The sequence below is a fragment of the Chitinophaga cymbidii genome, assembly GCF_007992715.1.
GTDB lineage: Bacteria > Bacteroidota > Bacteroidia > Chitinophagales > Chitinophagaceae > Chitinophaga > Chitinophaga cymbidii.
The window spans coordinates 287600-345270 of record NZ_BKAU01000002.1 but is presented as its reverse complement, the minus strand read 5'-3'; the positions used below and the strand labels follow the sequence as shown (position 1 = coordinate 345270).

The window sequence follows — 57671 nt, the reverse complement described above, 5'->3', positions numbered from 1 at the left end:
CGGCTCCTCCGTCCGCCTGAACGAGATCGTAGCCGTGGGCTACGGCAACCAGTCCCGCACCACATTAACCTCTTCCATTTCAAAGGTTTCGCAGGACGAATTTAAACACGCACCAGGCTCCAACCCCCTGCTGCAATTACAGGGAAAAGTGCCCGGCCTTACCCTGCAGATCGGTAACGGTATGCCCGGCGCCTCCCCGGAAGTATTCATCCGCGGCGGTACCACCACCTCTCCCAATTCCGATGCGCCGCTGATCATCGTAGACGGTATCATTTCCCAGGGCATGCGCAGCCTGCAGGATATGAACCCTGACGACATCGAGTCCGTACAGGTGCTGAAAGACGCCGCCTCCACCGCCATCTACGGCGCCAGGGCCGCCAACGGCATCATCATGGTAAAAACAAAAACCGGCAGGCTCGGCAAACCCACCGTCAACTTCCGCTACACCGGCGGCATAGAACAGCAAGGTAAAAAACTCGACCTCCTGAACGCAAGGGAATACGTGTACCTCACCCGCCGCAATACCATGCTTTTCAACAAGTCGAATCCTGACTTCTTCCTCACCGGCGGCCGCTACGGCATGTCCACCGGCAATCCCCGCAACTCCAACAACACCCTGGAGTTCCTGGACGTGTACACTCTCGAATACGGGCAGGAGTATGTGGACCATCTGCTGAATAACGAAGGATGGGAAACGATGGCCGATCCCGTAACCGGCAAAGACCTCATCTTCAAGAACACCGACTACCAGGACGTTACTTTCCAGCAGGGCATGAAACAGGAAGTGGACGTGGATATCAGCGGCGGCACAGAAAAGGCTACCTATTACTTTGGCCTCGGCTATCTCGACCAGGACGGTATCGCAAGGGGCACGAACTACAAAAACTACAGCGCCCTGTTCAACGGCACCTTCAAGCTCAGCGACAAGTTCTCCCTGAACAGCAAGGTGGCTTACCAGGTACGCGAATCCAACGCGCCGAATAACTACGAATGGGTGCTGAGCCGCAGCGTGCTCATGCCGCCCACCTACCGGCTCTACTACGAAAATGGATTGCCCGCACCTGGCGAAGGCATCTCCTCTTTCCGGAACCGCCTCCACGAGATCTACTACAAAACGAATTACAACGACGCCAAGGTATACCGCACCACCATGCAGCTCGGCGCTGACTGGGACCTGGCGCCCGGCCTCCGCTTCTCTCCCTCCGTATACTACTTCACCGCGCAGGGCATCGAGAACTATTTCGAGGCGTTCAACGAAACCGTGCTGAACAGGCCGGCTTCCGCAGCGCATAACATGGACCGGCACTTCCAGTTCGACGGGGTGCTCACCTATAACAAACAGATCAACAAACATAATTTCGACGGTGTGCTCGGTACCAGCTATAACTCCGACTACGCCTACCGTCTTTCCGCCAACGGGCGCGAGGCGCTGACAGACCACATCCCTACCCTCAACGCTACCAGCGATCTCACACAACGCGCATCTTCCAGCAAAAGCTATGACGCGCTGCTGAGCTTCTTCGGACGTGTGTCTTACGACTTCGATAAAAAATATATCCTCTCCGCCAGCATTCGTGAAGACGGATCTTCCCGCTTCGCGGACGACCGCAAATGGGGCTTCTTCCCCGGCGTTTCCGCAGGCTGGAACATTCACCGCGAAGATTTCTTCGACGGCCTGAGAGGCGTGATCTCCAACCTGAAGGTCCGCTCCAGCTGGGGTAAGACCGGCAACAACTCCCTCAGCATCTTTGATTCAAGGGGACAATATGAAAGCGGTTACGCCTACATGGGAGAAGTGGGCATCCTGAACACCACGCTGCCGAACAACACCCTGGTATGGGAATCCACCGCCGCTTTCGACGCCGGTATCGACATCGGGTTCCTCGACGGACGGCTCTCCCTGCTGGTGGATTACTACAGCAAGCTGACAGACAACCGCCTGTTCGACAAACCGCTCTGGGCCTCCACCGGCTTCGCCAACGTAAAAAGCAACTACGGCTCCATCCGCAACCGCGGCGTGGAAGTGGAACTGCACGCCGTGCCCGTGAAAACGAAAGATTTCAGCTGGGACCTGGGCATGACCTTCTCCTACAACAAAGGCATCGTAGTAACGCTGCCGGCCAACGGGGAAGACAAGAACAGGATCGGCGGCAACTTCGTGTATGACCCGAATACAAAGACCAACGTGAAAGTAGGCGGTTTTGCCGAAGGAGAAGAATTTGGCGGAAGATGGGCATACCACTACCTCGGCGTGTATCAGACAGACGAAGAAGCAGCCAATGCGCCGCGCGACCTGAATGCGGCCAGCAGAACGAAGATCGCGGGCGATTCCAAATTTGAGGACCGCAATAACGACGGCAAGCTGGACGCGGCGGACATGGTGTACATGGGCTCTATCCGTCCCGATAAAATGGGCGCCATGGTGAACACGCTCAAATACAAGAACCTCTCCATGCGCATTGTGATGGACTGGGCCATCGGCCACGTGATCGACAACGGTCTGAAGAGCAATATCATGGGCAGCTCCCGTAACAACAACAACGCTCTCCGCGACGCGCTGGAAAACAGCTGGATGGAAACCGGCGATGATGCAAAATATCCGCGCTACACCGTACAGAGCGATGTGGACTACAACTACCGCAACAACGGGCGCTGGGACAATGCCATCGGTAACTCTGGCGGCGGCAGCAACAACTCGCTGTACTACAGCAAAGGCGACTTCCTCGCTTTCCGCGAAATATCCCTCAGCTACATGCTGAGAAGCCCGCTGCTGAAAAAAGCATACATCACCGGCGTAGAAATTTTCGGCGGCGTGTATAACCTCGGTTACATCACCGCTTACGACGGCATGATGCCGGAAATATATTCCGGCAGGGACTACGGCGTTTATCCGCGTCCCCGTCAGTTCAACTTCGGCCTGCGCGCCGGTTTCTAAAAAATTCCACCGGAAAAAAATATTATCAGATGAAAAAACACATTCTTAAATATTGCTTTATCGCAACACTGGCCATGGGCACCAGCTGTAACGACATGCTCGATACCGACATCGTTTCAGACATCGTGGGTAAAGACTACTGGAAAACGGAAGGCGACTCACACGCTTACCTGCTCGGCACCTACACGCAGCTCCGCAATGCTGTGAACACCACGTATTACTTTGAAGACCGCAGCGACGTTTTCGTTCCCGGCCTGGAAGGAGGTCCTTCCAACGCCTGGACGCAGAACCTGCACGTAGCCACCGCTCCCAGCTGGCTCAACTTCTATAAAGTGATCAGCCACTGTAACCTGCTGCTGAAACACACGCCCGGCATTCCTTTCTCGGACGAAGCAGACCGGAACAGGATTCTCGCGGAAACCCATTTCATACGCGCGTACATGTACTTCTGGCTGGTCCGCTCCTGGGGCGATGTGCCGCTGGAACTGGAACCAACGGAAGATGCGGACCACCCGCAACTCGCGCGCGCTCCGCAAGCGGATGTAATGGCGCAGATCCTCGCCGACGTGAACAAAGCGATCGAGCTGTTCCCGGAAGACGGCTTCGTTAACAAGAGCCGCGCCTCCAAACCCGCCGCATGGGCGCTGAAAGCAGACGCATTACTGTGGAAACACAAAGTGCTCGGCGGTACAGACGCAGACCTGGAAGACGTGATCACCGCGGCGGACAACGCCAGCGCGGGCCTTAGCCTCGAAGCTACTTACTGGCACATCTACGCGACTGACCGCAAGAACGGCAAGGAGGTGATCTTCTCCATCTACTTCCAGCGCGATGAAAAAGGCGACCAGTACGCCAGCCAGCTGAAGCCCCGCGACATATTCGTACAGGACGCCACCAACAAAGGCAGCATCGCCTTCGCCAAAAGTGGCGCCCGCAGCCAGTATGCGCCCAGCCCGAAACTGGAAAGCATCTACGCCGTGAACAGCGCGGACGTACGCACGAAAGAAGCCATCATCAAAGCGGTGAAAGCAGACGGAACCATCATCGGCGTATTCGACAACAAGATGCGCGGCAGCAACGTATCCGGCAACCGCTATTATGATGCGGACATCATCATCTACCGTCTCTCCGAAATGTTCCTCTTCAAAGCAGAAGCCCTCGCCGCGCTGAACCGCCCCGCAGACGCCATCACCGAACTGAACAGGGTGAGAAACCGCGCAAAGACCGGCAACTACACCGGCGCGGAAGACAAGCTGTCCGTGGAACGCGAAATACTCAATGAACGCTTCCGCGAACTTTACCTGGAACTGAAAAGATGGCCGGACCTCGTGCGTTTCCATTACGCCAACATCATCAACATATATGATGAAGTACCGAACCTGAACGACAAAAGAGATCTTCCGCTTTTCTTCCCCATCTCCAACACGGAAATGGACCGCAATACCAGGCTGGAACAAACGGATGGATACCCTGAATGATATAAAACAAAAAACGAGATACAATGACGAGTTTGAGGAATTTATTGCTGCTGGCATTGCCGCTTGTATGGTTTTCCTGCAAGGGCAGTGACAACGCTCCCGATCCTGATCCCAACCCCGGACCCGGTCCGGGGCCGGGCACAGGTCCCACTACACTTTCTTATATTTATGCAGAAGGAACTTACGGGTACGAAGTATACCGCATACCCGCCATCGTGAGAACGAAAAAAGGTACCCTGCTCGCCTTCGCCGAAGCGCGCAAGAAAAAGAGCAATGGTGATTCCGGTGATATCGATATGGTAGTAAAACGCTCCGAGAACAACGGACAAACGTGGAGCTATATGACCACCATCTGGGATGATGGCACCAATACCTGCGGCAACCCCGTACCCATCGTGGATGAAGAGACCGGCCAGATCCATCTGCTGATGACCTGGAACAACGGCGCGGACACCTGGGGCACGCTCACCGGAGGCACGGGCAAGGATACACGCAGACCATATTACACCTCCTCTTCCGACGACGGTAAAACATGGTCCGCGCCCGTGGAGATCACATCCAGTGTGAAGAAAGCGCATTGGGATTGGTATGCCACCGGCCCCGTGCATGGCATACAGCTGAAGAACGGCGCCAAAAAAGGCCGGCTGATAGCTCCCTGCTATTACACTTACCGCCTGGATGGCGCCCGCAAGGATTATTCGCAGCTTATTTATTCAGACGATCATGGTCAGACATGGATGAAAGGAGATACCACCAGCCTCGGCCAGGTAGGAGAATGCACCGTAGAAGAACTGAAGGATGGCAAGATCATGGTGAACTTCCGCACAGCAGCAGGCTCTGCAAGAAGATATGCCATCAGCAGCGACGGCGGTGAAACACTGGATGCCGTGAAAACAGATTACACGCTCACCGATCCCCAGTGCCAGGGCAGCCTGCTGTCCGTCACGCCCGCCGGCCAGCACATGCTGTTCTTCGCCAACGCCGCCAGCACCGAGCGCGTGAACATGACCGTAAAAATGAGCACGGACGAAGGAAAGAACTGGCTGAAACAATACCGCGCCTGGAGCGGGCCTTCCGCGTATTCAGACATGGCGCAGGTGTCAGATACCTCCATTGCGCTGGTGTTTGAAGGCGGCCAGGGCAGGCCCTATGAAGGCATCGCATTCGAGATCATTCCGTTCAATAAATTCAGGTAATACAGATCATGATTAAAAAGATACTGGTCCCCTTTGCGGGCATGCTTTTGCTGATGGCCGGATGCGCCGGCCCGAAGCACACCGCTTCCACGCCGCCGCTGGAACAGACCGTTCCCGTGTTCGAGCCCATCGCCGGTGAATATCATTCCATGCGCATTCCCGCACTGGTCACCACCCAAAAAGGCACCCTGCTCGCCTTCTGCGAAGGCCGCGTCAAAAACGCCAGCGACTGGGGAGACATCAATCTCCTCACCCGCAGAAGCACCGACGGCGGCCGCACCTGGTCGCCCATCAAAGTATTGTCCACCGTCGGCCTCAACGGCAACCCCACGCCTATCGTGGGCAGCGACGGCACCATACACCTCATCTTCCAGAAAAATTATGCCGAAGGTTTTTACATGCAGTCGAAAGACGATGGACAGACCTGGAGCACACCGGAAAATATCACCGCGGCCTATAACAAATTCAAACCGGAATATCCCTGGCTCGTACTGGCCCCCGGTCCCGGCCACGCCATCCAGCTGAAAAGCGGCCGTTTAGTCGTGCCCGTTTGGCTGGCCGCTTCCGAGAAACCGCGCGCCCACCATCCTTCCGCCATCGCTACCATTTACAGCGATGATAACGGCAAGACCTGGGACCGCGGCGCCATCATCGCCAACAATTCCAGCGAATTCAGGAACCCGAGCGAAACCGTGGCCGCACAGCTCGGCGACGGCCGTGTAATGGTGAACATCCGCCACACCACCCCGGTGAGAAGAAGAGGTATCAGCTTCAGCGAGGACGGCATCTCCAACTGGACGAAGCCCGTATTCGACACCGCCCTGTTCGAGCCCATCTGCATGGCGGGACTGCTGCGTACTTCCGCGCACGGCAAGCCCGTGATGGTGTTCACGAACCCGGACAGCTACCATCTTCCCAAACATCCAAGGAAAAATCTCACCGCAAAATTCAGCTACGACGATGGCCGTACCTGGACGCACAAACAGGTGCTGGACACTTCCGGCACCGCTTACTCCGATCTCGCTCCCGGCCCCGGCAATACCGTGTACTGCCTGTACGAAAGCAATATCATCGGCAAACCCTACCGCATCGTTCTAAAGCAAATCACTGTTCCAAAAAAATAAAAAAAACATCAACACATGATCAGAATAGAAGGCTTGATAGCAGCCATTTTCACACCATTCAACGAAGACGGGTCACTCAATTTGCCCATGATACCGGCTATCGTTGATAAAATGGCCGGCGATGGGATGGCAGGCGTGTTTGTTTGCGGCACTAACGGCGAAGGGCCGAACATGACCGTAGCTGAACGGATGGACCTCTCCAAAGCGGTAGTGCAGGCTGCCAACAAAAGGCTGAAAGTATTTGTGCATGTGGGCCATACCTCTATTGAAGAATCCCGCAAGCTCGCCGCACACGCGGCGCATATCGGCGCGGACGCCATTTCCGCCGTTGCCGCATTCTATTTCAAACCTACCTCCGTACGCAACCTGGTAGAAAGCATCGGCAGCATTGCCGCAGCTGCGCCGGAGTTGCCGTTCTACTATTATCACATCCCGGTGCTGACGGGCGTGGGCATGGACATGGTAGAGTTTCTCCGCCTGAGCCAGGACGCTATTCCCAATCTCGCCGGTATCAAATACACCGCGCCGACCTTGCAGGAATACCAGGCTTGCGTGAATTTCAACAACGGGCAATATGATATTCTTTACGGTACCGATGAAATGCTGCTGCCCGCGCTTTCCGTAGGAGCGAAAGGCGCCATCGGCAGTACCTACTCTTTCGCGGGGCCATTATATTTGCAGATCATGAAATTGTTTAGCAGCGGCAAGCTGGATGCGGCGCAGCAGCTGCAATTGCAATGTGTGGAAATGATCCGCCGCTTCCTGAAATATCCTTCGTTGCCGGCGCAACGGGCCATCATGCAGATCCTCGGCTGGAACATCGGCCCATGCAGGCTTCCGCTGAAACCATTGAACGCAGAAGAGGTCGCGGACCTGAAAGCGTCCCTGGACGATATGGGATTTCTTGACCTGCTTGCTCCTGTAACTGAACAAACAAACCATGCCTGATGAATGTACGTTTCACTTGTTTATTGATATGGACGATGCTTACCAATGCCGCGTTGCCAGGCTTCGCCGGTGAACCGCCGCAGGAATATTTCAACTGGCGGGAACTGCCGGTACTGCCTGCTCCCGGCGGAGTTGGCGGCGCCTTCGCGGGCGTTTCCAACGGTGCGCTGATCGTGGCGGGCGGAACCAGCTTTGCAGCCGGAGAAGCACCATGGACCGGCGCTACAAAGAACTGGTACGATAAAATATATGTGCTCGAACAACCCGGCGGCGCATGGAAAGAAGCAGGCCGGCTGCCGCGCCCGCTGGGCTACGGCGTATCCGCCACCTGGCGCGATGCCGTGGTATGCATCGGCGGCAATGGCCCGTCCGAACACTATGCGGATGCATTCCTTTTACGTTATGTAGATGGAAAGATGCAAACAGAGGCGCTGCCACCGATGCCCGCACCCAACGCCAATGCCGCGGGCGCATTGATCGGTGATGTGATCTACATCGCAGGCGGACAGGAAACGCCTTCCGCCGCTTCCGCCAATGTCTTCTGGTCGCTGGACCTTTCACAGCCTGCTGATAAACGAAGCTGGACGACGCTGCCTTCCTGGCCCGGCCCTCCGCGCACGCAATGCGTGGCCGGCACCATCAACGGCGAATTCTATCTTTTCAGCGGCGCCAACATCAGGTCCACCGGTAAAGACCTTTTAAAAGATGCTTACAAATACACGCCCGGCAGCGGATGGACGAAGCTGAGCGATCTTCCGCAACCCACTATCGCCGCGCCAAGTCCAGCGTTCGCTACGGGGCAGTCGCACCTGCTGGTATTCGGCGGGGATGACGGCACAAACGCCGCGCGGAACAATGAGCTGAAAGATGCGCACCCCGGTTTCTCGCCGCAGATATGGGCATACAACATCATCACCGACACCTGGTCCGTCACCGGTAAATTTCCCGTTACCCGCGCAGGCGATCCCGCCGCCGATCCCGATTCCAGCAGCTGGGCGCCCGTTACCACACCCGCTGTAGTATGGAACGGCAGCCTCGTATTGCCAAGCGGTGAAGCGCGCCCCGCCGTGAGAACGCCGAAAGTCTGGATGGCCACGCCAGACAGGCCCACAGGCGCTTTCAGGCTGATGGACTGGATGGTGGTGGGATTATATTTCCTGCTGGTGATCGGCATCAGCGTATATGTTTCCCGCAAAATGGGCAGCACTACGAACGACTTTTTCCTCGGCGGCGGCAAGATCCCCTGGTGGGCCGCGGGCCTCAGCATCTTCGGCTCCAAGCTCAGCGCGCTGACCTTCATCGCCATACCGGCCAAGGCCTTCGCAACGGACTGGGTGTACCTGCTGAACAACCTGCTCATCGTAGCCGTCGCGCCGATCGTCGTTTATTTTTACCTGCCTTATTTCCGCAAGCTCAAACTGACAAGCGTATACGAATACCTCGAGATACGCTTCTCTCCTGCCGTGAAAATCCTCGGCAGCCTTACGTTCGTGCTGTTCCAGGTAAGCCGCCTCGGTATTGTTATCTATTTACCCGCGCTGGTTTTAAGCGCTGTGACCGGCATTGATATTATCGTCTGCATCGTTGCCACTGCGCTCATCACCACTGCCTACAGTGTTTCCGGCGGTATCGAAGCGGTGATATGGACCGAAGTGATGCAGGTAGCTGTGCTGTTGGGCGGTGCTTTTCTGAGCCTGGTGTTTATTGTGAATTCGCTGGACGGAGGCGTTACGCAGCTGGTGACCGAAGCCACGGAACATGGTAAATTCCGCCTGGCCATTCTGAGTTGGGATGCCGCAGAACCCGTGCTGTGGGTGGTTTTCATAGGAGGATTCCTGACGCAGCTCGTTACCTATTCGAGTGACCAGGTAGTGGTGCAGCGTTATCTCACTACATCCACGGAGAAAGAAGCGCGTCAGTCGATTTACACGAACGCCGTGCTGGTGATACCCGCCTCGCTGATCTTCTTCAGTGTGGGCACCGCCCTGTGGGTGTTCTTCCGCCATCATCCCACCGAACTGAACCCGCATGGCAATACGGACGATGTATTTCCCTGGTTCATTTCGCAGGAACTGCCCGCAGGCTTGTCCGGCCTGGTGATCGCAGGACTGTTCGCCGCCACGATGTCTACCATCAGTTCCAGCATGAACTCCATCGCCACCGTGATCACCACGGACTTCTACCAGAAGTTCATCCCCGCCAGCACCGACCGCCAGCGGTTCGTATTCGCACGCAGGGCCACGCTGGTATTGGGTGTGATAGGTTGCGCGATCGCCATTTATCTCGTTTCACTGCACAACACCTCCATATGGGACCAGTACCTGAAGATCATCGGCCTCTTCGGCGGATGCCTGGCAGGCATGTTCCTGGCGGGTATTTTCTTCCCGAGGATCAACGCCTTCGGCGCGATCACCGGCTTTGTGGTGAGTGCTGTGTGCTTGTATTTCGTGCAATCCGCCACCCGGATCAACTTCTTTTTATATCCAGCCATTGCGGTATTGATCTGCGTGGTAACGGGATACCTCGCAAGCTTCCTGCCCTGGGGGGATAAAGCGAAAACTGTTTAATTTGTTTGCCAGTATGAAAAAGAAAAGCATAGCCCGCGGGCTATGCTTTTTGCATTTATGATCTCGTGAGTAAAGCGATCAATCCTTTATGTTGAGGGAACAATGCGGACAATTCATTCCTGTCCGCCAGCTCAAAATCCGCAAAATCAAATCCCGGCGCCACCGTGCATCCCACCAAAGCAAAACCACCCGTTTCCTCCACACAGGAAGCAAACCAGCTGCCTGCGGGGATCACCAGCTGCAATTGCTCTCCCTGCAGGAGATCGCGGCCCAGCTTGTGTACCTGCAGCGTGCCGTCCGGCCTGATCTCGTAAATATGCAAGGTAGTGCCATCATAAAAATGCCACATCTCATCTGAAGCGATGCGGTGGAAAGCGGAGAAATCACCATCTTCCAGCAAAAAATAAATGCCGGTGGATGCGTTTCGCGGGCCCGGAAAATTGTTGTGCGAGATGGTCAGCGGAGCACGGTACGTTTCACGGAAAGCGCCTCCTTCTACATGTTGCGTGAGTTGCAGCGCCTGCTTCCAGTATGCGGCGGATGTTTGTTTCATGAGTGAAAAATAAGCACAGTTTATCAGATAAGGAACTCCTCAATATTATCAGGGGTGATCGTATGCAATGTGGCATGTGGGTAGTTGGCAGTAAAAGTTTGCGAAAACCGGGCTTTACTGCTACGGCTCCATTTACGCCCAGCACTATCGGGATCTGTTATGTGATCAAATCGCTAAATATTATGATGTTTTTCGATTACAATCACATAATATCATAATTATTTTCGATTTCCTCATCAAAAACACCAAAAAAGCCGCCCATGCGGACGGCTCTTAATTCCAATTATGGTGTATAGCTATTAACCTAATACAGGCTCCGGGCGCACCCTCGCCACAGGAACCACTTTTTTCTGCTTCTTCTTCCGGCCCCACCAGATCGTCACCCCCGTCACCGGGAGGCTCGCGCAGATCAGGCTGGCGCAGAACATCATGATCTTGCCGGCCAGTCCCCATATCGCACCCGTGTGGATGTCGTAATTCATTTTCCGCAGCTTGTCGCCCACACCGGCATCCGCATACTTCCCGCTGTAGGGACCGTTCGATTCCAGCGGCTGCAGCGTATACTGGTCAAAAACATAATTATCTCCCTTATAATAAGTACCGGGGCGCAGGTTGACAAATATGTTCAGCGCCTCCGCCTTTGCCTGCGGCATGGATACGAACATGCCGGCGGTCTTCGGCATCTGTTGCTGGATGCCGTTCCAGGCACGGTCTACCGCGATGGCTTTGGCAGCTTCATGGGTGTAGCCGGTAGTGTCGGAAACGGGGATGGTGACATCCTTCAGGGATTTACCCGTAGTAGCGAAGTAGGCGGCGTTGCTGAACCATTCGAATCCCCAAACCAGTCCCGTTAACGCCAGCACCATCGCGATGATCATCACATAAAAGCCCATCACGTTATGCAGGTCGTAGTTCTTCCGGCGCCACCTGGCGCTCCATTTGATGGAAAACCGCTGTTTGGCGGCACCTTTATTCTTAGGCCACCAGAGGATCAGCCCGGATATCAGCATAATAAGAAAAACAAGCGTGGCGGACGCCACTACGGGCTGGCCGATCGCCGGCGGCAGCCACAGATAGAAGTGGCCGTGGAGGATGAAATGAAAGAAATCCTCCTCCTCGCTCCATACTTTGAGCACTTTGCCGGAATAGGGGTCCATGAAAACCTGGTAGTAATAATCGGGGTCCGCGCCATAGTACATGACAGACACACTCTTGCCCGGCCCGGCGTAGTTCACGCCGTTAGGCTTCTTATCCGTAATATGCCGGTTGGCGATAGCGATCAGCTGCGAAGGCGCGAGCGGCGTTTTGCCTTCCTGCACCTCCGCGTGGAGATACGGAAACAACGCGCTCTTGAACTCCTGCTCAAAAGCCAGGATACATCCGGTAATGCTAATAACGAAAACCACCAGCCCGGAAGTCAATCCGAGCCAGAGGTGTACTTTCCCTACTATTTTTTTCATTTTACCCGATCAGGTGAGTTGCAAAGATGCATCCCGGCCGGAAAATTCCTTGCTCGGATCGGGAAAAAAAGTTGCGGGAAACGTAAAAACAGCCCCGCCACCCTTGTCCGGCTCGTCAATGATGACCCGCATTCGTCAATTTTATTCCATAAAAGAGCGAACGCTCACTTATCTTTGCTCCCGTTATGCGAACAAGGGACGAGAACAAGGTTGACCTGATCTACCAGAAAGCCATTGAAATGATCGTAAAAGAGGGGCTGGACGGATTCGGGGTGAACAAACTGGCCAAAGCCGCCGGCGTTTCTCCCGCCACCATCTACATCTATTATAAAGACCGGGAAGACCTCATCATGCAGGTCACCCTCCGCGCCACCAACCACATGATGGAAGAAAGCATGCGGGACTTTGACCCGGAGATGAGCTTTGAGGAAGGAATGAAGGTGCAGTGGCGGAACCGGGCGAAATATTTCCTGGAATACCCCCTGGAAACAGAGTTCATCGAAAAAATGCGCTATTCCCGGCACTACGACAAAGTGTTCGAACAGCTGCATAAGATCTTCAAGGAAACCATGGGCCGCTTCCACCACAATGCGCTGAACAGGAAAGAGCTGCTCAAACTGCCTTTCGAAGTATTCTGGTCGGTCGCCTTCGCCCCCCTTTACCAGCTGATCAAATTCCACACGCAGGAAGGCAGCTGGGGGCATAAGAAATATACATTCAGCGATGAATCCATGCAACAGACGCTTTCCCTCGTGCTGAAAGCCCTGAAACCTTAAAACCGTTTATCATGAACACTGTATTCACCATTGAACCCGGCGTGGAAGTACTGGTTTTCCGGACCAATATCCGGTTTAAAAAAGACCTCCGCCAGGTAAGCGCCGCGCTGGACAATACGCCCGGCATCCGGCGCTGGAACGTGGACCGCGAGGATACGGACAAAGTGCTCCGCATCGAGTCCACCCGCCTGCAGCCGGCAGACATCATTCAACTCATTACAGCAGCTGGCTTCCACTGCGAAGAACTGCCGGAATAAAACTCAAAACAACGAACGAAACCATGCAACCAACGAAAGAAAGGCTTTTTACCCGGTACCAGGTTTTCATGATCGCCCTTATTGCATTGCTGCAATTCACGGTGATCCTGGATTTCATGGTGCTGAACCCGCTCGGTGAAATACTCCTCTCCAAAATGAACATCAAAACGGAACAATTCGGCCTGGTTGTTTCCGGTTACGCCATCAGCGCCGGTATATCCGGCATTCTCGCGGCAGGCTTTGCGGACAAATTCGACCGTAAAAAGATGCTGATGGTATTTTATACCGGCTTCGTGCTGGGCACTTTCCTTTGCGCCCTCGCACCCAATTACCTGTTCCTCCTCGGCGCGCGCATCATCACCGGGCTTTTCGGCGGCGTGATGGGCGCCATTGGCATGGCGATTATCGCGGACCTGTTCCAGCCGGAAGTAAGGGGCCGCGTAATGGGCTTCGTGCAGATGGCCTTCGGCCTGAGCCAGGTAGTAGGCATCCCCATCGGATGGGAACTCGCCAACCGCCTCTCCTGGCATGCGCCCTTCTGGATGATCGGGATATTCGGCGTGGTGATCGGCATCATTATGATGATCTATGTGAAGCCCATCACCGGCCACCTCACGAAGAAAACGGAAAAGAACGCATTCGCGCATCTGCTGCATACGCTCAGCAACCGCAGCTACTTCCTGGCCTTCGGTACCACCATGATCCTGTCCATCGGCGGTTACATGATGATGCCCTTCGGCAGCACTTTCTCACGGCACAACCTGGGCCTGTCCGAAACAGACGTGACCCTCCTGTTCATCGCCAGCGGAATCATTTCTTTCGCGCTCGGCCCGGTGATCGGGAAGCTGAGCGATAAGTTCGGCAAGGCGAACATGTTCTACATCGCCACTCTGCTCTGCGCCGTGATGGTCTACATCTACACCCACCTCGGCATTACGCCGCTGTACATGGCGATCATCATCAGCGGCCTGATGTTCCTGGGCGTTTTCGGCCGGGTGATCCCCTCCCAGGCGATCATGACCTCCATGCCCTCGCTGCATGACCGCGGCGCGTTCATGAGCATCAACTCGTCCCTCCAGCAGCTGTCCGGCGGCATCGCCGCATTCGTGGCCGGCAAGATCGTTGTGCAGACCACCGGCGGCACGCTGCTGCATTACGACCGGCTGGGATATGTGATGATCATCGCTTTCGCCCTCACCACCGTAATGATGTACCTGCTGAACCGGCAGATACAGGCAAAACAGAAACTGGCGGAACAGCCGCCGGTAATGGCCGCGGCCAGCTGAAGATGATGTAGTTGCAGAACCGGAAAGTTCAAGGCGAAACGGCAACGGCAGGAGCTGCCGTCCATAGCGCTTCTGCCTCCCGAAAAAAATTTTTGCAACAACAAAAAAGGGTGCGTACTTGTCAAGCGCACCCTTTTGCATTTGGCAAATATTTAACAAAACTCTCCCATACAGCTGATGCTGGTAACCGCGCTTGGCGTAAATTTGTAATACCCCCGCTATTCACCATCAAAAAACGGAGCTATTATGGAAAAGCAATCTATCCGCGAAGCATATAAGCGCTACTGGCTCGAAAATGGAAAAAGACCCGTTTCTGTTTTCGCCCTCTGCAAAATACTGGACGCCCCGGAAACCTCCTTTTACGAACACTACAGTTCCATGGAAGGCGTGGAAAACGACATCTGGCTGGACTTCTTCCAGCGTACCACCGATCAGCTGCGCGAAGATGAAACCTATCAGCAATACACCGCGCAGGAAAAGCTGCTGGCGTTTTACTTCCTCTGGGTGCAAAAGCTGAAAGAAGACAGAAGTTACATCCTGCTGCAAAAGGAACGTTTCCATTTCCCCGGCTCGCAGTACCGGCAGCTGTCCACTTTCAAAAAAGCGTTCTACGAATATGCGTCCGGACTGATCAAAGAAGGGTATCTGACCTCCGAGATCAAGGAAAGAAAATATATCTCCGACCAGTATGTGCACGGCTTCTGGATGCAGGCGCTGTTCGTTCTGAAATACTGGATCGATGATACCAGCGTCAATTTTGAGCTGACCGACGCGGCCATCGAGAAAGCCGTGAACCTGAGCTTCCAGCTGATCCATTCCAATACGCTGGACAGCCTGCTGGACTTCGGGAAATTCATTCTCGCAAGGAAATAAGGACCAACAACATGAAGGAACAGACGAATATTGCCACCGGCAAAGTGGAGAGAGCCGGAAGACTGGTTACAACCGGACTGAAAGTAGGCACCAACTATATCAAACATTACACCCGCAAGCTGATGGACCCTTCCATCACCAAAGATGCGCTCCACCAGGAAAATGCGGAAGACATATACGACACGCTCAGCAACCTCAAAGGCAGCGCCCTCAAAGTGGCGCAGATGCTGAGTATGGACAAGGGCATGCTGCCCAAAGCCTATACAGAGCGTTTCGCCATGAGCCAGTACAGCGCGCCGCCGCTTTCGGGGCCGCTGGTGGTGAACACTTTCATCAAAACGCTCGGTAAATCCCCCACCCAGCTATACGATCAGTTCGATATGAAAGCCGCCAACGCCGCGTCTATCGGGCAGGTGCACAAAGCGGTGAAAGACGGGAAGCCGCTGGCCGTAAAGATCCAGTATCCCGGCGTGGCCAACAGTGTGAAGTCGGACCTCCGCCTCGTGAAACCCTTTGCCATCCGTATTGTAGGCATGAATGAGGTGGATATGGACAAATATTTTGACGAGATAGAATCCAAGCTGCTGGAAGAAACGGATTACGCGCTGGAACTCCGCCGCTCACAGGAATTGTCCGCCCAATGCGCGCATATTCCCAACCTCATCTTCCCCGTTTACTATCCCTCTTTGTCATCCGACCGGATCATCACGATGGACTGGCTGGAAGGCAAACACCTGAAAGAATTTCTGCTCACCAATCCTTCACAGGAAATACGCAACAGGATCGGTCAGGCGCTGTGGGACTTTTACCAGTTCCAGGTGCACAAGCTGAAGAAAGTGCATGCGGACCCGCACCCCGGAAATTTCCTGCTGCGCGAAGACGGCACCGTTGGCATTTTCGATTTCGGTTGCGTCAAAGAGATACCGGAAGATTTTTACGTGAACTACTTCCTGCTCACCGATAAAGAAGTATTGAAAGACGAAGCCCGCCGCAAGGAGATCTACACCAACCTCGAAATGATCCATCCAACGGATACGGAAAAGGAGATCGTTTTCTTCTCCGGCCTTTTCCAGGAAATGATCCGCCTGCTGACCCTGCCGTTTACGGTAGAACGTTTTGATTTTGGTAACGAAGATTATTTTAACGAGATCTATGCATATATGGATTACCTGTACAATCTGAAAGAGGTGCGGGAATCAAAAGTAGCGCGCGGCACAAGGCATTCCCTGTACATCAACCGTACTTACTTTGGCCTCTACTCCATGCTCAGCGATCTGAAAGCGAATATCAAAACTGCATTGTAACTGCATTACGACGGCAGCTTCTCTTCCCGTTTCATGCTTTTCATATACCGCATGATGTCATGCAGGTCCGCCTTGCTGATCACGTCCTTTTTGAACGCAGGCATCGCGCCCAATCCATGCCGCACCTGGAAGCGCTTCACAAAACCGGGTGCGGGGCTGTTGTTCAGCGCAGGCCCCAATCCGGACTCACCCATCGGGTGACATTTCTGGCAATACTGCATGTATTTGTCCCGGCCATGCTCGACTTCCGCTGAAGCCTGGGAAGAAGCGGGCATGCGCCGTGCGGTGCAGGCCATCCAGCAACATGAAACAAGTAATATGACAAAGAATATTTTCATCGCGCAACATTTATCGGGTAACAGATACTTTCCAGATCACGCCTGTATTTTCTACCGGCACGGATTTTCCATCTTCCGTCATTTTCAGTATGCCGAAATCAACGATGTAAAGATGATCACCGGAAGGATCGAACTTCACGGATACCGGCCTTTCCAGTCCACCCGTATGTAAACGGCTAGCCGGCCCGCCTTTCTTGCCCCTGTTCACTGCAAAATCCTTCGCTGCCCCGCTTTGCACATCCACATTAACGATCTTGAAACCCACAGGCGACAACACCTTGCCCACATTAGGCGCCATATCCCCGAACTGGGCAATGAACGCATGATTTTCAAATCCAAAATTGCCATTGGAAGAAAAGTCGATCCCGTTGGAAGATGAATGCACGGCCAGTACCGCCACGGGTTTAGGCACTTCGCCTTTTTCTTCCTGCAGCAAGGGCTTCAATGCCGGCCCGCCGGGTGTTTTGAAAAGGCGCACCGGTTTTCCTTCGCTGTAATCCGGCCAGCCGTACCATGCGCCCGGCCTGATCTCCCACAGCACATCTCCCACGCCCCAAAGCGGCCGGCTGCCGCGTACGTCCGCGGCGTTTTCCGTTACATACAGCTTGCCGTCTCCGGAAACTGCCAGGCCATATGGGTTACGCAATCCCCAGGCCACCAGCTCCATCTTACCGCCGGAAACCGGCACGCGCAGCACCGCACCCGAGCACGGCAGCTTTCCCTTGATCACCTGTCCCGCTGTACTCGCCGTACCGAAAGGCAGGTACGCACCTGTTACCGCTTTGTCGCCCTGCGCATCCGTCAGCACCTGTTCCGTTTCAAAGTTTTCGCCTGCCAGCGTAATATCTTCACAGGGAATATCATGCAGTTCCGGATGACGCTTCAGCCAGCCGAACTCCGCATTGTCCGGTCCCACTACGCCGCTGTTGGTCACCGAGCCGGTGGCAAAATAAATATAGCCGTCCCTGATCACGGGACCGTTGGTATGGTGGTCGCCCATCCCGGGCAATCCTTCTACCACCGCGGTGATCTCGCCGCCGGGCGTCACCTTCAATATCTTGCCGCCCTCTTTCTGTCCGCCTTCCGCGATGTAAAAATTGTTTTTATGAAATGCAATGCCCGTCCACGGCCCGTTCTCTTCACCGGTAGCCACCGTTTCCGTTTTTCCGCCCGTGATTTTCAGCAGCCGGGGCTTTCTGAAAACCTCTCCGTAGGAATATCCCGCTTCGATCACATACGGGGTACCTTCTTCATCAAAAGCCATCGCAGTAGGAAAATTCAACCCAGAAGCCACTGCCTCAATGCGGTATCCTTCCGGCAGCACAACATCGGCAGAATTGATCTCACGGGCAGGAGTACCGCTTATTTGTCCCCCTCCCTTCGACTGCCGGGTGCCATAGCAGCTGCATAACAACACCAGCCAGAGTAGCATGATCAGCTTCATAAAAATGTTTATGAATAGCGAACAAACTTTGTTCCGAAGTAACAGCAGCATGATGTTTATAACAAGTATGCACCTTTCGCTACAAATGAGTAAAAGAAGCAACGACATTTCCAGAAGAAGAAAGTAACAACCGGAGGTTCCTGATCATAAAGCGTTTGGTTCCATTCTTGAAGCGCTTATCATAATATCAAATCTCAGGGTATGGAAATCAGGCGGCAAAAGCGATTGAAAATATTTACGTGGCATGTGCATGGCAGTTACCTTTATTACTTATCGCAAGGAAATTACGACATCTGCATCCCTGTCAATGAAGAGCGCAGTGAAGGCTACTATGGCCGGGGGCAGACCTTTCCCTTCGGTGATAACGTCACCGAAATACCCGCCGGATCAGTCAGATATCATCAATTCGATCTCATCCTTTTTCAGTCCGCCCGGAATTACCGGGAAGACCAGTTCAACATTCTCTCACCGGAGCAACGTTCGCTGCCGCGCATTTACCTCGAGCACAACACACCGCATGAACAGGCCACAGACACCCGGCATGTGGTGGATGATCCGGATATTTTGCTGGTGCATGTTACACATTATAACAGGTTGATGTGGGACAATAACCGTACGCCGGTGAAAGTGATAGAACATGGCGTAACGGACCCGCAGGTCTCCTACCGCGGCGATCTTCCGAAAGGGCTTGTGGTGATTAACCACCTCCCGCAAAGAGGCCGCTGCCTGGGCTGGGATATTTTCCGGGACGTAAGGGAGCAGGTGCCGCTTGATCTTGCAGGCATGGGCAACGGCGAGCACGGCATTGGTGAAGTGCTGCATCCGCAGCTGCCTGCATTCCGCAGCCGTTACCGTTTTCTTTTCCACCCGGTACGTCATACCAGCCTCGCCCTCGCCGTATGTGAAGCGATGATGCAGGGTATTCCGGTAGTAGGACTGGCCACCACGGAACTGGTAACGGTGATCCGGGACGGTTATAACGGGTACATACATACGAATATTGATTATCTCGCCGGAAAAATGCAAGCGTTGCTGGATGACGAACAGCTGGCGCACAGGATCGGCGAAGCCGGCAGACATACGGCCAGGGAGCGTTTCTGCATTCACCGGTTTACCAACGAATGGGAACATCTCTTCCAGGCGGTGACCTCCACCCCTGAAACAACCTTGACACAGGAATATTCAACTTTAACAGATCATATATGAAGACGCGGATAGCATTTATCAGTGAGCATGCTTCGCCATTGGCAGCATTGGGCGGCGTGGATGCGGGCGGCCAGAACGTATATGTCGGCGAGCTTGCCCGGCAGATGGCAAAGAAAGGATACCAGGTGGATATCTTCACCCGGCGCGAAAACCCGGCATTGCCCCGTTGCCTGCAATGGAACCAGCACATCAGGATCATTCACGTAGACGCAGGCCCGCCGGAGCCGGTGGAAAAAGAATTGCTGCTGCCCTTCATGGCCGCTTTCAGGGATGATATGCTGGCTTTCATCCGGCAGGAAAACATCCATTATCATCTTGTGCATGCAAACTTTTTTATGTCAGCGCTCGTAGCGATGGAATTGAAATCGATGCTGCACGTCCCGTTTGTGGTCACCTTTCACGCGCTGGGACGTGTGCGCAAGCTGCACCAGGGGGAGCAGGACCGGTTCCCGCCGGAAAGGATCGCGATAGAACAGGAAGTGATCCGGCAGGCGGACCAGATCATTGCGGAATGTCCGCAGGACAAAGAAGACCTCATAAACCTCTACCATGCGCCCGCCGGAAAGATCACCATGATCCCCTGCGGTGTGAATACGGAAGAGATGTACCCGGTAGACCGGCAGCTGGCGCGGATGCGCGTCAGGCTTTCGCAGGATGAATATGTATTGCTCCAGTTGGGGAGGATGGTGCCGCGGAAGGGAGTGGATAATGTGATCAGGGCCATAGCAAAGCTGCCGTACGCGGGAAAAAAAATCCGGCTGATCGTGGTCGGCGGTGAAGCGGAAGAGCCGGGCAAAGGCCCCAATCCCGAGATATGCCGACTGAAGCAGCTGGCAAAAGAACTCGGCATACAGGCTTCGGTCACCTTCGCAGGACGCAAAGGCCGCGATGAGCTGAAATATTACTACGCCGCCGCGGATATTTTTCTCACCACTCCCTGGTACGAGCCCTTCGGCATTACGCCCCTCGAATCCATGGCCTGCGGCACTCCCGTGATCGGTGCGGCCGTTGGCGGCATACAATACAGCGTGCAGGACGGTAAGACCGGCTGCCTGGTGCCGCCGCATGATCCTGAAGCGCTGGCGGAAAAGATATTCACCTTACTGAAAGATCAGCAACAGTTGCAGGAAATGGGAAAACAGGCTATCCGCAGGGTGCAGACGCTGTTTACCTGGCAGCATGTGGCGCATAAAATGTCAACCGTATACGAGCATATCATCACCCGTCACAATGTAGCCGTATCCGCTACGGTGCTGGAAGACCTCTCCGCGATCGACAAGGCGTTCGACAGCCTGATGACCGCGGTGGCGCTCAGCCGCAGGCAATTGCGCATTCCCCTGCGCGATGCGGCGCACCGCATGTGCAGATGCCTGCTGCAGGGAAAAAAGATACTGGTTTGCGGCAACGGCGGCAGCGCGGCGGAAAGCCAGCATTTTGCCGCGGAGCTGATGGGACGGTTTGAGATCCCGGACCGGCCGGGGTTGCCGGTCATCAGCCTGACGGCGGATACGGCCCTGCTCACCGCCTGGTCTAACGACTTCAGCTTCGACGACGTATTTGCACGGCAGGTGCGCGCACTCGGACGAAAGGGCGACATCCTGCTGTGCATCAGCACCAGCGGCAACTCCCCCAACATCCTCCGCGCCATGGAAGCCGCGCGGGAAATGCAGATCACCTGCATCAACCTGCTGGGAAAAGACGGCGGCGACGCGGCCGCTCTCGGAGAGATCAACATCATCGTTCCGTCCGCCAGCACGGTGCGCATCCAGGAAATGCAACTGCATGCGCTGCATACGCTTTGCATGCTGGTGGAACAACGGTTATACACGCCACGGCCGGCAAAGGAAACAACACAACCCGTGGCGGCATCACTGACATTATGAGAAAAGCGGTATTCATAGATAAAGACGGCACACTGGTGCGGAATGTTCCGTACAATTCCGATCCCGCGCTTGTAACGCTGGAACGGGGCGCCATTGAAGGGCTGCAGCTGTTGCATGCGCACGGCTATGCCCTCGTGGTGGCTTCCAACCAGTCCGGCATTGCGCATGGCTATTTCAGCGAAGAAGATTTTTTAGTGATGATGGAAAAGATGCTGGATATGTTACCGGTGGAGCTGGACGGGTATTTTTATTGTCCCCATCATCCCGAAGGCATCGTATCACCCTACGCCGTTACCTGCGGCTGCCGCAAGCCGCAGCCCGGCCTGTTGCTGAAAGCAGCGGGAACCTTGCAGATCGATCTGGATATGTCGTGGATGATCGGTGATATCCTGCACGACGTGGAAGCCGGCAAAAGAGCAGGCTGCAGAACGGTACTGATCGACAATGGCGGGGAAACGGAATGGGACCTCTCCGCCATCCGGCGCCCTGATTTCATAGCGTCCGACCTGCTGGAAGCCGCCACGCTTATCATTGAAAATGAAGATCAAAACTGACATTATGTACCATCAATTCATTACACGGTTCAACATACTCAGCATACTCGTTATCGGCGACCTGATGATCGATCGTTATCTGAAAGGCAGCAGCAGCAGGCTTTCCCCGGAAGGTCCCGTTCCCGTTGTGGATATAACGGACAGCTGCACTTCTCCCGGCGGCGGCGCCAACACGGCCGCCAACCTCTGTTATCTCGGCGCAAAAGTGACCTTTTGCAGCGTAACCGGTGATGATGAAGATGGAAAGATAGCTGCGCAGCTGTTGGAAGACGCCGGTATCCGGACCCGCATCATCCATGACCCGCAAAGGGCTACCATTGTAAAAACACGGGTGACGGCGGGCGGTCAGCTGCTGACGCGCTACGACAGTGGAACGGAAACCCCGCTGAATGCGGACGCGGACGCGGCGTTCATCACTTTGCTCCAACAGGAGTTTCCTCAATACGATGCCCTCGTGATCGCCGACTACAACAAGGGATTGCTGACGCCCGCCGTGATCCGCGCGCTGGAAGAATTGCGGCGGCAACATCCCGTATTCATTGCGGTAGACTCCAAACATGTGGACCGGTTCTGTCATCTGCAACCTTCACTGGTCAAGCCCAATTATACGGAAGCGATGCATTTGCTGCAGATGCGGGAGGATGCAGACAGGGTCGCCCAGGTACGGCAGTGCGGCGAAGCGCTGCACGCGATTACCCGCGCCACTATCACCGCAGTGACGCTGGATGAGGAAGGCGCCGTTATATTCCGCGGCCCTGAACCGGCATACCGCGCACAGGCGCTTCCTGTACAGCATCCCAACGTAGTAGGCGCCGGAGATGTGTACATCAGCGCATTTACACTGGCAAGCCTCTCCGGTGCGGACGTTCCCGCCGCCGCGGAGATCGCCGCTACCGCGGCCGCGGTAGCGGTCAGCAAAGCAAACACTGCATGCTGCACACAATCCGAATTGCAGGCTTACTTCTCCATGCAGCAAAAATGTATCACGGACCCGCAGCAGATCGCCGCCATCAGCAGGATGTACAAAGCGCAGGGGAAAAAGGTGGTGTTCACGAACGGCTGCTTCGACATCCTGCACAGCGGGCACGTGGCTTATCTCAATAATGCCCGGGCACTGGGGCACGTGCTCATCGTGGGCATCAACAATGATGACAGCATCCGGAGAATGAAAGGTCAGCACCGGCCCATCAACCCGCTTTCAGACCGCATGCAGGTGCTCGCGGGGCTGGAAGCGGTGACGCACATCATTCCCTTCGGGAACATGGCGGACGACACGCCCTGTGAACTGATTTCGATGATAGCGCCGGACATATTTGCCAAAGGCGGGGATTACCGGCTGGAAGATCTTCCGGAAGCTCCGCTGGTAAAAGAGCTGGGCGGCAACGTGACCATTCTGCCGCTGGTGCCCGGCCGTTCTACCAGCTCCGTGATCCGCCGCATTCATACCAATCCGCTTCTTAAAACAGTGTGACATGCTTGCATTTGAACGCATCCTGTGCATCCGGCTGGACAATATTGGCGACGTAGTGATGAGCAGTCCCGCTATCCGCGCGCTGAAAGAAACCTTTCAGGCGCATACCACGCTGCTCACTTCTTCCATGGCGGCGCCTGTTGCCGGCAGCATACCTGAAATAGATGAAACGATCATCTTCGACGTGCCATGGGTGCAGCAACCAAACAGCGAACATGATCTTCTGCAAATGGCGGCATTGCTGGAAGAAAAACGGTTTGACCTGGCGGTGATCTTCACCGTGTATAGTCAGAACCCGCTGCCCGCCGCCATGCTGGCCTATCTTGCACACATTCCCATCCGGCTGGCCTACTGCCGCGAGAACCCTTATCAATTGCTGACGCACTGGATTCCCGAACAGGAACCTTACCAGTTCATCCGCCACCAGGTGCGCCGGGACCTTGACCTGGTGGCTAACATCGGCGCGGATACAACGTCGGAAACATTGTCGTTGTCCATAAATGAAGACCGGTGGCAGCACATAAGGGAACTGCTGCTCCATTATGGCGCGGACCCGTTCAAACCCTGGATCATATTACATCCCGGCGTCAGCGATGCAAAGCGGCAGTACCCCCTGGAAGAATGGATCAAAACAGGCCGGTTGCTGAAGGAACAGTTACAGCTGCCGCTGCTGATCACCGGCAACCTGCAGGAAAGAGAACAGGCGCAGGAATTACAGGAAGCTATCGGGGATGGATGTTACAATATAGCCGGGGAGCTGGATATCGAGGATTTTATTGTGCTGCTCCGCCACAGCCGGCTTGTGATCTCCGTGAACACCGGCACCGTACACCTCGCCGCTGCAATGCAAACGCCGGTGATCGTATTGTATGCATTGACCAATCCGCAGCATACGCCATGGAAAGTGCCTTCTTCCGTGTTATACTTTGATGTGCCGGAGGCTTTGCGCAGCAGGAACGAAGTGGTGCGGTATGTGTATGATCTTTGCAAGCAGGAGCAATATCCGCTGGCATCTCCGGAAAACATTCTGCAGCAGGCGAAGGATTTGTCGCAATTCGCGGAAACGCTGTTGAATTAAACGCCTTCCAGCACAGCATTTGCTTCCTGCACCACCGTTTCATAATTCTGTTCCTTCGTCCAGTCCACCATATGATGCAGTCGTTTATCAGACGGCGCCCAGCGCAGCGGCTCACCGTCCATACTAATGATCACGCTCCGCGTTTTTACCGCCGCGGCCAAATGCGATACACCTGTGCAATTGGAAAAGAGCGCCCCCGCCTGCCGGATCAGTACCGCCAGGCCGCCCAGCGATGTTTTACCCGCCAGGTTCACTGCGTTAGCGTGCATCATGGATTGCACCTGCGCTGCCAGTCCCGCTTCGGAAGCCGTTCCGGTGATCACAATGCTCCATCCGCGGCCAGCGAAATGATCCGCCAGCGACGCGAAGTACGCCGGCGGCCATTGCCGCGTTGCACCGCGTGATCCCGGGTGTACACAGATATATTCACCGCTGCCGTAAGGCAAATCCAGTTTACGGAAATCGTCATAATCCTCCTCCGTCAAAGGAAATTCCAGTTCCTCACCTTTCAGCGGTATGTTCAAATGCTCCATCAGGCGAAGATGCCGCTGCACCTCGCTGAGATGATCAGGGTAACGGATGAAAGTACAGGTATCCGGACAATATTTATCCGACTGGCAGAAACCGGCCACAATACCGGCGCCCAGCTTCTCCATCAAAGGATTTACGATATTGCCATTGCCCTGCATCTGCAGCAGCAGGTCGAACCGGTGCGCCTGCATTTGCTGGATAAAGGCCATCACCTTCTCCGGATCTACCGGCTGCTGCTCGGGAAGACCGGGGTAAGCGGGGAAAACGATCAGCTCGTCTATATAAGCAGCAAACCGTTTTACGAACGCTTCCGCCCAGGGCAGCCCGATCAGCGAGATGTGTGCAGCGGGGAACGCGGCGCGCAGGGCACGGAACGCAGGCACCGCACAAAGCATGTCGCCCAGCTGCAATGCCCGGAAAACGGCAATTTTATGGATCAGGTACAACATCTTACCAGAGCAACACCTTATACTTCCAGGAACCGTACCAGTTCCAGTACACGGATAAAAAAGGAATACAGGCGGAGGTGACGATCATTTCCAGCACATGCGGCCAGGCATGCGACGTATAACGAAGGCGCTTCAGTACAAAATGCGTCAGCAGTATGACCCATATGCCTAAAAGCATCAGCGCCGGTATGTAACCGCCCAGCACAAGGGCCACCACCGCACCGGTGATGGAAAAGATCATGGCGTAGTAATTAAACGGCGGCCGTTCATGAATGCGGTGGCGATAAAGCGCGGGATATTTTTTGAACAGCAGGGCGTTGAACATCGCTTTCTTTTGCTCGAACAGGCTCACGCCCCAGCGTGCTTTTCTTACCGGGTGCACCACGATCGCCTCCGGCAGCGGCTGTAAAGGAATATGTTGCTGGCTGATGGAAAATTGCAGATCGCTGTCTTCCCGCCATGCCATTTCAAAACGTTCGTCGAAGCCGCCCGTTTGTTCCAGTATCTTCCGGCTGCAGGCGCAGTTGGCCGTTACAAATTCGGCCTTCTCAAGCTGCGCCGTGTTCCATTCGTAGTCTGTCGGCTGGTCTGCTGACAAGGGTACGATAACGCGGCCGGAGAAAACCGGGGCATCCGGCCACTGGTAGGCTTCCCAGAGGTTTTCCAGCCAGAGGGGGTCCGGCACGCAATCATCATCCGTAAAAGCGATCAGTTCCCCCGACGCCAGCTTCCATCCCCTGTTACGGGCAGCGGCCGGGCCTCTCTTCCTGTCAAGCGGAATGTATTCAATATCCAGCAGACCGGTATGCTTCCAGCTCACCACCACCTCTTTCGTAAGCCGGTCCGGCCCGTCGCTGACAATGATCACTTCAAAGGCATCGCGGCCAATGGTCTGGTGCGCAAGCGCCTTGATGCAGTCCATCAGCAGCAACGGCCTTTTGTAAGTAGGGATCACAACAGATATCCTTGTTTCCATACGCTGCGGTTTTATTTTTCCACGAGATAGCTGCCCATCACCAGCGCATCGAACGGCGACGACCAGAAACATTCCAGTGCGTCACGCGGTGTGCATACGATGGGTTTGCCGAGAGTATTGAACGAAGTATTGATGATAACGGGAACGCCTGTACGTTCTTTGAATGCTTTCAGCAGATCATAGTAGCGCTCGTGCTGCTGGCGATTGACGGTCTGTATACGGGCGGTGCCGTCCACATGGCAAACGGCGGGGATCTTGTCCGCCTTCTCCGGTTTTACTTTAAAAACGAACAGCATAAAAGGCGAATACTCCGCTCTTTCGAACCAGTCGCGGGCATCTTCTTCAAGCACGGCGGGCGCAACAGGCCGGAAATCTTCCCGGTCCTTTACTTCATTCAATTTTGCCTGCATGTCCGCCGAAAGCGGGGAAGCTAGGATGGAGCGGCTGCCCAGCGCTCTGGGGCCGAACTCCATCCTCCCCTGGTACCATCCTATGATCTTGTTCTGCACCAGCAGATCAGCCGTTTCACCCGCCACATCTTCCAAACGCCGGTAGGGCACCTTCGCCCATTTCAGGAAGGTCCTGATCTCTTCGTCCTGGTACTCGGGTCCCCAATATGCGTGATCCATACAAAAGGCCCGTTTTTCCGTTTTGCGCAGCTGCGCGTCCGTCCACAAAGCCGCCCCAAGCGCTGTGCCCGCATCGCCGGACGCAGGCTGCACCCATATCCCGTCAAAAATACCCGCGTCCCTGATCGTAGCATTCAATACGCAGTTCAGCGCCACGCCCCCTGCAAAGCAGAGGTTGGATGCGCCTGTTTCCCGTTGCAGCCAGCGGGACAGCTCCAGCACCGATTCCTGCAGCACCACCTGCAGCGAATGCGCAATATTGAAATGATGCAATGTAAATGGCTCGCCCTTCTTCCGGGGCGGACCAAACTGTTCGGTAAATTGTTCCTCCTCGATCATATAACGGCCATGGTCCATCAAATGCACCATATCCCTGAATTCCTTTACGAACACCGGTTTCCCGTAAGAAGCCAACGCCATCACCCGGTATTCGTCCGAAGAATGCAAAAAGCCGAGATAGCTCGTCACCTGTTCATACAACAATCCAAGCGAGTGCGGCATATCCACCTGCGATATCCGCCGCATGTCATTCCCCTTGCCCATATTGAACGTGGTCGTGGCTTTCTCCCCTCTCCCGTCGATGGTCATCACCGCCGCTTCCTCAAAGGGCGAAGGCAGGAAAGCGCTGGCGGCGTGGCAGGTATGATGCTCCACGAAATGCCACTGCTCCGGCCGCAACGCCGCGCCTTTGAACCGCTGCTGCAGATGATGCGGATAGCCGTCTACCAGCTGCCCCGGCGCATTGATGATCGCCGAAAGGAACAGCGGGTCCCAGGGCGACTTCCATTTTTCCTGTATCAGCTTTTCCGATGGCTTCAACGGAAGGGTCACCCGGCCGGATTGCAATTCGGGCGAGTCCATCAGCAGGTAAGGATCAAAAGAATAGGAAACATGGTCTACTTCCTCCAGGTGAATGCCCGCTGTTTGCAGGCAGTAATCGATCGCATGAAAGGGTAGTTCGTAAGCGGAGAAAGGGATAGGTCTTTTACCATGTTTGATGTGGGTGAATCTTTCGTCTTCCACCGCGGCGATCAGTTGCCCGTCCTTCACCAGGCAGGCCGCGGAATCATGGAAAGCTGCATTAATACCGAGCGTATACATTTGTTCTCTGTTTATACAAAGAGGCGCGCAAAACTGTGCCATGCGGTGTTATGGTTGACAGCTATGGATTTTGGGGTGGATGCGCTACACTGCCGGGTGGATGTTGCGCAGTTGTTCGGGAAACCCGAAGCGGTTGTTCGGAAAGCCCGTGGACGCATTCCCCTGCCTGCCATGATCGTTCATGATGCCAAGGGAAGCTACGAAGCGGAACACGGAAGCGGTTATTTTAAACCCCGGAGCAGTTGTTTCGGAAGTCCCGAAAACGTCGTTTAAAAATAAAAAGCGTCTTTTATACCCTTATTTTGACCAATTATGTATCTTGCCATGAAAGAGCAGATAGTTTGCTTTATCTTTCATTTTCAGTTCCACGATGCTAAATCGATTTAGTAAGAAAGAAAAATTGATCAAAACAAACCGACACGTCACAGCATGAAGCAATTACTACTGATTCCGTTAGGAAGTTTTGTCCTCCACCAGGCACAAGCCCAGTCCCCTATCCGCCAGGTTGACCCGGTAAACTTCTCCCAGGTGCAGATCACCGACTCCTTCTGGAAACCGAAGCTGGAAAAGGTAGCCACGGTGACCATCCCCGTCTGCATCGAGCAGTCGGAAGTAAAAACGCGGCGGATCGACAACTTTGAGCGCGCCGCCCGGAAAAAAGGCGAAAAGCACGAAGGCATGTATTATGACGACTCCGATGTTTACAAAGCGCTGGAAGCCATTGCTTACTCACTGAAAAACCACCCGGACCCGGCCGTTGAGAAGAAAGCGGACGAATGGATCGACAAGATCGCGGCGGCGCAGGAGCCGGACGGGTATCTCAATACTTATTATACACTAACGGGGCTGGATAAACGCTGGACCGATATGGAGAAGCATGAGGACTACTGCGCCGGCCACCTCATTGAAGCCGCCATCGCCTATTATAATACCACCGGCAAAAGAAAGCTGCTGGACGTGGCCATCCGCTTCACCGATCACATCGACCGGCAATTCCGCATTCCCAATAAACCCTGGGTAACCGGCCACCAGGAAATAGAACTGGCGCTCGTAAAGCTCTACCGCACCACCCAGGATAAAAAATATCTGCTGCTGGCGGACTGGCTCCTGCAGCAACGCGGACACGGTCACGGCGTGGGCAAGATCTGGGACGACTGGAAAAGCCCGCAATACTGCCAGGATGACCTGCCGGTTGCCGACCAGCGCGAGATCAAAGGGCACGCCGTGCGCGCCATGTACCTTTACACCGGCATCGCGGACGTGGCAGCTGTGAACAACAACCCCGCCTACCTGCCCGCGATGAAAAGTATCTGGGAAGACGTGGTGTACCGTAATATGTATATCACCGGCGGCATCGGCTCTTCCGCGCACAACGAAGGCTTTACGACGGACTACGACCTGCCGAACGAAACCGCCTATTGCGAAACCTGCGCCTCCGTAGGCATGGTGTTCTGGAACCAGCGGATGAACCTGCTGACCGGCGACGCCAAATATATGGACGTGCTGGAACGCAGCCTTTACAACGGCGCACTGGACGGCCTTTCACTCAGCGGCAACCGCTTCTTTTACGCCAACCCGCTCGCCTCCCACGGCAAATACGGGAGAAGCGAATGGTTCGGCACCGCCTGCTGCCCTTCCAATATTTCCCGGCTGATCGCTTCGCTTGGCGATTACATCTACGCCAAAACAGATGACGCCGTTTGGGTGAACCTGTTCGTAGGCAGCAACACCACCATCCCGCTCAAAAAAGGAACTATTAAAATATCGCAGGAAACAAAATACCCATGGGATGGGAACGTTACCATCCGCGTATCGCCGGACCGGAAAACGAAACACAAGCTGATGGTGCGCATCCCCGGATGGGCGCAGGACGAGCCCGTGCCCGGCGAAACCTATTTCTATCTGCGTTCCGCGAAAACAAATTTTACATTGACCGTCAACGGCCAACCCGCTGATTATACCATGCAGCACGGGTATGCGGCGATAGACCGGGTATGGAAAAAAGGCGATGTGGTGCAGCTTGATCTGCCAATGGAAGTACGGCGCGTAGCGGCCAGCGACAGTGTGAAAGCAGACAAAAACAGGGTGGCCCTGCAACGCGGCCCGCTCGTGTATTGCGTGGAGCATCCGGACAACAACGGCAAAGTGAGCAATATCCTGCTCACGGACGACCTGCAATTCTCTACCAGCTTCGACCCGTCACTGCTGAACGGCGTGGTGAAGGTACAATGCGAAGCTCCCGTAGTGAAAGCCGGCGCGGACGGCATCTCCATACAGACCGTCAAAGAAAAGATCACCGCTATTCCGTACTACGCCTGGGCCAACCGCGGCGAAGGCGAAATGCAGGTATGGATGCTGCGCAAATTATCTAATGTAGTACTACAATAAACCCGTTTACAGTATATCAAAATTTAACTACGCTATGAATTGGCAAAATGTCAGAAAATTATTCGCTTGCCTGCTGCTGTCGCAGCCTGTTTTTGCACAGGTGGAGAAAGTGCCGGCCTACCCCCTGATCACCCACAACCCATACTGGTGCATCTGGTCATTCAGCGATACGCTGAACGCCAGCACCACCAGGCACTGGACGGGTACCAGCCACTCCATGATCGGCATCCTGAAAGTGGACGGCAAGAACTACCGCTTCCTCGGGAAAGACGAAAAACCGTTTAAAACCGTACTGGCCGCATCCGACGAAAAACCTTACGAATTCAGCTACACGGAAACACAACCGGCGGACGGCTGGATGAATGCATCCTTTAATGACAGCCAGTGGAAAAAAGGCGCCGCGCCTTTCGGGGATGATGAACGTACCGCCAAAACACCCTGGAAAAGCCGCAACCTCTGGGCCAGGAGAACATTCACATTGTCCGGTTCCGTTCCCGAAAAGCTGTACCTCAAACTACAGCACGACGATAACGTGAAAGTATATCTGAACGGAGAGCTGGCATACCAGCACACCGGCTGGAACCACCGTTTCGACTACATCCCGGTAGACGACGCCATCAAAAGCAAACTGAAGAAAGGCAAAAACTTGCTGGCCATTCACGTGGAAAACACCGCCGGCGGCCGCCACCTGGACGCGGGACTGAGCACCGAATTCCCCGAAAGCGGACAACCGGTATTGCTCGCGGAACAAAAAAGCGTGAACGTCACCGCCACACAAACACAATATGAATTTACCTGCGGCGGTGTGGACCTGTCCCTCACCTTCACTTCCCCCCTGCTGATCAAGGACCTGGACGTACTGGCAAGGCCGGTATCCTACGTTACTTTTTCCGCGAAATCGACAGACAACAAAGAACATAACGTGCAATTGTATTACGGCGCGTCTACAGACATCGCTGTGAATACTCCTTCCCAGGAAGTAAAAGCCGAAAAATATACCAACGGCAAGCTGACCGTACTGAAAGCCGGTACCGTAGCGCAGCCGGTGTTGCAGAAAAGAGGAGATGACCTGCGCATCGACTGGGGTTACCTGCACATTGCCGCGCCCGCTTCCGCACAGGTAAAGCAAAGCATCGGCAACAGCGCCGCCTCCATCCTGCAATTTACCTCCAACGTAAAAGCAGCGCCGGTAACCACCGGTAAATCCCTCATGCTGAACACCGTGTTCAACCTCGGCAAAGTAGGCAGCACGGCGAAAGAAGAAAAGCTGCTGCTGGGTTACGACGATGTGCTCGGCGTACAGTTCTTCCAGCAGAACCTTAAATCCTGGTGGGCCATGCAGCCCGGCACTACTATCGAAAAAGTGATGGCGCAGGCGTACAATGAATATGAAAAGGTAATGGCGCAATGCGATGCGCAGGATAAAGAAATTTATAACGATGCGGTGGCCGCAGGCGGCGAGAGCTACGCCAAACTTTGCGTGGCGGCATACCGCCAGAGCATTGCGGCGCATGCGCTGCTGAAAAGCCCCCAGGGCGAGATCCTCTTCCTCTCCAAGGAGAACTACAGCAACGGTTCCATCAATACGGTGGACGTTACCTATCCATCCGCACCGCTCTACCTCGCCTACAATCCCGATCTGCTGAAAGGCATGCTCAACGGCATCTTCTATTACAGCGAAAGCGGCAAATGGAAAAAGCCCTTCCCCGCGCACGACCTCGGCACCTACCCGCTCGCTAACGGCCAGACCTATGGGGAAGACATGCCTGTGGAAGAATCCGGCAACCTGCTGATCCTCACCACCGCCATCGCACACGCGGAAGGCAATGCGGAATACGCGCGCAAACACTGGAAGGTGCTCACCACCTGGACGGATTACCTCGCCAAAGAAGGGCTCGATCCCGCCAACCAGCTTTGTACGGACGATTTCGCCGGCCATCTTGCCCGCAACGCCAATCTCTCCGTGAAAGCCATCGTAGGCGTGGGCGGTTACGCGAAAATGGCGGAAATGCTCGGTGAAAAAGCTACGGCGGAGAAATACAAGGCCATCGCGAAAGACATGGCCAACAAATGGCAACAGCTGGCCGACGCAGGCGATCACTACGCCCTCACGTTCGACAACAAAAATACCTGGAGCCAGAAGTACAACCTCGTATGGGACCGGATACTCGGACTGGAGCTGTTCCCCCAATCCGTATACGACAAGGAAATGGCCTACTACCTGAAGAAACAAAATACCTACGGCCTGCCGCTGGACAGCCGGAAAACCTACTCAAAATCCGACTGGATCCTGTGGACGGCTAACCTGACCAACAACCCGGAACATTTCTCCACATTAACGGCGCCCGTGTACAAATACATGATAGAAACCCCGGACCGCGTACCGTTAAGCGACTGGCACGAAACCACCGACGGGAAGAAAGTGGGCTTCCAGGCAAGAAGCGTGGTAGGTGGATATTTCATCAGGGTGATGGATGATAAATGGGCTAAATAAAATTGAACGAATGAAAATGTTCGCCATCCGGGCATTACATTCGGCCCGTAAACAATAAAACTGAACGAATGAAACGATGGATGTTGATCGCGCTCCTGGCATGCAGCATGCCGGGATGGGCACAGGAAAAAAAGACAGCCGGCAACCCGGTTTTCCCCGGTTGGTACGCCGATCCCGAAGGCATTGTTTTCGGTAAGCAATACTGGATATTTCCCACGTATTCCGCGCCGTATGAACAACAGGTGTTCTTCGATGCGTTCTCTTCACCGGACCTGGTGCACTGGACGAAACACCCCCGCATCCTGGATAACCAGCGTGTCAAATGGGCGAACCGCGCGATGTGGGCGCCCGCCGTCATCAAAAAAGGTAAAAAATACTTCCTCTTTTTCGGTGCGAACGACATGCACAAAAAAGGGGAAGGCGGCATCGGCGTAGCCGTAGCGAAAAAACCCGGCGGTCCTTACAAAGACTACCTCGGCAAACCGCTCATCGATGAAGTGATCAACGGCGCACAGCCGATCGACCAGTTCGTGTTCCAGGACAAGGACGGTGAATATTATATCTATTACGGTGGATGGGGCCACTGCAATGTGGGGCATCTGAAGAAAGACTTCACCGGTTTCATTCCTTTTGAAGACGGCAGCATCTTTAAGGAAGTGACGCCCAAAGATTATGTAGAAGGCCCTTTCATGTTCATCCGTAATGGAAAATATTACTTCATGTGGTCGGAAGGCGGATGGGGCGGCCCGAACTACCGCGTGGCCTATGCCATTGCGGATTCCCCGATGGGACCGTTCGAGCGCATCGGCACGATCCTTCAGCAGGACACGGCAATTGCCACCGGCGCGGGCCATCACTCCGTTATCCAGGTGCCCGGCAAAGACGAATGGTATATCGTGTACCACCGCCGCCCGTTGGGTAAAAAAGGCGCCAATGAAAGGGAAACATGTGTGGATGTCATGAAGTTTGACGCAGACGGGAAGATCATTCCCATAAAAATGACTTTTGAAGGCGTAGCGCCACGGCCGCTATAAGCAGCATATACCACGTTTACAGAAAGAAGGCTGTTCCACCGGGAACAGCCTTCGCTTTTCAGGCATGGTATATGTGCAGGTTGTATAGATCAAAACGATCTGCCATGCTCGAAATTATCATTGCTGTTATAGCGATCGTCATATTGCTGGCCGCGTATATCGCTATACAAGGCCTCAAAAAGAAGAAAAAAGGCGATGACAAGCTGATCAACCGCTCCGTTCCACCGCTGGAACCGGACAATAAAAAAGCCGGTGGCGGAACACCGCGGGAAACCTATCCCGGAAGCTGACCGTGCAGCCATCCCTGAAACCTCGAAACAGCCCCTTATCTTCCACCCCAGACAAGAAGGGTAACAAATTCCCCTGCCCGTTGATATATGCCTGATATGCCGCCGATGGTGGTGTTATTCCTGTTTAAAACTAGGCATATGAAAAATCGGTTAACTCTTTTGATGCTCCTGTTTGCACCCGCCGCCTTTGCTCAAGGGCAACCCGGCAGTAAAAAAGCGGAAGGTCCCGTTATCTCGCTCGGCGGAGGCATCGCGCAAACAACATCCACTTATCTCAAAGACAGCGCCTTCTTCGGCAACGGTCCACGGTTGACAGGCAATGTGTTTATCCCTGTTTTCAAACCGGCCCCGGCCCTTTCGCTGGGCCTTGATGTGGCTGGCAGCTATACATGGTTGAAAGCGGACAACAGCCTTTCGTTCGTGCAAAAAAATTACCGGCTGACGGAAGGCGCTATCAGTCCTTCCGCACCGGAGGGTGTGAAGAACAGCCGCGCGTTTTCATTCTCGGCAGGGCCACAGCTGCAATGGAGCGCCGGCCGCTTTTTCATTTCTCCGGGTATCAGGCTCGGCTATACGAATGTGTCGCGCGGAGGATTCAGCATCGGTGATTCCATAACTCCGTCCAGCGCGTTTGACCGTAAACGTTATATTACTTTCTTTTCGGTGGATGAAACGGCGGCGGGCGGCCTCACGGTGGCGCCGCAGCTGAAAGCGGGCCTGCGGATCGGCAGGCATTTGTCGCTGTGGGCCGGCGCAGAATATGTAAGCGGCCCCGCTATCACAACTACCAGCACCTACTGGCAGCCCCTGGGCGAGCCGGTGGATGGCGCCTACAATTATGGGCAGTATGTGGAAGGGAAAGCCATTACCCGCAGCGTTGAATCGAAACTGTCTTCGTTCGGATTGCAGGGCGGGATTGCGTTCCATTTGCCCGGTGGGAAAACGCGGGACGGCGGCGTGGAAAAACCGCTCTTGCAGTCCACGGAGCAACAGCCCGTCCCGTCACAACAAAAAGACCCGCAAAGAAAACAAACCGCCACAGCGCCCGTCATCCTCTCCCCCGACCGGCACATGACCGCCAGTCTGCATAACGGCCACCTGTTCTTCCATTACATTCCTTCCGATTTCCCTCAATCCGGCATGAAGCTGATCATCTGGAAGATACAGGAAGGACGCAGGATAAAGGTGTTGGAAGACACCTGGCTCAACGGATGGAATGGCGCGGTAAAAGGCGAACAGCTGAAAGCAGACAAATCCGGCGTCAGCCGCTATGAAGCGCAGCTGACCGCTTTCTATCACCCGGCGGCCGGAATCAAATCAACCAATAAAAGCATCTTCCTCGCGGCTTCCGTTCCTGTTTATGAGAACAACGGGAACAGTAATATCGCCGCCTTCAATATCCAGAATAATTGTACTGTGGACCATGCTTTTTCGCTGGATAGCACCAAATGCATCGGCGGCGATACCATCCGCGTATACGGGCATGCCAACATCCTGCCGAACAGCGCGGGCGTTACATCCGCCATTATTACCTTTGATCCCGTCTTCCTCGAAACCACGACCAACACACAGGTGACGCCGGTAAACATACAACCCGCCAATCCGTTCACCGTTACAACAAATAGTACTTCTTTCAGCTTCGACGTGGTGGGTGACATGTGCAACAAGCAACTGCGGGTGTTCTACGATTTTTCCTACCAGTGCCCGACCCTGAGCGTGCCGGCGCACATTCCCTGTGCGGATACGATCAGCCTGCCCTGCTGCATCTGTACTTATTGCGATGATCCCGCGAACATGAACATCGTTACCGGGGCGCAGTCGTTTACCCTCGTTAACACCGGTGAAGCAGCCATCAGCCAGCAATTCACCGTTACGCCCAAAAATATCACGAAGGTAACGGCGCAAATCGTTTACATCGGTGAGTCCAATATTGATCCGGCCTGCCGCGACTGCGCAAAAGATGAAAGCGCTGTCTATCATTTTACCGGCAGCAACCAGGCGCAATGGAACGGCGGCGGCCAGATCAACGGCGCTCCGTCACCGGCCAAGATCATTCAATGGGATTGCAACAACCAGGGGGACCTTGCCCTGAACATGCACATCGCGCTCCCGGGGCTGGCGCAGCTGGACTGCTGCCGGCGGGACATCAGGATATGCATCCGCTACACCTTTACGGACAAGGACTGCAAGACCTGTGAGCGGCTGGTATGTTATGAAGGAACACAAATCCCGAAACACTAACGATTAAAACCTGACAGATGAAAAAGTTGATCACGATACTATTGATGCTTTGCGCTTTTACGGCCAGTGCGCAGCAGGTAGGGCTTTCACTGGCGCCGCAGGGCTCGCAGCCTTATACAGCAGGCAACAGCTTCCAGGTGTTTGCAAATTACAATTACAGTAATATCACGGGAAATGTGGAAGTTTCCGTCATTTATAATTCCGCTGTGCTGTCATTTTGCGGAAGCCCGTCTTTCCCCTATTCCCACGTCACTACAACCCTCACGCCCACTACGAAGAAGATCACCTATACGTTTCCCGCTACGGCAGGCAACAACCAGACGGGCGTGATCATGATATGCTTTAACTACATCTGCCCGCAGACCTGCTTCGGGCAGAATATCAGCGCCACGTTCAACGGCACGATCAGCGCACCGGCGCATTCGCTGACCAGCAATGCCGCCGCACAAACGGTGAACGCTGTGGTGAATAACAACTGGACGGGGCAACATACTTTCTACAGCTACAATCAGCTCACCAATGAAGTCACCTTCAAGGTTACGGTGTACGGCAGCTCCTGCTTCAGCACCAACAATCCGTTCTTTGTTGTAAACCCTTCGGCGGGAACACTCGTGAGCGCCACCGACGCCACCGTAAGCGGCAATACCTTTACACCGCTCAATGCGACCACGTTCAGCCCCGGCAGCTCGTACACCTACTATTACACGATCAGGGTGCCCTGCGACGTTGTAAATACCCTGCTTACCAGCAACATTACCCTGAAAGGGGACAACTGCAACAACAGCAATGTGACCATCCGGCAGTATCCTGCCGCTTCCCATCTGTTGCCGGCGCAGACGGGCGCATCGCCCAGCGCAACAATAGCGGTGCAGGCATTTAACGGTTATTTCCGTTTGCGTGTTGCCAACAACGGCAACACACCGCTGAACACTTTGATCAGCAATACGCTTCCGCCCGTCAAAACAAACTTTGTACAATTCAATTCTACCACACAATCCACCGGGCTGAACGTCAACCTGCAATATTTTGACTGCGGAAATATTCCCTCCGCCATTTATCCGCTGACAGCGGGCAACTCCAACAGCACACCGCCGGTATATGCAACAAAAGCAGACATCACGGTCAACAACCTGCAACCGGCGCAGGAAGCGATATTTTTCATCTATTACGATCTGACCAACTCCTGTGCCGGCATGCCTACGCAGTCTTCTTATACCATCAACACAACGCTGACCTATCAATGTACCGCCGAAGGGCTTGCAAATGTTTGCCAGGTCTGCGATCCGGGAACAGAAGACACCTCCGGCTCCGCGACCTACACCCTGAGCCCGAATATTGCCTGCATCCCGCAAAGTTCTCCATCCGGTTGCTTTGAACCGGGAGATACCGTCAACATTTGCCTGAAATTCAGAAACACAGGAACGCTCGGCCTGAATAACGGCGTATTGAATTATACGTTGACCAATGCATTATCTTTTGTTCCGGGGTCGGAAGTCTTCACCGGGTTTTCCTCCAACCCTGTTTATCAGCCCGGCACTTCTGTCAAATGGGACCTCCCGCCGATCCCCACAGGCCAAACGGTCTACGGCGTATGTTTCAAAGCGGTAGTGACGCAAACGGCGCCGTACGGAGGCCAGGTGCTGAACTTTTCAGTTACCGGCACAGGATATAACGGCTCCGGCAGCTGTCCATTTGTAGTGAATATCTGCGCCCTGCCCATGGCGGAAGTGGAAAAGCTGGTAAAAGGCAACCTCGATGCCACATTCAGTACTAACGGGAACGGGCATCCGGGATCTGTGGTCACCTACCAGGTAACGGTAAAAAATACCGGCAATACGCCGATCGACAGCATTGTGCTGATCGACCGGATGCCATTTGTAAATGACCGCACCATCATGGCCTGCGCCCCGCGCAACAGCCAGTTCGCGGTGTTCCCCACCGGTCCCATCACCATTCCCGGTGCAACCGTAACCTATTCCTCCACGCCGAATGTAGCGAGCAACTGGATCACCGCCGCCACGTCCTGCGCGGCTCCCGGAACGTTCAGTCCCACGTTTGCGCCCAATAACCTCAAGATCGAACTGCCGGTGACGATCGCGCCGGGCAATACGGAGGTATTTACTTTCACGGCGCAGGTGCCTGCCAATGCTGCACCGGGACAAATGGCCTGCAACAGCATCGGGATGATCTGCCGGTTCGTTGCCAACAATAATATTGCGTCCGCTTTAAATCCTGTTGAATCCAACGTGGTTTGCCTCACGGTGCAGGAGCGCGTGGAACCGCCGCCGCCCTGCGAGCCCTGCAAGGATCTCGTAACGGCAGCTTCCGGCACGCAGGGGCAGATCAGCAAACAGGACGATCATTACCTTCTCTCCGCCGGCGTGGATTTCAGCATCAGCAAACCGGTGCAGGAAGTGCGGATCAGCCTGGCCAACCTGGATTACTCCTGGGAAAACAAGGGCTGCGCGGACTGCCAGGTGCCCGCCATCGGCCGCGGATGTCTTTTCCCGCAAAGCGCCACGCAAACTATCGGGGGGCTGGTATGGGATAACTACTCGAATGCGCCGTTGCCGCCCAACGCCAACATCGACGAATGTATGGAGGAGCTGATCTGGAAGCTCGGCTCCGCCGCGCCCGCGGGCACTTACAACGTTCCGCTGCAGATCAGCCTGCCCGCGCCTACCGTTCCCGAGTGCTGCGCGTTGCAGATCAAAAGCATCTGTCTCCGCATAACATTTAAAGACAAGGATTGCAATACCTGCGACACCGTGATCTGCATCCGCCCGGCAACGGAACCTGATTGCTGCCGCGGCGGCAGATGGACGGCCAACAGCATCGCATGGGGCCTGGTATCTCACAACCCCGATGTGGCTTTGGCAAAAAAGGAGAAGACAACCATCACCGGTCCCGTTGCGGCAGCCAGCAAGATCAACGCAAAGTGCGATACAACGTACCGGCTTTCCAGCAGCGTGGCGTATTCCTTCTTCGCAAAATATATCTGTGGCGGATCCGCATGTCCGCAGAACATGGAGCTTTCCATTGTTGGCCCCAATACGAACATTACCCAGCAGCTGATCAATACGCCTTATACGCATACGTTCAGCCAGCCGGGTACGTATACCGTCAGCTATACCGCCTACTGCGGTGGAAAAGTCTGTGAAGTATGCCGGTACAAAGTGGTAGTGAAAGGTGGGGTGACCGGAACGCCGTTGCCGGCAGAGAAATAAAGGGATGTTTGATGTAAAAAGGCTGGCAGGTTGCTGTCAGTCTTTTTATGATTCAACTTGGGAACGTTCCCTTATCCAAACATGATGATATATTACCGCGGTCTTTCATCAACTGAACAGAATAGCTATTTTAGTGCGTAGAGAAAAATTCCACGTTCAACTATGCAAAAATATTTCCTTCTTCTGTTCACTGTTCTGCTGTCCGCCACCGCAGCAACAGCGCAAGATCCCTTTCAACCTTACCTCAATGGCGAAGCCCCCAGGATCATAAAAGAGCTGGGCGAAACAACGCAGGGAAACGTAAAGATCAGGGAGCTGGTATTTCACTCGCGTGATGTGCAAACGCCGGAAGGCAGCGTTCCGAATGAAATATTCGCCGCCATTGTGCGGCCCCTGGCGCCGGGGAAATATCCCGGACTGATGGTGTATCATGGCGGGGGAGGGAATGCCGAGATCAACAGGGCCAAACGATGGGCGGCGCAGGGATATATCGTGATGGTGCTGGACGAGCCCGGCGTGGCGAACCCGGAGAAAGTAAGCGAATTCACAACAGGCGCATGGAAAAAATACAAGTATGCCGCCAACCGCTTCCGGGTAACGCCGGACGCTTCTGCCAGCACGATATTCGAAGGTGTGCTGGCCTCGCTGCAGGCTTTATACCTGCTGCGGGCGCAGCCGGATGTTATAAAAGACCGCATCGGCATAACGGGCGTTTCCTGGGGCGGATATATGACCACCATGATCAGCAGCCTCGCCAATAAATACATCCGCGCATCCTTTTCAGTATATGGTTCGGGCTTTTATGATGAAGGTTCCGCTTTTCAAAAAGAGCTGAACGCGATCGCTCCGGCCGACCGGGAAACCTGGCTGAAATACCTCGATGCGGGGCGCAGGGTGCGCAGCATCAGAACACCGTTTTTCCTCGCCGCCGCGGCGAATGATTTTTTCTTTCATCCGCCTGCCGTGATGAAAACCTTGTTATCCATGAAAAACGGACAGGTGAACCATCTTTTCGGACCTAATGCGAGCCACAAGATATTGCTGCTTGGGGGGAACATGAAACCGGATTCCATGCGCCCGGGGTCGGTGGAAATGGAGCTGGCCTGGTTTGATTATTATCTGAAGGATAAAGGCCAGCCGATGCCCGTAGTCACAAAAGCCGAACAGCAATCCGGGGCGTTCCGGTTCCGCGTGAAAAGCCCGCTGCCTGTTACGGACGCCAAAGTGTATTACAGCTTTGCGGATACCACCTGGCCAAAACGTGTATGGGTGCCCATTGCCGCCGCGCCAGTGGGGAACGGATGGTATACCGCGGCCATACCGGCGGAAACGGATGGGAAGGTGTTTGACTGGTATGCCAATGTATCCGATGCGCGGCCGGTGTCCGCTTCCAGCTATATTATGCGGTCGAAACAGGTGAAATAAGGACATCTGTAACCTTTCCCCCTCCCCCTTCGTTTAAAAACCAAACAGATTCACCAATCCCTGTAAAATCGACCAGAATGAAATTGCCTAAAACTCTACTCAGCGCCATCCTGCTGGGCATTGCTGTGCAAACAACCACGTCCTGCGGCAAAGACAAGCTGCCCGATCCCAAGGAAAAGAAAGAAGAGAAAAAGCCGGTGGATAACTGTCCCGCCTGCGGAATGGGTTGATTTCCATGAACGACCGGCTATTTTCCACCGTTGCCTGTAACCTGGACGCGAATATTCTCTCCGCATGCCTCCCATTGATGGAAGCATCGAAGATGGAAGCGATAGAATGGTCTTTTGATGCGCTGTTCAGGGTAAAGGAAGTGCCGTCATGGTTCCTGGAATTGCTGACCCTTTACAGTAACGAAAAAAGGCTGATCGGGCATGGTGTCTTCTTCTCGCTTTTCTCCGCCAAATGGCGGCAGGAGCAGGATGAATGGCTGAAGCAGCTGAAACAGACCTGTTCGGCTTTCCGGTTCGATCACATCACAGAACATTTCGGGTTCATGACCGGCAGGGATTTCCATCACGGCGCTCCGCTGAACATCCCTTACACGCCATCCACGCTCAACATCGGCCGTGACCGGCTGAAGCGGATACAGGATGCCTGCAGATGTCCCGTGGGACTGGAAAACCTGGCCTTCGCCTATTCGCTGGACGAAGTGAAACGGCACGGCGACTTCCTCGAACAGCTGCTGGAACCTGTGAATGGATTCATCATCCTCGACCTCCATAATCTTTACTGCCAGCTTCACAATTTCCGGCTGGAATTTGAAGACATCATCGCGCTGTACCCGCTTGATAAAGTCCGCGAAATGCATATCTCCGGCGGAAGCTGGGATGCGTCGCAGATCGATCCGGACATAACGGTAAGAAGGGATACGCACGACGATGCGGTGCCGGAGGAAGTTTTTCATCTGCTGGACCAGACCATCGGACGGTGCCCCCATCTGAAATACGTGGTGCTGGAACAGCTGGGCACAGGGCTGTCAACGCCCGAAAGCAGGCAATCCTTTTACGATGACTTCCTCAAAATGGACAACATCATCAAAACGAAAAAAACGTCCCGCTCCCACCCATCTTTTCTCCCCTTACAGAACGACCCTCCCGGTGAAGTAGTGGAAGACGAAACGTTATACCGCCAGCAACTCGAACTGTCACACATCCTCGAAACCGCCGGCTCCTGCACGGACGCCATGGAAGCGCTCAGCAGATCGTCGCTCGCGAATTCCGATTGGCAAATAGAAAAATGGGCGCCCTACATGATAGAAACGGCGGTAAAAATCGCGCAGAAGTGGAAGAAATGAGCCGGGATGAGTATCTTAATAGTATGAATCATTTCCTTCTTCTTTTGTCCGTAATGACCGTCACCGCCTGCCAGGGCCAGTCATTCAGAAAACATGTGGCCAGCAGCGTTTTTGTATCGGAAGGCGTTGCTACGGGAGATGTGAATCATGACGGCAAAACCGATATACTGGCGGGTCACTACTGGTACGAAGCACCTTCCTGGAAACGGCATCTGCTGCATGCCGATACGCTGAACCCCGTGAAAGGCTACAGCACCACTTTCCTGAATTTCTGCATGGACGTTAATAATGACGGATGGGCCGACCTGATCCGGTTCGATCAGCCCGGCGGAGAATGTGTTTGGTATGAAAATCCACAGAACGGGAACACCATCTGGAAGCGGCACATGATCCTCGCAACGGCGGGTAATGAAACGCCGGCTTTCGTGGATGTGGACCTCGACGGCAGAAAGGATATCATTTGCAACGACATCATCGCCAGAGAAGTGATCTGGCTGAAATCCCCGGCCGGCAAAGGAGATACGGCCTGGCGCCGCTATCTCATCAGCAGCGACAGCCTGCGGGGCACACACCGGTATACGCATGGCCTTGGCTGGGGAGATATGAATGCGGACGGTAAAAATGACGTGATCATAAAAGACGGCTGGTGGGAATCGCCCGCGGACGTAACACAGCCGGAATGGACATTCCATCCCGCCAATCTCGGCGAAGATTGCGCCAATATGTTTGTTCTGGATGCTGATCTCGATGGCGATGCGGACGTGATCAGCTCTTCCGCCCACAACTACGGCATCTGGTGGTATGAAAGGACCGCCACATCCTGGACCACACACGAGATCAGCAAGCAGTTCTCCCAATCACACGCCATGGTAATGACGGACATCAACGGGGACGGGCACCCCGACCTTGTTACCGGCAAACGTTATTTCGCACATAACGGCAAAGATCCCGGCGCGCACGAACCCGCCGTACTATACTGGTTCGAGTATCACCCCGGTAAAACACCGCGCTGGACGGCACATGAGATCGATAACAACGCCGGCATCGGCAACAGCTTCGTAGTAACGGACATGAACGGGGACGGGCTCCCGGACATCGTCACGGCCAACAAAAAAGGCGTATTTTTCTTCGAGCAGATAAAATAACCCGCAAAAATCATGGTTTTCCAGTATATTTTTTCTTGAAGCAGGCGGGTAATTTTGATGTTTATTCAAAACCCGAATGACATGAAGAAAAAAACCATGCTGTTTTGTTTGTTATGCCTGGGGATCAGCGTTATCTCCTGCAGCAAGAAGGATAAGGACGAAGGTCCGACGGACGAAGAGATCCTGACCAAAAAAATTGAAGACATCATCCCCGGAAAGTATCTCGACTCACTGGAAAAACTCGGACTGGCCATCCACATGGGTACACATCCGCCACAGGTGGAAGGCTCCTACGCCATCAAGCCGCACATCCTGGACACCAGTGACATTGCGGGCGACTACGAAGGTTACCGGTTTTCCGATGCCACCGTTCATTTGTCCAACCAGAGCACCACCGATTTCAGCATCAAGCTGCTGGCGGAAGATTATCTCAAGGATTTCGATTCCAGTCTTGTTACCGCTATCTCCGGTTACGACAACTATTTTACGGTATACGGGAAAGTAAAAGCCACGGCAGCCGGCTCAGGCGCTTACGCCATTGTGGCCATTCTCATCTCCGGTGAGAAAGACGGGGAAAACCTTAAAAATATCCGTACCGGGCTGATCAATATCGATGCCAGCCACGCCGATGCTTCCTTTATTCCTGAAGGAAAAGGCCGGATCGCGTATGATTCCGATTTCATCTCCGAGCGCATCGGTAACGGTCTTGCACCGGGCGAGGGTAATCGTTCCGCTACGCCTTTGCCAACGCTTCTATCGAAATAGGGGCTTACCAGCTATGAGGCGCTTCGATCAATAAAGCTTGCCGCTTTAGCGTATATAGCCCCGGGGCGCTGTGCTCCGGGGCTTTTTCATTCGCGCCAGGTGCGGTTGAGAAAAGCCGGGCTCTACCCCAGCTGCTTCGCCCACGGCCGCTGCAGCTTGCGCCCCAGCAGCTTGTTGGCCTCGCGGTCGTTGGTGAATTCCTCTTTTTCCGGGTTCCATTTCAGCGGGCGGCCCAGTTCGTAGGCAATGTTGCCGATGGTGCAAACGGTGGCTGTACGGTGGCCGGTTTCCACATCACAGATGGGGCGGCTGCGTTTATGGATGGCATCCGTCCAGTCTTTGTAGTGATTATCGCTGAAGTAAACACGTTTATCCTTGTCCGTGAGCTTTTTGTCCTTCAGGGAAGCCGGCGTAGTCACCAGCTTGCCGCGCTGCACGTCGATAGTGCCTTCGGAGCCGATGAACTCCACGTTCTTGCGGTTGATGTCCTGGTGTGTCATGGTAAGGCCGTTGGCATACCGGTAAGTGAGTACAGGAACGTCCTTGCCGTCCGGCGGGACCACTTCAACGGGACCGCTGTTATCCATATCCAGCGCCCATTGCGCGATATCAAACATATGCGCGCCCCAGTCCGTCATGTAACCGCCGCCGAACTCCTTGTAGTCGCGCCATTTGGCCCAGAACGTATCCGTCAGCGAAGGCGTCAGCGCGGAATTGAAATGCCGGAACTCATTTGGTCCGAGCCAGCGCTTCCAGTCAAGCCCTTCGGGAACAGGTTGTTCCGGGAGATCGTAAGGTTTGGGCGGTGGCCCCACGCTTACTTTCACTGTTTGCAATTCTCCGATATACCCGTTGCGCACCAGTTCCACCGCATGCCTGAACTCATGCCAGGAGCGCTGCATGCTGCCCGTCTGAAAAACGCGGTCATACTTCCGGGCGGCGTCCACCATGGCGCGGCCTTCTTTCACGGTCAGCGACAGCGGCTTCTCACAGTAGATGTCTTTCCCCGCTTTGGCCGCCATCACCGCCTGCACCGCATGCCAGTGGTCCGGCGTGGCGATCACCACGGCGTTGATGTCTTTATTGTCGAGCAACGCTTCAAAATCTTCATACACTTCGCAGCGCTGCTGGACAGATTTTTCAGCATAATGCGCATGCGCGCGTTTGGCAAATTCATCCAGCTTTTGCCGGTACACGTCGGATACCGCTATCACGCGGGCATCAGGCAGTTTGAAGAATTGCCGCTGCAAGCCGAGAGCCTGTTTGCCGGCGCCGATAAAACCGATGTTGATACGGTCGCTCGGAGCCGTATAGCCTTTGCCTCCCAGCACGTACCGCGGAAGGATCATGAAAGCCGAGATGGTCGCCGTCTGACGCAGAAAGGCGCGGCGGTCAAGGGTGTTGTTCTTTTTCATAACGGGTAGGGTATATGCAGATAAAAATATAAAATTTAATACGTAAAAAAGTCGCAATTATCCTCGTCGCACAACAATGTCTTGTAAACAGGATGTTGCAATACTTCCGTGTAATCCATCCACCGGCCGTCGACCCTGATCTTGCGGTATATCAGCCGGATGCCGTGGCTGTAATCCACATACCAGTTCACATGCCCGGTATATAAAGGCTGGATAGGCTTTCCGTCCATTTTATGCCAGCCGTAGATGGCTACACGGCTGGGCTTCGGGTCACGGGAGATCTTGCCGGAGATCACCACATCTTTTTTGATCCCGGCGATCAGTCCTTTTCTTCCTTTACGCTGCCCTTCGATGATCAGGTGATGATGCCAGAAGATGATGGCGCTATCGCGATGGGCGTACAAAGGCATCGGCTCCAGCTTTACTTTTGATTGCAGGTAGATATCGTTCACCATTTTGCGCGTAGGCAGGAAGCAATGCAGGCTGTCCGCAATCCTTTGCGCCGTCATGGGCGTAAGGGGTACCCTGGCAAAGTCTTCACCGCTGCCGATGGAAAGATAATCCGGTGCAACGTAGTAGATCGCTGTGATCTTTTTCCCGTCGCTACCGGTGATGGAAGTTTTTACCGGCACGAATTTGTGGAGGAAGGCCGGTATGTTGCCCGAGAGTATTTCATGAAGCGCCAGCGGCTCACGGGTGTTCCATTGCATGCTGTCCACCTGCTTATAAAATGCCGTACCGCCCATAGCGCCGGATGCCCGCGGCGGCAGCGGCAATCTGTAGGCAGTCTGGCAGGACAAAGCCAAAACAGGCAGCCATAGCAGACAGATCTTTTTGCAGCGGTTCAACATGTATCAAATTTAATGTGGTTTCGTAACTTGTACGTATGAAAATAGCCACTTATAACGTCAACGGCGTAAACGGGCGGCTGCCCGTGCTGCTTCGCTGGCTGAATGAAACAGCGCCCGATGTGGTGTGCCTGCAGGAACTGAAAGCCCCGCAAGAGAAATTCCCGGAACAAGCGATACAGGATGCGGGTTATCACGCTATCTGGCACGGACAAAAAAGCTGGAACGGCGTTGCCATCCTGGCGCGTAACGCTCCTCCCGAAGAGGTTTGCCGCGTGCTGCCCGGTGACCCGGAAGATATACATAGCCGTTACATCGAAGCGAATGTGAACGGCATACGGATAGGCTGCCTCTATCTTCCAAACGGCAACCCTGCACCGGGCCCTAAGTTCGATTACAAGCTGGGCTGGTTCAAGCGCCTGCAGACGCATGCAAAAGAACTGCTGGCACAAGATACACCTGTAGTGCTTACGGGGGACTATAACGTGATGCCTACAGAGCAGGATGTATACAAGCCGGAGCGCTGGGTGGACGACGCACTGTTCCGCCCCGAAACACGCGCGGCATTCAAAGACCTCATGGCACAGGGATGGACGGACGCGATACGGAAGCTTTATCCGGATGAAACGATCTACACGTTCTGGGATTACTTCCGCAATGCATATGGGCGGAATGCGGGGTTGCGGATCGATCATTTTTTGTTAAGCCCCAACCTGGAGAAACGCCTGCTGGCCGCGGGGGTTGACCGGCATGTGCGCGGATGGGAGAAGACGAGCGATCATGCGCCGGTGTGGATTGAGTTGATGGAGGGTTGAGGAAATTAAAAAACCCGGAAACATCCGCTTCCGGGTTAAAGCTGTAGGGGCAGGAGTCGAACCTGCACGAGGCAGTTAGCCAAAGCACAAAAAAGTAAATGGTTAGCTCATTATGCCCTGGTTTATCCCGTGATCCTCACCCCCGAGACGAGAGGGCATGTCTGCCAGTTCCATCACCCCACAGTATTTAAAACAGTGATGCAAACCTACAAAGTAAAAATCAATTTTAAAAAATATTCAACGTTTTACAGTAAAACTTAAAAAACGATCAATTAAACAATTAAAAATTAGTCGTTTTAATTACAAATCGATTGAAATTCCGATAAAAATAGAAATCCACTAACCCATAGAGTTAATCGGCAAACAGCACGTCTATCATTAGCACAAGACCATAAAAAAATGCCCGGAGCGCAAAACCCCGGGCATCCCAAAATTTAAAAATCCTTACTGCACCGCCGCCGTACTATCCGTAGGCTCCGGCGCCTTCTCGATCAGCTCCATGAACTGGTCCAGCTTCGGCGTAATGATGATCTGCGTACGCCTGTTCTTTGATTTACCGTCATCCGTAGCATTGGAAGCAACAGGGTTATACTCGCCCCGGCCCCCTGCGGTCAGGCGCTTCGGGTCCACACCATAGTCGTTCTGCAGCGATTGCACCACGGAAGACGCTCTCAGCGCACTCAGGTCCCAGTTGTTCCGGATGTTCTGCTTGGAAATGGGAACATTGTCCGTATTACCCTCGATCAGCACATCATAATCCCTGTAATCCTTAATGATCTTCGCGATCTTGCTGAGCGTTTCACCCGCAGTCGGGGAGATCTCGTAACTACCGGATTTATACAGCATGTTATCCGACAGTGAAATGTACACCACGCCTTTCAGCACCTGCACATCCACATCCCGCATCTCTTCCCTGCTCAAAGAACGGGTAAGATTGTTGGTGAGCACAAGATTGAGCGAATCGCTCTTGTTCTTCGTATTCACCAGGTGCTGAATATACCGGTTAGACGCATTGATCTCGTCCACCAGTTTGGAAATATTCACATTGCCCTGGCTGGTGGAATTAAGACATTTGTCCAGCGCAGCCTGCAAAGCAGCAAGCCCCGTACGCTGGGATGCTATCTGTTCTTCCAGGCTCTGCACCCTCGTGTTGGCTCCGGAAAGCTCACGCTGGGATGTCTGATACTTCCCGTCCAGCACCTTGTACTGGTTCTGAAGGTCAGAATAACCGGACTGCAGCTGCGCAAACTTCTTGTTACTGACGCAACCCGAGCCCAACATAACCAGCGCCAGCGAAGCTGACGACAAAAAAAGCGCTCTCATATCGATATTTTAATATTAACAAAAATCACTCTTCTTTTCATTTCAACAACGGTGATGCAAAGGTTATGCCATCAAAGAACCGTTTGCTTAAATCGCCATCAATAAGCTATTTACATATGGCGAAACAATACATTTACGAACAATCCGTATAATTACGATATATTCGTAAACCAGAACTGTTAATATGAAAAGAATCCTTGTTATCGTTTTCCTGCTTGCCGCCTGTTGCGCACACGCCCAGGAAACCACCATCAAAAAGCCCGCGTACGTCATCATCGTAAATGATTCCATTGTTTCGATGAACGAGGTCAACCAGTACGCCAAAACCGGCTATATCAAAGCCATGGAAAAAGGCGTATCAGAAGAAAAGATGCAGGAATTGAAAGAGAAACTGGGCGATAAGGTGGGAGATGACAGGCGGTTTATTATGTTGATCTCGCTCTTGACGGAAGAAGAAAAGAAAAAGAAAGACAGTCAGTCCGGCAAATGGATAGCCCTGCCGCCGGAGTCCGCCATGAAGAAAAGCGGCGAAGATTACGTTCTCAAAACGAACGACCGGGCAGCCGACTTCACCGTGGAAATGCTGGACGGGAAAAAGGTAAAGCTCTCCGATCTGAAAGGCAAAGTGGTGCTCCTCAACTTCTGGGCTACCTGGTGCGCGCCCTGCATCATGGAATTCCATGAAATCCCCTCCGCCATCCTCGAGCCGTTCAAAGATGAAGCATTTGTTTTTCTTCCCGTTTCCCGCGGCGAAAACAGGGAACTGGTGGCGAAGGCGATGGCTGACCTGAAAAAGAAAGGGATCGATTTTAATGTGGCGCTGGACCCGGATAAAAAAGTATGGAACAAGTATGGCATCTCTGGCATTCCAAAAAACTTCCTGATCGATCAGGAAGGCGTTATCCGGTACGTTTCTACAGGATATGGCGAAAACAGGATAGCGCAGCTGGCGGATGAAATAAAAAAGTTATTGAAAATATAACGAAGATCATGCCTTGAAGGACAGCCCTTCTTCTGATAATGCCGCCCGCAGCTTCGGCAGGGATGCCGGCCCCATTCCGTGTAGTTTCATGATCTCTTTTTCCGAACGTTTGGCGAGTTGCTCCACTGTTGTAATACCCTCATGCTCCAGCGCCCTCCTGGCGGGAGCGGACAAAATGGAAAGAAAACCTTCTCCGGGCTTGCGTTCGTTCTCGCAAACGGGGCAAGTGGGACAATCACTGCTTTTATAATACTGATGCCCGTTTTCACATGTTCGTAAACTTTTTTCTGTTGCTACCATATCGGTTAAAATTACCGATTTTATGGCAATATTCCCCGGGCGATGACGTTAAAAGATCGGAGTCATTTTAAACATTAACGCATGCGCGCATCCCCCCAACTAGTAACCATATCACTGGGCCTGCTGCTCCTGTACTGCAGTTGTTCCCGTAATATCTTCCAGCGGGGAGTATACCAACCGCCCCGGCTGGGCGCCGAGCACCGCTTTGAAGACGGATTGCGGCGGCAAAAGAACCCCCAGCAGCTGTTCAGCAAAAAAGACCGCCGCCATATGGAAAAGATCGGCATGCTGTCCAACTTCGAAGAACGCGCCTCCCCTCCCGTTAAAATCTCCGCCGCGCGGGCAGACAGCATCCTGACCGGGAAAACAGACAGCACAAACATCCAGCGGACAGACAGCGCAAGCACCACACCCGCCGACACCACCCAGAAAAAATAGCCGCACATAAACATAACATGGAAAGATAAAACGCATGGCAAAATACCCGTATATTGCCCACTGATCACTGTGAGCAAATTCAAAACATGCCGAGATCTATTCTATTTATTCTATTGCTATTGCTATCCCTTTCATTCCGTTCATACGGACAGCATGCAACAACAACCCTCGGGCCGCTTCTTAAAGAGATATATGCAAAAGCCCGGCAGTATTCTCTTTACACAAGCAAAGCGGACTGGAACACGCTGGAAGCAAACACGGACTCCATCCGGTCAACAGACGACTTCCTGCAGCGCGTCCGGCAGCTATTCAAAACCCTTGGCGACCATCACGGCGCGCTTTATTTCGGAGGAAAAAGAATCGGCATGCAGGACACCGTTGCGTTTACCGTGCGGCCGGCTTTGAAAGACGCCTTCCGGCATGGACCCGTGGAAGTAAAAGCGCAGCTCCTCGAACCGGGCTACGGCTACCTTTTGCTGCCGGGCACTTCGAAGCACGACAAACAGACCTGCCAGCAGTACCAGGACCGCCTGTGTGAACTGGACCCAAAAAATTTAAAAGGCATTGTGATAGATCTCCGCCTGAATGAAGGAGGAAGCATTTACCCGTTATTTACCGGTGTGAACCAGCTGTTAGGTTCAGGAGCAGTAGTACGCAGCTGCGATGGGAATGGCGCGATGCAGGACAAATGGTTTGTGGAAAAAGGCAGGCTTCACCTGGGTAACCGCATTGCAGCCTCGGTCAAAAATGGTTGCAAGGCCGGCAAAAATATTAAAGTAGTGGTGCTGATCAGCCAGATCACTGCCAGCGCCGGTGAAATGCTGGCGATTGCTTTCAAAGGAAGGAATAACACATTATTCATTGGCGAGAAAACCTATGGCCGCACTACCCTGAATGCGGAATTCAAACTCCACGGACATTACCTGGCTTTGGCCGCTCATTTTCTGGCGGACCGCAACGGACATGTATATGATGATGCCGTTCTTCCGGATGTTGAAATGACGGAAGGCGATAATTTCAAAGACCTCCACCGGGACGCCAAAGTGAATGCCGCCCTGGAATGGTTAAAAAAACCATGAACATGAAAGCAGCGATCTACACCCGTTACGGGCCACCGGAAGTAATAACGGTCGGAGAAACAGATAAACCTGTACCGGCCGCCAACGAAATACTGATAAAGATACACGCCACCACCGTAAACCGGACGGACTGCGGGTTCAGGAGCGCTGTATATTTCGTATCGCGGTTCTGGAGCGGCCTGCTCAGGCCCCGGTTCCACACACTCGGCTGCGAATTCGCCGGACAGGTGGAAGCCATCGGCAGCGATGTTACCTCCTTTCAGATTGGCGACAGGGTGTTCGGGTATAACGATGAAAAATTCGGGGCGCATGCGGAGTACATCACCATCGCGGAAACCGGCGCCGTTGCAACGATACCGGAGCATCTCACCTATGAGGAAGCTGCTCCCCTGACGGAAGGCGCGCACTACGCATTGGGTAATATCCGCGCCGCAAAGATCTCCGGCCCGCAGCATGTGCTGGTGTACGGCGCTACCGGTGCCATCGGTTCCGCTGCCGTGCAACTGCTTAAATATTTCGGGGCCAAGGTTACCGCCGTCTGCAATACAAAGAACATGGACCTTGTACGGTCACTCGGCGCTGATGTTGTGATCAGTTATATGGAGGATGATTTTACGAAGATCAGCCAGCGGTTCGATTTCATATTCGATGCCGTCGGCAAAAGCTCTTTCCGGCAATGCAAGCCGCTGTTAAACAAAAAAGGCATCTACATATCCACCGAGCTGGGAAAAAACTCGGCCAATGTTTTCCTCGCGCTGATCACGCCGTTGTTTGGCGGAAAAAAGGTGTTGTTTCCCATTCCCAGCATCAGGAAAGAAGATGTGCAGTTCCTCGGGCAACTGGCGAAGGATCATCAATTCAAACCTGTTATTGACAGACAGTATTCCCTGGATCAGATCGTGGAGGCGTACAGGTATGTGGAAACCGGGCAAAAAACCGGTAATGTGATCATCCGGGTTGGGGAAAAGGATCAACAGGCGCCGTTAAGAAATCAAGCGCCTGCTAACATTTGAACCATACGCGGGGGTAGATATCATTTTGCAGGGTTTCTGAATTTAGATTTACCGTTTACAATACGCACCACCGCGTCGATCATCGCGGCCTGCTCGTTGATTTTGCCTGTTTCCGCTTCCACATTCACATAAGCCTTCTGCTTTCTTCCATAATAAATGCTCAGAGAGCCATCGTCATGCGCTCTCCTGTTATGCTGCAAAACCACGTTGTAGCCGGCGGCGCGGAGTGCCTGGAAAAGTTGCCGGTCGGTGACCAGGAAAAAATCATCGGGGTCTTGCCCTTCGGGCTGATGTATGCCGGCGGCGTCTTTCCCGGCTTTGTAGGAGTCGAGCGACCAGCCGCCATCATCATTATTGTGAAGGGCGATGAGGACCGCCGTGGCAGGGATCTTCCGCAGCAGGAAGCGCGCCAGCCCCTCCACACTCCTGACCGCCTCCCGCGCATGGTGGCGGCTGTGCTGCCGCAATGTAGCCCTGACGCCTGTTTTCGTAAATATCCGGTTGGGATCGAATGTATAAGACCGGCCTCTCCGGGAAAAGGTCACGAACCGCTCCCCGTTGTTCTCCAGGGAGATGAGGATGCCCCCGCTCCTTTCCAGTACGCTGCGCGCCGCGGAGATGGAAGTGGTTTCGTTGCTATGAAGACTGAGCATCACAACATCCCTGCTCTGGCCGTAGCGGGTGGTTTTCAGTGTCATGCGCCTGTTGCCGATGGCGTAGACATGCGTTTCCTCCTTGCCGGTAAATATCTCACCGGATGGTTGCCCCGTGACGATCAGGGGCGCACAATATGCCACCAGCAGCAGTATGATCTTTTGCATCCGGCATGTAACGGCAAATTGTAAGCCATAGTGTTTATTATTCCCCGCCGGGCGCCTGTTGCGGGGTTGTAGTAGGCCCTTCCACGGTAAGTTTTCCGTCTTTGGATACGTTCATCCGGTCGATAAACACCACGCGCTTGTCACCCGTGGCAGTGGTGCGGGCGTGATATACACAGAACATTTCTTTTCCGTCCGGGGAATATGTAATGCTGTTATGCCCTGTTCCCGTTACCACACCGCCTTTTTCCACATCTTTCTGCAAAACGGGATTGTTGGCGGCTTTCGTAAAGGGGCCCAGGGGGCTTTTTGCAGTGGCATATCCTACTGCGTAGTTCTTACCGCCGAAATAATTGGCGGAGTACATCATGTAATAGGTATCTCCTTTTTTGAAAGCGACAGAGCCTTCCGTCCACCTGCGGTTCACTTCCTTCGATGTCACCGAGCGGCTTTCCCATTCCGCCTGCTTGTCGTCCATCTTCACCGGAGGACGCAGTAACAGCACCGGTTCACCGATCGTGCCGCTGAAATCGGGCTTCAGCTCCACGCCATATACCCAGCTTTCCTCTATTTCCTGGAACCAGCCTTTCTGCTTCGCCCATTCGGCCACTTCACTTTCCACGGGATGCTTGTAGCAGCAGCGGGAATAATACAGGTACATCCTGCCGTCTTCCCCGAACAGCACGTTGGCGTCGATAATGGGATAGCCGGGATCGAAGACAGGCTGGCTTTGCATGTCGATGAACGGGCCGGTCGGCTTGTCCGCCACGGCCACGCCAATACGAAAATTTTCCAGTTCTTTACCGGGATTGTCTTTCCATTGCGCGCTGTAGAACATATAGAACTTCCCGTTGTGCGCATACACTTCAGGCGCCCAGTAAGCGCCGCCCCACGCGGCGGTGGAATCGCTCCAGCCGTTTTCGTTGGAGGCATGATACACCTGGCCTTCGCTTTTCCAGTTCACCAGGTCGGTGGAGGAATACGCAGCAAAGCCGTTTTTGGCGCCGCCCGTTCCGTACATATAATATTTGTCGCCTTTTACATGCAGTACATAAGGGTCGCCGAATTCAACCGGCAGGGGATTCTGATAGGTTTGGGCAGGCTGTCCGCCGGTGCAGGCCGTTAATGCCAGCAGGGAACATCCCAACAGGGTGTTTGCTATTCGTTTCATTATCTTGTGTTGTTCAGGGTGGCTAAGATAATGAATAAAGCAAACTCGTCAGCATTCAGAATAATCGGCGGAGAACACGCCGTTGATCGCGTAGAGCTTGTCCAGCCGGATCTCCGTCTGATCCTCCATCTTCAACCACCGTTTTCCGTCCTGCTCAAAAATGCTTTCTATCATTCCGTTGGCGCGTGTAACACCATTATCTTCATAAAGAATGGCAGCCGGCTCCTTTTTTTCGAATATCTCGAAAACGAAAGGATAAAAATCGCCGCCCTTGGGTATGGTTATTCTTGTGTCCATCGTAGTAGGTATTAAAGTTGTTAAAAACCGTTCCTGCTACAAATTTCGCGAAATCCTTCCAATTACCGCCTTCTCCTGAACCAGTGCCGTTTCCACATCCAGAAACCGCTGAGCACTACTACCGGAAGAAAAACGAACCGCACGGCATTGGCGGCTGCCGGCATGGCAGCAACAGGACCGTAGATATATCCCAGGATGGGTATGCTCAATAATATGTGCAGCCAGCGAATGATCTTTCTTTCTGTTGACGCTTTCATAAAAGATGTGTTTATCTGTACGAAGCTATCCAACAGCAAGCAGGAAAATTTGAAGTGTAGATCATCCGTGGAAATGTGTAGACAAAACGGCAACACCCGTGTGACCTGCGCCAACACGGGTGTTGCTATATGTATTCTTCGTTATCTTCCACAGTCTGCGCTCCACGTTCTGCCGCTTCGCGTAAATCCTATGACCAGCCGGTCTTTGTTGATCGTAATAACGCCTGTGCCATCGGAGCCTACGCTCACCATGGTATTGTCGTCCTGGCGTTTGAACTCTACGCCGGTGAGGTCCGGTATGCCATCAGAAAATCTGAAATTATAATTCGCGTTTACTTTCGTGACGAAAACGCTGCCATTGGCCTGCGAGATATTCTTTTCATCATCCGTATACCCTATGTCACCCCTGAATGTGCCCGCAAATACGTCCACATCCGCCGGGTCGGTATCTTTACTGCATGAACTCATAACAAAGGCGGTAAACAGCAGTAGGCTTGTCAATTTAAGAATGGATTTCATAAACATCGGTTTTAGTATTGAATAATATCACTGTGCCTCATAGATTACAATTAGCATACCAGATGCGATCATTCTTTTTTCAAACACGATACTACCTTGGCGCTTTCCGATTGTCTATTCCTTAACGCAGCCCTGCAGGCGAGGCCCATCTATTATTCATTTACAAACCAAAATCAATTTGTTATGAACCGGAAAACATACGTCACGGCACAAATATTTCTTTTCCTCGGCATCATGCTGGTGTTCTGTACCAGCTGCTATAAAATGGAAACGCCTGCATCGACAGACGAGGTGTCCAATTCCAACAACAGTAACGAACTGCTGACGCTGCCGGAAATATATGTGAACGATGTAGGCGCTAACGGCGCCGATGCGCTGAACGATACCTGGGCGTTTCAAAAAGCGATCGATTCAATGGCCGGCCTTGGCGGCGGTGTGGTGAGAGTGCGCACCGGCAACTATTACATCGATGCCGATACGGCCATCAGGATGAAGGATAACGTGTTCCTCTACATGTACGACACTACCCGCAAGCTGATCGTAAGACCAACATCTTCTACCCGCAATCATGCCATCCTCGCGGAATTTGTCAGCGGTGTAAGCATCTTCGGCGGACAGATCGTTGGTGACCGCGACCAGCATACAGGCACCACCGGGGAATGGGGCATGGGAATCGCCATATACGGCAGCACGAACGTGAAAGTGAACCGCACCTATATTTCCAATTGCTGGGGAGACGGCGTTGTGGTAGGAGCGCGTAAGCAAAACGGCGGAACCGTTGTGAGCCGCGACGTGATCATCAAAAGAGTGACCAGCACCAACAACCGCCGCCAGGCGCTGACCATCGGCGGCGTAAACGGACTGGAAGTGGACAGCTGCCTGCTGACGTTTACGAACGGCACACCGCCGCAGGATGGTATTGATATTGAGCCGGACAGTGATACCGCGCAGAATGTCTACATCACCAACTGCGAGATCTCCAATAACGTGGGGAACGGTATTGAAATGAACGCGAAACTATCCACCAGCGCCAAAATCCGCAACATATTCGTGCATAACAACTATGTTCATCACAATGCGTATGGCGCGTACATCCTGCATGTGCAAAATTCCATTATCAACAATAACCGGTTTGCGTTTAACATCGTGCGCAACAGGATATATGCGGTGGATACGGCCAACTGCGTCTTTGTACCGAATACCCTTAACTGATCATTTCAGGCCGGGCGGCGTTATGTTTGTCCGGCCTGCAAAAGAATTCCTCCTGCCAAGACGCCCTGCGGAAATAATGCCTAATATTGTACGATGAAAAACAAGATACTTGGGCTCCGCACCGCCATCTACCGCGTAGGCGATATCAACGCCGCCAAAGAATGGTATACAAATGCATTTGGCACGCCGCCTTATTTTGATGAACCGTTTTATGTGGGATTCAATATCGGCGGGTATGAGCTTGGGCTGCAGCCGGAGGAAAACCCTGTAAACGACAAAGCGGAAAGCGTTGTGCCCTACTGGGGCGTTGACGACGTGGACGCAACCGTCAGCAGGTTCATTGCGTCCGGCGCAACGGCGTATGAAGCGCCCAGGAACGTGGGCGGCGATATCATCGTAGCGAA

The 57671-nt window shown here is 53.8% G+C and carries 51 protein-coding genes (2 of these 51 running past the window's edge); 34 read left to right on the top strand and 17 right to left on the bottom strand.

Annotated elements, in window-relative coordinates; all coding sequences use genetic code 11:
- The 6 genes in view from CCY01nite_RS12490 to CCY01nite_RS12465 are tightly spaced (at most 29 nt apart) and all read left to right on the top strand, a layout consistent with a single transcriptional unit that may run on beyond the window.
- Nucleotides 1-2935, top strand: partial view of a SusC/RagA family TonB-linked outer membrane protein gene (locus CCY01nite_RS12490; RefSeq protein WP_146861848.1) — the 3' portion only. Its footprint begins 344 nt before the window's first position; 2935 of the gene's 3279 nt are visible here — the last part of the coding sequence; the start codon falls outside the window, past its left edge; the stop codon is at nt 2933-2935.
- 29 nt (nt 2936-2964) lie between these two features.
- Nucleotides 2965-4413, top strand: a complete 1449-nt coding sequence (locus CCY01nite_RS12485; protein ID WP_146861845.1) for a RagB/SusD family nutrient uptake outer membrane protein — start codon at nt 2965-2967, stop codon at nt 4411-4413.
- A 23-nt stretch (nt 4414-4436) separates the two neighbouring features.
- Nucleotides 4437-5609: a sialidase family protein gene (locus CCY01nite_RS12480; protein ID WP_146861842.1), complete on the top strand. Its 1173-nt coding sequence runs from the start codon at nt 4437-4439 to the stop codon at nt 5607-5609.
- An 8-nt stretch (nt 5610-5617) separates the two neighbouring features.
- Nucleotides 5618-6733, top strand: coding sequence for a sialidase family protein (locus tag CCY01nite_RS12475; RefSeq protein ID WP_146861839.1), 1116 nt, complete (start codon nt 5618-5620; stop codon nt 6731-6733).
- Nucleotides 6734-6748: 15 nt separating this feature from the next.
- Complete coding sequence (locus CCY01nite_RS12470) at nt 6749-7681, top strand: dihydrodipicolinate synthase family protein (protein WP_146861836.1); 933 nt, start codon at nt 6749-6751, stop codon at nt 7679-7681.
- A complete protein-coding gene (locus CCY01nite_RS12465) occupies nt 7681-10248 on the top strand; it encodes a sodium:solute symporter family transporter (RefSeq protein ID WP_146861833.1) in 2568 nt (855 codons plus the stop codon). The genes CCY01nite_RS12470 and CCY01nite_RS12465 overlap by 1 nt, the downstream gene beginning before the upstream one ends.
- Before the next feature lie 55 nt (nt 10249-10303).
- On the opposite strand, the gene CCY01nite_RS12460 is transcribed toward CCY01nite_RS12465, so the two are convergent.
- Both CCY01nite_RS12460 and CCY01nite_RS12455 read right to left on the bottom strand, forming a co-directional pair.
- Entirely contained in the window at nt 10304-10801 is a 498-nt protein-coding gene (locus CCY01nite_RS12460) for a cupin domain-containing protein (RefSeq protein ID WP_146861830.1), read from the bottom strand.
- A 299-nt stretch (nt 10802-11100) separates the two neighbouring features.
- Nucleotides 11101-12261 carry a PepSY-associated TM helix domain-containing protein gene (locus tag CCY01nite_RS12455; protein ID WP_146861827.1) on the bottom strand — a complete coding sequence of 387 codons (1161 nt, stop codon included), beginning with the start codon at nt 12259-12261 and terminating at the stop codon, nt 11101-11103.
- Between the two features lie 185 nt (nt 12262-12446).
- On the opposite strand from CCY01nite_RS12455, the gene CCY01nite_RS12450 reads away from it, so the two are divergent.
- From CCY01nite_RS12450 to CCY01nite_RS12430, 5 genes are all read left to right on the top strand, one after another.
- Nucleotides 12447-13037: a TetR/AcrR family transcriptional regulator gene (locus tag CCY01nite_RS12450; RefSeq protein WP_146861823.1), complete on the top strand. Its 591-nt coding sequence runs from the start codon at nt 12447-12449 to the stop codon at nt 13035-13037.
- A gap of 11 nt (nt 13038-13048) precedes the next feature.
- Nucleotides 13049-13294, top strand: a complete 246-nt coding sequence (locus CCY01nite_RS12445; protein WP_146861820.1) for a hypothetical protein — start codon at nt 13049-13051, stop codon at nt 13292-13294.
- A 23-nt stretch (nt 13295-13317) separates the two neighbouring features.
- A complete protein-coding gene (locus tag CCY01nite_RS12440) occupies nt 13318-14580 on the top strand; it encodes an MFS transporter (protein ID WP_146861817.1) in 1263 nt (420 codons plus the stop codon).
- 246 nt (nt 14581-14826) lie between these two features.
- Nucleotides 14827-15453, top strand: coding sequence for a TetR/AcrR family transcriptional regulator (locus tag CCY01nite_RS12435; RefSeq protein ID WP_146861814.1), 627 nt, complete (start codon nt 14827-14829; stop codon nt 15451-15453).
- 11 nt (nt 15454-15464) lie between these two features.
- Complete coding sequence (locus tag CCY01nite_RS12430) at nt 15465-16757, top strand: ABC1 kinase family protein (RefSeq protein WP_146861811.1); 1293 nt, start codon at nt 15465-15467, stop codon at nt 16755-16757.
- Nucleotides 16758-16762: 5 nt separating this feature from the next.
- Here CCY01nite_RS12430 and CCY01nite_RS12425 read toward each other — a convergent pair whose 3' ends face one another.
- Nucleotides 16763-17095: a c-type cytochrome gene (locus tag CCY01nite_RS12425; protein WP_146861808.1), complete on the bottom strand. Its 333-nt coding sequence runs from the start codon at nt 17093-17095 to the stop codon at nt 16763-16765.
- Nucleotides 17096-17105: 10 nt separating this feature from the next.
- A complete protein-coding gene (locus tag CCY01nite_RS12420) occupies nt 17106-18539 on the bottom strand; it encodes a PQQ-dependent sugar dehydrogenase (protein ID WP_222614376.1) in 1434 nt (477 codons plus the stop codon).
- Nucleotides 18540-18740: 201 nt separating this feature from the next.
- Here CCY01nite_RS12420 and CCY01nite_RS12415 point away from each other — a divergent pair, with 201 nt between their 5' ends.
- From CCY01nite_RS12415 to CCY01nite_RS12395, 5 genes are read left to right on the top strand one after another with little or no spacing between them, the layout of a single operon-like run.
- A complete protein-coding gene (locus CCY01nite_RS12415; protein WP_146861802.1) occupies nt 18741-19745 on the top strand; it encodes a glycosyltransferase family 4 protein in 1005 nt (334 codons plus the stop codon).
- Nucleotides 19742-21628 carry a glycosyltransferase gene (locus CCY01nite_RS12410; protein WP_146861799.1) on the top strand — a complete coding sequence of 629 codons (1887 nt, stop codon included), beginning with the start codon at nt 19742-19744 and terminating at the stop codon, nt 21626-21628. The genes CCY01nite_RS12415 and CCY01nite_RS12410 overlap by 4 nt, the downstream gene beginning before the upstream one ends.
- Complete coding sequence (locus CCY01nite_RS12405; RefSeq protein WP_186831031.1) at nt 21625-22182, top strand: D-glycero-alpha-D-manno-heptose-1,7-bisphosphate 7-phosphatase; 558 nt, start codon at nt 21625-21627, stop codon at nt 22180-22182. Before CCY01nite_RS12410 ends, CCY01nite_RS12405 begins: the two co-directional genes overlap by 4 nt.
- Before the next feature lie 4 nt (nt 22183-22186).
- The gene (rfaE2, locus tag CCY01nite_RS12400) at nt 22187-23653 is read left to right on the top strand and encodes a D-glycero-beta-D-manno-heptose 1-phosphate adenylyltransferase (RefSeq protein ID WP_186831030.1); all 1467 of its coding nucleotides are present in this window, start codon (nt 22187-22189) and stop codon (nt 23651-23653) included.
- A gap of 1 nt (nt 23654) precedes the next feature.
- Nucleotides 23655-24731 (top strand): glycosyltransferase family 9 protein, encoded by a 1077-nt coding sequence (locus CCY01nite_RS12395; protein WP_146861793.1) that lies wholly within the window; start codon nt 23655-23657, stop codon nt 24729-24731.
- On the opposite strand, the gene CCY01nite_RS12390 is transcribed toward CCY01nite_RS12395, so the two are convergent.
- From CCY01nite_RS12390 to CCY01nite_RS26980, 4 genes are all read right to left on the bottom strand, one after another.
- A complete protein-coding gene (locus tag CCY01nite_RS12390; protein WP_146861791.1) occupies nt 24728-25711 on the bottom strand; it encodes a glycosyltransferase family 9 protein in 984 nt (327 codons plus the stop codon). The two genes, CCY01nite_RS12395 and CCY01nite_RS12390, sit on opposite strands and share 4 nt — an antisense overlap.
- A 1-nt stretch (nt 25712) precedes the next feature.
- Nucleotides 25713-26687 (bottom strand): glycosyltransferase family 2 protein, encoded by a 975-nt coding sequence (locus tag CCY01nite_RS12385; protein WP_146861788.1) that lies wholly within the window; start codon nt 26685-26687, stop codon nt 25713-25715.
- Nucleotides 26688-26698: 11 nt separating this feature from the next.
- Entirely contained in the window at nt 26699-28417 is a 1719-nt protein-coding gene (locus CCY01nite_RS12380) for a carbamoyltransferase family protein (RefSeq protein ID WP_146861785.1), read from the bottom strand.
- Between the two features lie 84 nt (nt 28418-28501).
- Nucleotides 28502-28630 (bottom strand): hypothetical protein, encoded by a 129-nt coding sequence (locus CCY01nite_RS26980; protein ID WP_262713320.1) that lies wholly within the window; start codon nt 28628-28630, stop codon nt 28502-28504.
- A gap of 216 nt (nt 28631-28846) precedes the next feature.
- On the opposite strand from CCY01nite_RS26980, the gene CCY01nite_RS12375 reads away from it, so the two are divergent.
- From CCY01nite_RS12375 to CCY01nite_RS12330, 11 genes are all read left to right on the top strand, one after another.
- Nucleotides 28847-30805 (top strand): glycoside hydrolase family 127 protein, encoded by a 1959-nt coding sequence (locus CCY01nite_RS12375; protein WP_146861782.1) that lies wholly within the window; start codon nt 28847-28849, stop codon nt 30803-30805.
- Between the two features lie 34 nt (nt 30806-30839).
- On the top strand, nt 30840-33299 hold the full coding sequence (locus CCY01nite_RS12370) for a glutaminase family protein (protein WP_146861779.1): 2460 nt from the start codon (nt 30840-30842) through the stop codon (nt 33297-33299).
- A 68-nt stretch (nt 33300-33367) separates the two neighbouring features.
- Nucleotides 33368-34333 (top strand): glycoside hydrolase family 43 protein, encoded by a 966-nt coding sequence (locus CCY01nite_RS12365; protein ID WP_146861776.1) that lies wholly within the window; start codon nt 33368-33370, stop codon nt 34331-34333.
- A gap of 104 nt (nt 34334-34437) precedes the next feature.
- Nucleotides 34438-34623, top strand: a complete 186-nt coding sequence (locus tag CCY01nite_RS12360; protein WP_146861774.1) for a hypothetical protein — start codon at nt 34438-34440, stop codon at nt 34621-34623.
- A gap of 138 nt (nt 34624-34761) precedes the next feature.
- A complete protein-coding gene (locus tag CCY01nite_RS12355) occupies nt 34762-36864 on the top strand; it encodes a hypothetical protein (protein WP_146861771.1) in 2103 nt (700 codons plus the stop codon).
- Nucleotides 36865-36881: 17 nt separating this feature from the next.
- Nucleotides 36882-40091, top strand: a complete 3210-nt coding sequence (locus tag CCY01nite_RS12350) for a COG1361 family protein (protein WP_146861768.1) — start codon at nt 36882-36884, stop codon at nt 40089-40091.
- Nucleotides 40092-40253: 162 nt separating this feature from the next.
- Nucleotides 40254-41516 carry an alpha/beta hydrolase family protein gene (locus CCY01nite_RS12345; RefSeq protein WP_146861765.1) on the top strand — a complete coding sequence of 421 codons (1263 nt, stop codon included), beginning with the start codon at nt 40254-40256 and terminating at the stop codon, nt 41514-41516.
- Between the two features lie 77 nt (nt 41517-41593).
- Complete coding sequence (locus CCY01nite_RS26635) at nt 41594-41746, top strand: chryseobasin-related MNIO class RiPP peptide (RefSeq protein ID WP_186831029.1); 153 nt, start codon at nt 41594-41596, stop codon at nt 41744-41746.
- A gap of 5 nt (nt 41747-41751) precedes the next feature.
- Nucleotides 41752-42870 (top strand): multinuclear nonheme iron-dependent oxidase, encoded by a 1119-nt coding sequence (locus CCY01nite_RS12340; RefSeq protein WP_246129921.1) that lies wholly within the window; start codon nt 41752-41754, stop codon nt 42868-42870.
- A 23-nt stretch (nt 42871-42893) separates the two neighbouring features.
- Nucleotides 42894-44015, top strand: a complete 1122-nt coding sequence (locus tag CCY01nite_RS12335) for an FG-GAP repeat domain-containing protein (protein WP_222614375.1) — start codon at nt 42894-42896, stop codon at nt 44013-44015.
- 81 nt (nt 44016-44096) lie between these two features.
- Nucleotides 44097-44780: a hypothetical protein gene (locus tag CCY01nite_RS12330; protein WP_146861762.1), complete on the top strand. Its 684-nt coding sequence runs from the start codon at nt 44097-44099 to the stop codon at nt 44778-44780.
- Nucleotides 44781-44902: 122 nt separating this feature from the next.
- Here CCY01nite_RS12330 and CCY01nite_RS12325 read toward each other — a convergent pair whose 3' ends face one another.
- Together CCY01nite_RS12325 and CCY01nite_RS12320 are read right to left on the bottom strand one after the other, a co-directional pair.
- On the bottom strand, nt 44903-46195 hold the full coding sequence (locus CCY01nite_RS12325) for a Gfo/Idh/MocA family protein (RefSeq protein WP_146861758.1): 1293 nt from the start codon (nt 46193-46195) through the stop codon (nt 44903-44905).
- A gap of 35 nt (nt 46196-46230) precedes the next feature.
- On the bottom strand, nt 46231-47046 hold the full coding sequence (locus CCY01nite_RS12320) for a hypothetical protein (RefSeq protein WP_146861755.1): 816 nt from the start codon (nt 47044-47046) through the stop codon (nt 46231-46233).
- 35 nt (nt 47047-47081) lie between these two features.
- On the opposite strand from CCY01nite_RS12320, the gene xth reads away from it, so the two are divergent.
- A complete protein-coding gene (gene xth / locus CCY01nite_RS12315; protein ID WP_146861752.1) occupies nt 47082-47858 on the top strand; it encodes an exodeoxyribonuclease III in 777 nt (258 codons plus the stop codon).
- A 444-nt stretch (nt 47859-48302) separates the two neighbouring features.
- Here xth and CCY01nite_RS12310 read toward each other — a convergent pair whose 3' ends face one another.
- Complete coding sequence (locus CCY01nite_RS12310; RefSeq protein ID WP_146861750.1) at nt 48303-49181, bottom strand: OmpA family protein; 879 nt, start codon at nt 49179-49181, stop codon at nt 48303-48305.
- Between the two features lie 184 nt (nt 49182-49365).
- On the opposite strand from CCY01nite_RS12310, the gene CCY01nite_RS27035 reads away from it, so the two are divergent.
- Nucleotides 49366-50163, top strand: a complete 798-nt coding sequence (locus CCY01nite_RS27035) for a TlpA family protein disulfide reductase (protein WP_146861747.1) — start codon at nt 49366-49368, stop codon at nt 50161-50163.
- A gap of 6 nt (nt 50164-50169) precedes the next feature.
- Here CCY01nite_RS27035 and CCY01nite_RS12300 read toward each other — a convergent pair whose 3' ends face one another.
- The gene (locus CCY01nite_RS12300; protein ID WP_146861744.1) at nt 50170-50463 is read right to left on the bottom strand and encodes an RNA polymerase alpha subunit C-terminal domain-containing protein; all 294 of its coding nucleotides are present in this window, start codon (nt 50461-50463) and stop codon (nt 50170-50172) included.
- Nucleotides 50464-50544: 81 nt separating this feature from the next.
- Here CCY01nite_RS12300 and CCY01nite_RS12295 point away from each other — a divergent pair, with 81 nt between their 5' ends.
- The 3 genes from CCY01nite_RS12295 to CCY01nite_RS12285 all read left to right on the top strand — a co-directional run bounded on the left by CCY01nite_RS12295 (nt 50545) and on the right by CCY01nite_RS12285 (nt 52993).
- Nucleotides 50545-50901, top strand: coding sequence for a hypothetical protein (locus tag CCY01nite_RS12295; RefSeq protein WP_146861741.1), 357 nt, complete (start codon nt 50545-50547; stop codon nt 50899-50901).
- An 86-nt stretch (nt 50902-50987) separates the two neighbouring features.
- Complete coding sequence (locus CCY01nite_RS12290) at nt 50988-51980, top strand: S41 family peptidase (RefSeq protein ID WP_146861739.1); 993 nt, start codon at nt 50988-50990, stop codon at nt 51978-51980.
- Between the two features lie 2 nt (nt 51981-51982).
- The gene (locus CCY01nite_RS12285) at nt 51983-52993 is read left to right on the top strand and encodes an NAD(P)-dependent alcohol dehydrogenase (protein WP_146861736.1); all 1011 of its coding nucleotides are present in this window, start codon (nt 51983-51985) and stop codon (nt 52991-52993) included.
- Nucleotides 52994-53013: 20 nt separating this feature from the next.
- Here the strand turns inward: CCY01nite_RS12285 and CCY01nite_RS12280 are convergent, their stop codons facing one another.
- The 5 genes from CCY01nite_RS12280 to CCY01nite_RS12260 all read right to left on the bottom strand — a co-directional run bounded on the left by CCY01nite_RS12280 (nt 53014) and on the right by CCY01nite_RS12260 (nt 56004).
- Nucleotides 53014-53814 carry a hypothetical protein gene (locus tag CCY01nite_RS12280; protein WP_146861733.1) on the bottom strand — a complete coding sequence of 267 codons (801 nt, stop codon included), beginning with the start codon at nt 53812-53814 and terminating at the stop codon, nt 53014-53016.
- Nucleotides 53815-53851: 37 nt separating this feature from the next.
- The gene (locus CCY01nite_RS12275; RefSeq protein WP_146861730.1) at nt 53852-54982 is read right to left on the bottom strand and encodes a glycoside hydrolase family 43 protein; all 1131 of its coding nucleotides are present in this window, start codon (nt 54980-54982) and stop codon (nt 53852-53854) included.
- A 48-nt stretch (nt 54983-55030) separates the two neighbouring features.
- The gene (locus CCY01nite_RS12270) at nt 55031-55279 is read right to left on the bottom strand and encodes a hypothetical protein (RefSeq protein ID WP_146861727.1); all 249 of its coding nucleotides are present in this window, start codon (nt 55277-55279) and stop codon (nt 55031-55033) included.
- Nucleotides 55280-55341: 62 nt separating this feature from the next.
- Nucleotides 55342-55536 carry a hypothetical protein gene (locus CCY01nite_RS12265; RefSeq protein ID WP_146861724.1) on the bottom strand — a complete coding sequence of 65 codons (195 nt, stop codon included), beginning with the start codon at nt 55534-55536 and terminating at the stop codon, nt 55342-55344.
- A 141-nt stretch (nt 55537-55677) separates the two neighbouring features.
- The gene (locus tag CCY01nite_RS12260; RefSeq protein WP_222614374.1) at nt 55678-56004 is read right to left on the bottom strand and encodes a hypothetical protein; all 327 of its coding nucleotides are present in this window, start codon (nt 56002-56004) and stop codon (nt 55678-55680) included.
- 234 nt (nt 56005-56238) lie between these two features.
- Here CCY01nite_RS12260 and CCY01nite_RS12255 point away from each other — a divergent pair, with 234 nt between their 5' ends.
- Complete coding sequence (locus CCY01nite_RS12255) at nt 56239-57267, top strand: right-handed parallel beta-helix repeat-containing protein (RefSeq protein WP_146861718.1); 1029 nt, start codon at nt 56239-56241, stop codon at nt 57265-57267.
- Nucleotides 57268-57360: 93 nt separating this feature from the next.
- Nucleotides 57361-57671, top strand: partial view of a VOC family protein gene (locus CCY01nite_RS12250; RefSeq protein ID WP_146861715.1) — the 5' portion only. Its footprint extends 67 nt past the window's final position; 311 of the gene's 378 nt are visible here — the first part of the coding sequence; the start codon lies at nt 57361-57363; the stop codon falls past the right edge of the window.

Bases quoted from the DNA above. Each gene is read 5' to 3' on its own strand.
- CCY01nite_RS12255 (WP_146861718.1), top strand. From the start codon at position 56,239: ATGAACCGGAAAACATACGTCACGGCACAAATATTTCTTTTCCTCGGC.
- CCY01nite_RS12330 (WP_146861762.1), top strand. From the start codon at position 44,097: ATGAAGAAAAAAACCATGCTGTTTTGTTTGTTATGCCTGGGGATCAGC.
- CCY01nite_RS12265 (WP_146861724.1), bottom strand. From the start codon at position 55,536: ATGAAAGCGTCAACAGAAAGAAAGATCATTCGCTGGCTGCACATATTA.
- CCY01nite_RS12425 (WP_146861808.1), bottom strand. From the start codon at position 17,095: ATGAAAATATTCTTTGTCATATTACTTGTTTCATGTTGCTGGATGGCC.
- CCY01nite_RS12285 (WP_146861736.1), top strand. From the start codon at position 51,983: ATGAAAGCAGCGATCTACACCCGTTACGGGCCACCGGAAGTAATAACG.
- CCY01nite_RS12340 (WP_246129921.1), top strand. From the start codon at position 41,752: ATGAACGACCGGCTATTTTCCACCGTTGCCTGTAACCTGGACGCGAAT.
- CCY01nite_RS12395 (WP_146861793.1), top strand. From the start codon at position 23,655: ATGCTTGCATTTGAACGCATCCTGTGCATCCGGCTGGACAATATTGGC.
- CCY01nite_RS12390 (WP_146861791.1), bottom strand. From the start codon at position 25,711: ATGTTGTACCTGATCCATAAAATTGCCGTTTTCCGGGCATTGCAGCTG.
- CCY01nite_RS12430 (WP_146861811.1), top strand. From the start codon at position 15,465: ATGAAGGAACAGACGAATATTGCCACCGGCAAAGTGGAGAGAGCCGGA.
- CCY01nite_RS12470 (WP_146861836.1), top strand. From the start codon at position 6,749: ATGATCAGAATAGAAGGCTTGATAGCAGCCATTTTCACACCATTCAAC.
- CCY01nite_RS12460 (WP_146861830.1), bottom strand. From the start codon at position 10,801: ATGAAACAAACATCCGCCGCATACTGGAAGCAGGCGCTGCAACTCACG.
- CCY01nite_RS12420 (WP_222614376.1), bottom strand. From the start codon at position 18,539: ATGAAGCTGATCATGCTACTCTGGCTGGTGTTGTTATGCAGCTGCTAT.
- rfaE2 (WP_186831030.1), top strand. From the start codon at position 22,187: ATGTACCATCAATTCATTACACGGTTCAACATACTCAGCATACTCGTT.
- CCY01nite_RS12310 (WP_146861750.1), bottom strand. From the start codon at position 49,181: ATGAGAGCGCTTTTTTTGTCGTCAGCTTCGCTGGCGCTGGTTATGTTG.
- CCY01nite_RS12270 (WP_146861727.1), bottom strand. From the start codon at position 55,279: ATGGACACAAGAATAACCATACCCAAGGGCGGCGATTTTTATCCTTTC.
- CCY01nite_RS12375 (WP_146861782.1), top strand. From the start codon at position 28,847: ATGAAGCAATTACTACTGATTCCGTTAGGAAGTTTTGTCCTCCACCAG.
- CCY01nite_RS12325 (WP_146861758.1), bottom strand. From the start codon at position 46,195: ATGAAAAAGAACAACACCCTTGACCGCCGCGCCTTTCTGCGTCAGACG.
- CCY01nite_RS12295 (WP_146861741.1), top strand. From the start codon at position 50,545: ATGCGCGCATCCCCCCAACTAGTAACCATATCACTGGGCCTGCTGCTC.
- CCY01nite_RS12440 (WP_146861817.1), top strand. From the start codon at position 13,318: ATGCAACCAACGAAAGAAAGGCTTTTTACCCGGTACCAGGTTTTCATG.
- CCY01nite_RS12345 (WP_146861765.1), top strand. From the start codon at position 40,254: ATGCAAAAATATTTCCTTCTTCTGTTCACTGTTCTGCTGTCCGCCACC.
- CCY01nite_RS12410 (WP_146861799.1), top strand. From the start codon at position 19,742: ATGAAGACGCGGATAGCATTTATCAGTGAGCATGCTTCGCCATTGGCA.
- CCY01nite_RS12445 (WP_146861820.1), top strand. From the start codon at position 13,049: ATGAACACTGTATTCACCATTGAACCCGGCGTGGAAGTACTGGTTTTC.
- CCY01nite_RS12450 (WP_146861823.1), top strand. From the start codon at position 12,447: ATGCGAACAAGGGACGAGAACAAGGTTGACCTGATCTACCAGAAAGCC.
- CCY01nite_RS12350 (WP_146861768.1), top strand. From the start codon at position 36,882: ATGAAAAAGTTGATCACGATACTATTGATGCTTTGCGCTTTTACGGCC.
- CCY01nite_RS12335 (WP_222614375.1), top strand. From the start codon at position 42,894: ATGAATCATTTCCTTCTTCTTTTGTCCGTAATGACCGTCACCGCCTGC.
- CCY01nite_RS12480 (WP_146861842.1), top strand. From the start codon at position 4,437: ATGACGAGTTTGAGGAATTTATTGCTGCTGGCATTGCCGCTTGTATGG.
- CCY01nite_RS12290 (WP_146861739.1), top strand. From the start codon at position 50,988: ATGCCGAGATCTATTCTATTTATTCTATTGCTATTGCTATCCCTTTCA.
- CCY01nite_RS12275 (WP_146861730.1), bottom strand. From the start codon at position 54,982: ATGAAACGAATAGCAAACACCCTGTTGGGATGTTCCCTGCTGGCATTA.
- CCY01nite_RS12405 (WP_186831031.1), top strand. From the start codon at position 21,625: ATGAGAAAAGCGGTATTCATAGATAAAGACGGCACACTGGTGCGGAAT.
- CCY01nite_RS27035 (WP_146861747.1), top strand. From the start codon at position 49,366: ATGAAAAGAATCCTTGTTATCGTTTTCCTGCTTGCCGCCTGTTGCGCA.
- CCY01nite_RS12455 (WP_146861827.1), bottom strand. From the start codon at position 12,261: ATGAAAAAAATAGTAGGGAAAGTACACCTCTGGCTCGGATTGACTTCC.
- CCY01nite_RS12435 (WP_146861814.1), top strand. From the start codon at position 14,827: ATGGAAAAGCAATCTATCCGCGAAGCATATAAGCGCTACTGGCTCGAA.
- CCY01nite_RS12320 (WP_146861755.1), bottom strand. From the start codon at position 47,046: ATGTTGAACCGCTGCAAAAAGATCTGTCTGCTATGGCTGCCTGTTTTG.
- CCY01nite_RS12475 (WP_146861839.1), top strand. From the start codon at position 5,618: ATGATTAAAAAGATACTGGTCCCCTTTGCGGGCATGCTTTTGCTGATG.
- CCY01nite_RS12280 (WP_146861733.1), bottom strand. From the start codon at position 53,814: ATGCAAAAGATCATACTGCTGCTGGTGGCATATTGTGCGCCCCTGATC.
- CCY01nite_RS12260 (WP_222614374.1), bottom strand. From the start codon at position 56,004: ATGAGTTCATGCAGTAAAGATACCGACCCGGCGGATGTGGACGTATTT.
- CCY01nite_RS12355 (WP_146861771.1), top strand. From the start codon at position 34,762: ATGAAAAATCGGTTAACTCTTTTGATGCTCCTGTTTGCACCCGCCGCC.
- CCY01nite_RS12300 (WP_146861744.1), bottom strand. From the start codon at position 50,463: ATGGTAGCAACAGAAAAAAGTTTACGAACATGTGAAAACGGGCATCAG.
- CCY01nite_RS12415 (WP_146861802.1), top strand. From the start codon at position 18,741: ATGGAAATCAGGCGGCAAAAGCGATTGAAAATATTTACGTGGCATGTG.
- xth (WP_146861752.1), top strand. From the start codon at position 47,082: ATGAAAATAGCCACTTATAACGTCAACGGCGTAAACGGGCGGCTGCCC.
- CCY01nite_RS12365 (WP_146861776.1), top strand. From the start codon at position 33,368: ATGAAACGATGGATGTTGATCGCGCTCCTGGCATGCAGCATGCCGGGA.
- CCY01nite_RS12385 (WP_146861788.1), bottom strand. From the start codon at position 26,687: ATGGAAACAAGGATATCTGTTGTGATCCCTACTTACAAAAGGCCGTTG.
- CCY01nite_RS12380 (WP_146861785.1), bottom strand. From the start codon at position 28,417: ATGTATACGCTCGGTATTAATGCAGCTTTCCATGATTCCGCGGCCTGC.
- CCY01nite_RS26635 (WP_186831029.1), top strand. From the start codon at position 41,594: ATGAAATTGCCTAAAACTCTACTCAGCGCCATCCTGCTGGGCATTGCT.
- CCY01nite_RS12465 (WP_146861833.1), top strand. From the start codon at position 7,681: ATGAATGTACGTTTCACTTGTTTATTGATATGGACGATGCTTACCAAT.
- CCY01nite_RS12485 (WP_146861845.1), top strand. From the start codon at position 2,965: ATGAAAAAACACATTCTTAAATATTGCTTTATCGCAACACTGGCCATG.
- CCY01nite_RS12370 (WP_146861779.1), top strand. From the start codon at position 30,840: ATGAATTGGCAAAATGTCAGAAAATTATTCGCTTGCCTGCTGCTGTCG.
- CCY01nite_RS12360 (WP_146861774.1), top strand. From the start codon at position 34,438: ATGCTCGAAATTATCATTGCTGTTATAGCGATCGTCATATTGCTGGCC.